Annotated in this window: 49 protein-coding genes (1 of these 49 only partly in view); 30 read left to right on the top strand and 19 right to left on the bottom strand. The window is 50.9% G+C overall.

Annotation, left to right across the window (positions count from 1 at the left end; all coding sequences use genetic code 11):
• Positions 1–453: 453 nt before the first annotated feature.
• From J7619_RS01675 to J7619_RS01640, 8 genes are all read right to left on the bottom strand, one after another.
• On the bottom strand, positions 454–3,207 hold the full coding sequence (locus J7619_RS01675; protein WP_291193272.1) for a Calx-beta domain-containing protein: 2,754 nt from the start codon (positions 3,205–3,207) through the stop codon (positions 454–456).
• A 166-nt stretch (positions 3,208–3,373) separates the two neighbouring features.
• On the bottom strand, positions 3,374–3,859 hold the full coding sequence (locus J7619_RS01670; RefSeq protein ID WP_291193270.1) for a hypothetical protein: 486 nt from the start codon (positions 3,857–3,859) through the stop codon (positions 3,374–3,376).
• Positions 3,860–3,919: 60 nt separating this feature from the next.
• Positions 3,920–4,387: a hypothetical protein gene (locus J7619_RS01665; RefSeq protein ID WP_291193268.1), complete on the bottom strand. Its 468-nt coding sequence runs from the start codon at positions 4,385–4,387 to the stop codon at positions 3,920–3,922.
• A gap of 36 nt (positions 4,388–4,423) precedes the next feature.
• Positions 4,424–5,317, bottom strand: coding sequence for an OmpA family protein (locus tag J7619_RS01660; protein WP_291193266.1), 894 nt, complete (start codon positions 5,315–5,317; stop codon positions 4,424–4,426).
• A 192-nt stretch (positions 5,318–5,509) separates the two neighbouring features.
• Positions 5,510–6,496, bottom strand: coding sequence for a DUF1259 domain-containing protein (locus tag J7619_RS01655; protein ID WP_291193264.1), 987 nt, complete (start codon positions 6,494–6,496; stop codon positions 5,510–5,512).
• Between the two features lie 311 nt (positions 6,497–6,807).
• Positions 6,808–8,547 (bottom strand): TonB family protein, encoded by a 1,740-nt coding sequence (locus J7619_RS01650; RefSeq protein WP_291193262.1) that lies wholly within the window; start codon positions 8,545–8,547, stop codon positions 6,808–6,810.
• A gap of 11 nt (positions 8,548–8,558) precedes the next feature.
• On the bottom strand, positions 8,559–8,933 hold the full coding sequence (locus J7619_RS01645) for a BlaI/MecI/CopY family transcriptional regulator (RefSeq protein ID WP_291193260.1): 375 nt from the start codon (positions 8,931–8,933) through the stop codon (positions 8,559–8,561).
• Positions 8,934–9,159: 226 nt separating this feature from the next.
• Positions 9,160–12,333, bottom strand: a complete 3,174-nt coding sequence (locus J7619_RS01640) for an ATP-binding protein (protein WP_291193258.1) — start codon at positions 12,331–12,333, stop codon at positions 9,160–9,162.
• 666 nt (positions 12,334–12,999) lie between these two features.
• Here J7619_RS01640 and J7619_RS01635 point away from each other — a divergent pair.
• Positions 13,000–13,446 carry a hypothetical protein gene (locus J7619_RS01635; protein WP_291193256.1) on the top strand — a complete coding sequence of 149 codons (447 nt, stop codon included), beginning with the start codon at positions 13,000–13,002 and terminating at the stop codon, positions 13,444–13,446.
• A 380-nt stretch (positions 13,447–13,826) separates the two neighbouring features.
• Here the strand turns inward: J7619_RS01635 and J7619_RS01630 are convergent, their stop codons facing one another.
• Positions 13,827–14,756, bottom strand: a complete 930-nt coding sequence (locus tag J7619_RS01630; RefSeq protein WP_291193254.1) for a hypothetical protein — start codon at positions 14,754–14,756, stop codon at positions 13,827–13,829.
• Between the two features lie 171 nt (positions 14,757–14,927).
• Complete coding sequence (locus J7619_RS01625) at positions 14,928–15,617, bottom strand: response regulator transcription factor (RefSeq protein ID WP_291193252.1); 690 nt, start codon at positions 15,615–15,617, stop codon at positions 14,928–14,930.
• A gap of 430 nt (positions 15,618–16,047) precedes the next feature.
• Between J7619_RS01625 and J7619_RS01620 the strand changes: the two genes are divergently transcribed.
• The 7 genes from J7619_RS01620 (at position 16,048) to J7619_RS01590 (ending at position 23,027) form a co-directional block, all read left to right on the top strand.
• A complete protein-coding gene (locus tag J7619_RS01620) occupies positions 16,048–17,346 on the top strand; it encodes a tail fiber domain-containing protein (RefSeq protein ID WP_291193250.1) in 1,299 nt (432 codons plus the stop codon).
• A gap of 23 nt (positions 17,347–17,369) precedes the next feature.
• Positions 17,370–18,131, top strand: a complete 762-nt coding sequence (locus tag J7619_RS01615; protein ID WP_291193248.1) for a hypothetical protein — start codon at positions 17,370–17,372, stop codon at positions 18,129–18,131.
• Positions 18,132–18,183: 52 nt separating this feature from the next.
• Positions 18,184–19,023: a hypothetical protein gene (locus J7619_RS01610; protein ID WP_291193246.1), complete on the top strand. Its 840-nt coding sequence runs from the start codon at positions 18,184–18,186 to the stop codon at positions 19,021–19,023.
• 50 nt (positions 19,024–19,073) lie between these two features.
• On the top strand, positions 19,074–19,787 hold the full coding sequence (locus J7619_RS01605) for a hypothetical protein (RefSeq protein ID WP_291193244.1): 714 nt from the start codon (positions 19,074–19,076) through the stop codon (positions 19,785–19,787).
• Positions 19,788–19,942: 155 nt separating this feature from the next.
• Positions 19,943–21,163 (top strand): hypothetical protein, encoded by a 1,221-nt coding sequence (locus tag J7619_RS01600; RefSeq protein WP_291193242.1) that lies wholly within the window; start codon positions 19,943–19,945, stop codon positions 21,161–21,163.
• A 17-nt stretch (positions 21,164–21,180) separates the two neighbouring features.
• Positions 21,181–22,221: a T9SS type A sorting domain-containing protein gene (locus J7619_RS01595; protein ID WP_291193240.1), complete on the top strand. Its 1,041-nt coding sequence runs from the start codon at positions 21,181–21,183 to the stop codon at positions 22,219–22,221.
• Positions 22,222–22,331: 110 nt separating this feature from the next.
• A complete protein-coding gene (locus J7619_RS01590; protein WP_291193238.1) occupies positions 22,332–23,027 on the top strand; it encodes a response regulator transcription factor in 696 nt (231 codons plus the stop codon).
• 176 nt (positions 23,028–23,203) lie between these two features.
• Here the strand turns inward: J7619_RS01590 and J7619_RS01585 are convergent, their stop codons facing one another.
• The 5 genes from J7619_RS01585 to J7619_RS01565 form a co-directional block, all read right to left on the bottom strand.
• Positions 23,204–24,322 carry a serine hydrolase gene (locus J7619_RS01585; RefSeq protein ID WP_291193236.1) on the bottom strand — a complete coding sequence of 373 codons (1,119 nt, stop codon included), beginning with the start codon at positions 24,320–24,322 and terminating at the stop codon, positions 23,204–23,206.
• 11 nt (positions 24,323–24,333) lie between these two features.
• Positions 24,334–24,966 carry an outer membrane beta-barrel protein gene (locus J7619_RS01580; RefSeq protein WP_291193234.1) on the bottom strand — a complete coding sequence of 211 codons (633 nt, stop codon included), beginning with the start codon at positions 24,964–24,966 and terminating at the stop codon, positions 24,334–24,336.
• Positions 24,967–25,113: 147 nt separating this feature from the next.
• On the bottom strand, positions 25,114–26,259 hold the full coding sequence (locus J7619_RS01575; protein WP_291193232.1) for an AraC family transcriptional regulator: 1,146 nt from the start codon (positions 26,257–26,259) through the stop codon (positions 25,114–25,116).
• Between the two features lie 141 nt (positions 26,260–26,400).
• Complete coding sequence (locus tag J7619_RS01570; protein WP_291193230.1) at positions 26,401–27,543, bottom strand: epoxide hydrolase family protein; 1,143 nt, start codon at positions 27,541–27,543, stop codon at positions 26,401–26,403.
• 102 nt (positions 27,544–27,645) lie between these two features.
• Positions 27,646–28,353, bottom strand: a complete 708-nt coding sequence (locus J7619_RS01565; protein ID WP_291193228.1) for a FadR/GntR family transcriptional regulator — start codon at positions 28,351–28,353, stop codon at positions 27,646–27,648.
• Positions 28,354–28,540: 187 nt separating this feature from the next.
• Here J7619_RS01565 and J7619_RS01560 point away from each other — a divergent pair, with 187 nt between their 5' ends.
• The 21 genes from J7619_RS01560 (at position 28,541) to J7619_RS01460 (ending at position 51,622) form a co-directional block, all read left to right on the top strand.
• On the top strand, positions 28,541–31,744 hold the full coding sequence (locus J7619_RS01560; protein WP_291193226.1) for a TonB-dependent receptor: 3,204 nt from the start codon (positions 28,541–28,543) through the stop codon (positions 31,742–31,744).
• A 19-nt stretch (positions 31,745–31,763) separates the two neighbouring features.
• Positions 31,764–33,245, top strand: a complete 1,482-nt coding sequence (locus J7619_RS01555; RefSeq protein WP_291193224.1) for a RagB/SusD family nutrient uptake outer membrane protein — start codon at positions 31,764–31,766, stop codon at positions 33,243–33,245.
• A gap of 32 nt (positions 33,246–33,277) precedes the next feature.
• Positions 33,278–34,390: a sialidase family protein gene (locus J7619_RS01550; RefSeq protein WP_291193222.1), complete on the top strand. Its 1,113-nt coding sequence runs from the start codon at positions 33,278–33,280 to the stop codon at positions 34,388–34,390.
• A gap of 8 nt (positions 34,391–34,398) precedes the next feature.
• Complete coding sequence (locus J7619_RS01545; RefSeq protein ID WP_291193220.1) at positions 34,399–35,199, top strand: SGNH/GDSL hydrolase family protein; 801 nt, start codon at positions 34,399–34,401, stop codon at positions 35,197–35,199.
• Complete coding sequence (locus J7619_RS01540) at positions 35,183–36,115, top strand: succinylglutamate desuccinylase/aspartoacylase family protein (RefSeq protein WP_291193218.1); 933 nt, start codon at positions 35,183–35,185, stop codon at positions 36,113–36,115. Before J7619_RS01545 ends, J7619_RS01540 begins: the two co-directional genes overlap by 17 nt.
• The gene (locus J7619_RS01535; protein WP_291193216.1) at positions 36,108–36,923 is read left to right on the top strand and encodes an SDR family NAD(P)-dependent oxidoreductase; all 816 of its coding nucleotides are present in this window, start codon (positions 36,108–36,110) and stop codon (positions 36,921–36,923) included. The genes J7619_RS01540 and J7619_RS01535 overlap by 8 nt, the downstream gene beginning before the upstream one ends.
• A complete protein-coding gene (locus J7619_RS01530) occupies positions 36,920–38,011 on the top strand; it encodes a pyridoxal-phosphate dependent enzyme (RefSeq protein WP_291193214.1) in 1,092 nt (363 codons plus the stop codon). The genes J7619_RS01535 and J7619_RS01530 overlap by 4 nt, the downstream gene beginning before the upstream one ends.
• Complete coding sequence (locus J7619_RS01525; protein WP_291193212.1) at positions 38,004–38,903, top strand: dihydrodipicolinate synthase family protein; 900 nt, start codon at positions 38,004–38,006, stop codon at positions 38,901–38,903. Before J7619_RS01530 ends, J7619_RS01525 begins: the two co-directional genes overlap by 8 nt.
• A 54-nt stretch (positions 38,904–38,957) precedes the next feature.
• Entirely contained in the window at positions 38,958–40,223 is a 1,266-nt protein-coding gene (locus tag J7619_RS01520) for an MFS transporter (protein WP_291193210.1), read from the top strand.
• The gene (locus tag J7619_RS01515; protein WP_291193208.1) at positions 40,220–40,864 is read left to right on the top strand and encodes an RraA family protein; all 645 of its coding nucleotides are present in this window, start codon (positions 40,220–40,222) and stop codon (positions 40,862–40,864) included. Before J7619_RS01520 ends, J7619_RS01515 begins: the two co-directional genes overlap by 4 nt.
• Positions 40,861–41,241 (top strand): RidA family protein, encoded by a 381-nt coding sequence (locus J7619_RS01510; RefSeq protein ID WP_291193206.1) that lies wholly within the window; start codon positions 40,861–40,863, stop codon positions 41,239–41,241. Before J7619_RS01515 ends, J7619_RS01510 begins: the two co-directional genes overlap by 4 nt.
• A gap of 7 nt (positions 41,242–41,248) precedes the next feature.
• Complete coding sequence (locus J7619_RS01505; RefSeq protein ID WP_291193204.1) at positions 41,249–42,763, top strand: M81 family metallopeptidase; 1,515 nt, start codon at positions 41,249–41,251, stop codon at positions 42,761–42,763.
• Between the two features lie 6 nt (positions 42,764–42,769).
• On the top strand, positions 42,770–43,612 hold the full coding sequence (locus tag J7619_RS01500; protein ID WP_291193202.1) for an SMP-30/gluconolactonase/LRE family protein: 843 nt from the start codon (positions 42,770–42,772) through the stop codon (positions 43,610–43,612).
• Between the two features lie 32 nt (positions 43,613–43,644).
• Positions 43,645–44,676: a hypothetical protein gene (locus J7619_RS01495; RefSeq protein WP_291193200.1), complete on the top strand. Its 1,032-nt coding sequence runs from the start codon at positions 43,645–43,647 to the stop codon at positions 44,674–44,676.
• A gap of 30 nt (positions 44,677–44,706) precedes the next feature.
• Complete coding sequence (locus J7619_RS01490) at positions 44,707–45,642, top strand: aldo/keto reductase (protein ID WP_291193198.1); 936 nt, start codon at positions 44,707–44,709, stop codon at positions 45,640–45,642.
• 4 nt (positions 45,643–45,646) lie between these two features.
• Entirely contained in the window at positions 45,647–46,441 is a 795-nt protein-coding gene (locus J7619_RS01485) for an SDR family NAD(P)-dependent oxidoreductase (RefSeq protein WP_291193196.1), read from the top strand.
• Between the two features lie 163 nt (positions 46,442–46,604).
• Entirely contained in the window at positions 46,605–47,651 is a 1,047-nt protein-coding gene (locus J7619_RS01480) for a thiamine-phosphate kinase (RefSeq protein ID WP_291193194.1), read from the top strand.
• A gap of 39 nt (positions 47,652–47,690) precedes the next feature.
• Positions 47,691–48,746 carry a DUF3419 family protein gene (locus J7619_RS01475; RefSeq protein WP_291193192.1) on the top strand — a complete coding sequence of 352 codons (1,056 nt, stop codon included), beginning with the start codon at positions 47,691–47,693 and terminating at the stop codon, positions 48,744–48,746.
• A gap of 17 nt (positions 48,747–48,763) precedes the next feature.
• Positions 48,764–49,690, top strand: a complete 927-nt coding sequence (locus J7619_RS01470) for a hypothetical protein (protein ID WP_291193191.1) — start codon at positions 48,764–48,766, stop codon at positions 49,688–49,690.
• 18 nt (positions 49,691–49,708) lie between these two features.
• Positions 49,709–50,641, top strand: a complete 933-nt coding sequence (locus J7619_RS01465) for a diacylglycerol kinase family protein (RefSeq protein WP_291193189.1) — start codon at positions 49,709–49,711, stop codon at positions 50,639–50,641.
• A gap of 9 nt (positions 50,642–50,650) precedes the next feature.
• The gene (locus tag J7619_RS01460; RefSeq protein ID WP_291193187.1) at positions 50,651–51,622 is read left to right on the top strand and encodes a UbiA family prenyltransferase; all 972 of its coding nucleotides are present in this window, start codon (positions 50,651–50,653) and stop codon (positions 51,620–51,622) included.
• Between the two features lie 106 nt (positions 51,623–51,728).
• Here J7619_RS01460 and J7619_RS01455 read toward each other — a convergent pair whose 3' ends face one another.
• The 4 genes from J7619_RS01455 to J7619_RS01440 form a co-directional block, all read right to left on the bottom strand.
• Entirely contained in the window at positions 51,729–52,508 is a 780-nt protein-coding gene (locus J7619_RS01455) for a carboxylesterase (protein ID WP_291193185.1), read from the bottom strand.
• Between the two features lie 268 nt (positions 52,509–52,776).
• Complete coding sequence (locus tag J7619_RS01450) at positions 52,777–54,696, bottom strand: VCBS repeat-containing protein (protein ID WP_291193183.1); 1,920 nt, start codon at positions 54,694–54,696, stop codon at positions 52,777–52,779.
• Between the two features lie 11 nt (positions 54,697–54,707).
• The gene (locus J7619_RS01445) at positions 54,708–54,995 is read right to left on the bottom strand and encodes a RagB/SusD family nutrient uptake outer membrane protein (protein ID WP_291196439.1); all 288 of its coding nucleotides are present in this window, start codon (positions 54,993–54,995) and stop codon (positions 54,708–54,710) included.
• Positions 54,976–55,158, bottom strand: coding sequence for a hypothetical protein (locus tag J7619_RS01440; protein ID WP_291193181.1), 183 nt, complete (start codon positions 55,156–55,158; stop codon positions 54,976–54,978). Before J7619_RS01440 ends, J7619_RS01445 begins: the two co-directional genes overlap by 20 nt.
• 396 nt (positions 55,159–55,554) lie before the next feature.
• Here J7619_RS01440 and J7619_RS01435 point away from each other — a divergent pair, with 396 nt between their 5' ends.
• Positions 55,555–57,671, top strand: partial view of a YbcC family protein gene (locus tag J7619_RS01435; RefSeq protein ID WP_291193179.1) — the 5' portion only. Its footprint extends 427 nt past the window's final position; 2,117 of the gene's 2,544 nt are visible here — the first part of the coding sequence; it begins with the start codon at positions 55,555–55,557; the stop codon falls past the right edge of the window.

The raw sequence follows: 57,671 nt of genomic DNA, 5'->3' as shown, positions 1-57,671 counted from the left end.
TCAGCCGAACTGATGATAGACTCGATGACACACGTGGAAGTCAGTCCTAACCTCGCCATCATCAATGTCAACCCTGTAATTTGTGAACAGGATCTCCCGTTTTGCCAATCGATTACCGCGTATTGGCCCGATTGCAAAATAATCATCTTTTACCGGCAGAGATCAACGGTTGTCCCATTTCTAAGGCTTGGGGCCCATGGTTTCTTAAAAAAAGATGCGGAAGCAACGGAAGTACGGGAGTGCATTGAATGGGTTCTTAGCGGCAGGCGATATTGTAATACCGACTTCATCAACTGGATCATTGGCACTTCCCCCAAAAGGTTAAGTGCCAGACGGTAGAGAGGGGACCGGTACTGCGTTTTTTTGCAAATGACAAAAGAGAGGCATATTGGATGTGCCTCTCTTTTTGTTATCTGTTTTTTGAAGACTGAACGGACTCCACACGCAACTTGGCTATTCGAAAATTAGTTTGTAGCTCCGCCTGGTCGCCCGCTCGTCTACCGAAATCATGTAGATCCCACCGGTTAAGGGCTGGGAGGGCCGGATGACGAGCGTTTCGGAACCCTCCGGATCGGCTTGGAATGCGACTTTCTTCCCATTGGTGTTATAGAAGGAAATTACCGCCGAGTGCGGCTCATCGACGCTGACACGGAAAGTCCGTCCTGTCAGCGGGTTAGGATAAAGCGAGTAGTCCTGCGAGCGGATAATGACCGAAACGGTGCGGGAGACTGAACGGGCCCCGCCAAGATCGTATTGGATCAGCCGGTAATAGCTGGTGCCCAGATAAGGGTTATGGTCAACGAGTTCGTAATTGTGCCGGGCATCGGAATTGCCGGCCACATCACGGATTTCGGCTACCTGCTCAAAGTTCACAAGATCTTTGCTGCGTTCGACTACGAAACGGTCGTTGTCTATTTCCCGGGCCGTCTGCCATTTGAGTTCGACGGCCTGACCGGCAAGTGCTCTTGCTTCGAAAGAGATCAGTTTGACAGGCAGTGGGGAACTGATTGTTTTGACAAAGAACCCGCTGAACCCTGTTACATCAATGGTTACCTCCCAGCGATTCCCGTCAGGGTTCCAGGCAATGTTTTCATCGGCAGGGTCGATGGTAGTGATGCTTCCGGTGTAGTCTCCTGGCAGGCCATTAGTTCCGCCAGTTCCGCCCCGCTTTTCAATCAAAAGGTTTGCTTTCCGGGCCGCATCACTGGTATCGGCTGGCAGCAAATTGTCCGGGTTAGTAAGGTTGAATGCAGAAAACTCGTCCTGGGTAAAGTAAAGGGTAACACGTCCCGTGGCAGAAGCTGCATTACTGGCTGGCGTGATCTCATAATGCCGTTTGACAAATTGCCGGGGTTGTGTGCTCTCTACCCACACCCTGGCTTCGACCGTCCCCGAAACAGGAGATGCGCCCGTGGCCTGGACGCGTGCGATCAGATCATTACAATCGCGGTATATGGTGCTGCTACCTTGTGTACTGCTTACGGATTTAGAAGTAGCGGCAAGTGACAGCAGTGGTTGGTTGATTTCCGCTTGGGCCGAAGTGAGGCAACCGATGTTATCCGTAACGGTGCAGGTATAGGTGTTAGCAGCCAGACCTGTTGCTATTGCGGCTGTACCGCCGCTGGGCGACCACGAGTAGGTATAGGGTGTAAAGCCGCCTGAAACACTAACTGTCGCCGAGCCGTTGGCACCTCCAAAACAGGACACGTCGGTTTTGCCGGCTATGCTTGCCGTCGGACTGCTGACTGTCAGGGTTGCTGCATTAGACGACGCGGCAGGGCTGGCACTACCGGTTGCCACACAACGGTACTGGTAACCGTTCATCGAACCGGTGGCGCCTGTGATCGTAAGGGTAGCCGTGGCTGCCCCGCTGTAAGGAGCAGCGTCAGCTATATTATTAAACCCGCTGCCCGTATTTACCTGCCACTGATAGGCGCTCGCATTGCTTGCGGTAACCGAGAAAGACGTGTTCCTCGTCGCACAGATCGTGCGGTTTGCGGGATGTTCGATAATGATGGGAGGTATATCATTGTCAGCCAGGGAAATGGTGACGGCATCGCTGCCCGACGCAGCCGTGTAAGTCAGGCCGGAGCCATCCACGCCGCCTGTCGCGGTGAGTATGACGGACTCGGTACCTTCATTTAGCAAATCGTCAATCGGGTCAATGTTCAGATCTACGAAATTTTGATAAGCAGGCAATACGGTCGCGGAGGCCGTATAGTCGGTGCCAGGCAGGGCGGTGCCGCTCGTGCCGATCTGGGCAGTCACGTTAGAGGCGGCGACATAATCACCGGGCAGCCCCAGCCTGTATTTGCCGGATGTTGCCGGTTCTGCGGCGTCCGCTATTTTCGTCAATGACAATATCCGATTAATATTGTCGTCGTCGGCGATATTCACCGTAATATCGTTATTGGCCGGATCCGGCGGAAAAATAAAAGCATTACCGCCGCCGTCAGTGGCGCTGCCGGAAAGGAGCGTAAATGTGATGGTCTCTGTCGGTTCGACCACGTGATCGTCAAACACGGTGACCGGAACGGAAACAGAGTTGGTATTGGCATTAACCACAATCTCACCCGGGATGCTGAAATCTGCGCCGTTGGCCGTGCCCGACAGGAAGTAGGCTATTTTGACAGGCCAGGCAGAAGTGGCAACCCCGGCCAGTTTTACGGTAAATGTAGCACCTGTACCAGGCTCGGACGCGTTGGTGCCGGTTATAACCTGTATAGGCGTAGAACTTGCGGCGTTAGCATCTATAATGAGTACCGTGGCCGAATTCTTCAAAGGGTTGATCGGATAGGTCTGCGAGGCAGAAGTAGCCCCCGTCAGTTGGATTCCCACCGTTTCGGGGCCTTCGATTATACCATCGTTGCCGGCGTCCACTGCAACGATGGTCTCGACAGAACCGGCGGGGATTACGATATTTCCGGGGAGATTACTAAAATCAGTTCCCGGTGTAGCCGCTATGGCGCCGGGCGACGGGGTGGTATACGAAAAGCTGATAACAATATCTTCGGAAACGGGGACCGGACGATTGAGCGACACGCGGTATCGGCCATCCGTGCCGCCTTCGATGGCGTCGCTGATTTTTTGCAGGATGATTTCCGGAGATGACTGGCAGTGTGCCGTGGCCCATGTGGACATGCCCAGGACAATCCCAGGCAAGATAGCGCGCAAAAAGTGGTGCATGGTAGTGATTGACGTTTTCATGAATTGTTAGTTGAGTGTGAATGAAACTGTTTAATGACGCCGGTATAAATGGTCTTTTCAATGTGGTATAATGCAGGAAACGCCGAAGTGTTACGATAAAGCCCTGAATTGAAAAAAAGCAGCCCGCTATTCAGCGAGCTGCGTCGAATTTTTCCGTTATGCAATTTTAAACCGTCCTGCCCCCGTCGAGCCTTTCCTGGAGTTCTTTGAGCTCGTCCCATTTCCCGTCGCGTGCGAGGGCCGATTGCTGTGGCCAGCTGGTGGGGTCGTGGACCTGGAAACGGGTACCGGCCCCGCGAAGTATTTCGGTGACCCTGGCGGGGTCGGACTGCGCAAGCTGGCCGAAGGTGAAAATCCCGGCCTCGTTCAGCAGCTCTTCTATTTTCGGTCCAACGCCCTCGATCACTTTTAGGTTATCGCGCTGGGCGCTGGCCAGGTTGACGACGTTGGTATTCCCGATGTTCCTGCTTTTGCTATTGCAATCATCGAGTTCCTTTTCACGGGCGAGGATCTGTTCGCGCAGGCCTTGAATCTTGCTGTTGGTAATCCACCGGGCGATCAGCCATCCGATGAGGGTTGTAGCAATCATCAGGATCAATATCTCTGAAATTGCCACAGGTTTACTCAATGGGGTAATTTCTAATAGTACCATATTGCGAGTATCTTGTTTTTGAGAAAAAGCGTGTCATTTTACACCTATTCGCGCCCTTGCTTATGCCCGGCCGCCGTCGAGTTCATTCTGCCACCGCTTCAATTCCGTCCAGTTGCCGGAAGCCGCGAGACTTGCCTGCTTGGGCCAGGTTTCCGGGTCATGTACCTGAAAGCGCGGGCCGCCTTTGTCAAGGATTTCCCGGATGCTGTCGGCGGAAGTGCTGCTTAACTGAGCGAAGGTGCGGATGCCTGCCTCATTTAAAAGCTTCTCGATCGCCGGACCAATGCCCTCGACGATCTTAAGATCATCGGGTTCTACCGCAACTGGCTTGGGTACAGAAAGTAATGTGAAGCTTTGATGGCACTTCTCTACTTCCGCATCCAGCCGGGAAAGCCGAACCTGTAAATCAGAAATAGCACTATCACCTTTGCGATAGCCTAATATGTAGCCGATCACGCCCGGAATTACCAGCATCAGCAGATGCTGCCACCAGGCATTGGCCAAATCAAGCGGGTTTAACTCGAACATACTTTTATCAGTTAGTAGGTGAAACCATTTTCTGTTTTATTGCACGACGATCTCCACACGGCGGTTGGCAGCCCTTCCCTCCGGAGTGGTATTAGCCTCCTTGGGGGCCGTCTGGCCCTTGGCGGAAGTCATCAGCTGGTTTTCGGGTAATCCCGCCGAAACAAGCTGTTTTTTTACTTCGCCCGCACGTTTTTTCGATAGTTCCAGGTTGCCCGCCTGATTACCGGTATTGTCGGTATGCCCTGTCAGCAGGAGCTTTTTGTCTTTGTTGGCCGCCAGGTACTTGATGGCCTCCTCGACAAATTTCCGGTTATCGGCAGTCTGTATGTAATCGGTGCTGCCGGTGTTGAAATAAAGGTCAAGCGGCTTGAAAAGTCCCTGGTATTTTTGGGCCTCGGCCAGCGCATCTTCCTTGGTAGCTGCGGGTGTTTCAAATGCGAAACCGATTCCACCCGAGAGTGAATCGGGACTGAAGCGAATAGCGTCCTGGATTTCGCTTTTAGTCTGGATTCCCGCGGCGGGCAAACCCAGGTCGACGTAATACTGTTTGATCCCCTCCGCACGGGCAATGCCCAGGTCCGGCCATTTCGAGTCGTTCACCTCCGTAGAATGGTAATACCCGGTAATGATCAGCTTTTTCTTCGGATTGGCCCTCAGATAGGCTGCGAGCGAATCCAGCTCCGTTTTCACGGCCGTCAGATTGGCCGACGCGCCCGATTTCGCAAATCCAAAGTTCCCGGAGGACGTCAGCGAAAGGCTGGTCCCGTCCACAATGCTCAAAGGCACTGCTTCAATTGCTTCTGCCGACGGCGAGCCGCTGGCAACCAGCGGCGCATCGCACAACTGCTTGATCTTGCATACATGCCACCAGGTGGATCCTGCCATCCAGACGATCAGGGAGACCCACAAGAACGTAGAATTCTTTGACATACTAAAAAGATTTGATTGATGATGACGCACCTGGCCCGAATAGGCCAGGTGCGGAAGGCGAACAAAAGTTACATAGTATTCCGAAATAATACTATTGATCCAAGAATATTTTGGACAAGTATTTGGTGGTTCACCGTGGGAGCAGGGCAATCCGGCCTATTTCAGGTCGTTTGCGGGGTATTCATTTCACATTTAGTGGCTTGGATGTGATCCTTGAGGCGTTTTGCCAAGCACGTCGAGCGCCGAACGGAAGCCTTTCGCGAGCTCTTCCGCCGCACCTTTTCCATAATAATGCAGAAAGATCATCCGTGGCTCTTCGTCAAGCATATGATTATGCACCGCTACCACTTCCAGATTGTGGGCACGCAACACTTTGATCACACTATTCACCTCATGACCCAGCATAGCAATATCGCCGGCAATGTGGGCATTGGCTTTTGTCCCGGCAAAACTTGCCCAGGAATTTAGCCCGATAGCCGCGGTCATCTCGGCCCCCATCGACAGGACGGTTAAATCCTGACGGCCCACAGTATACTTGTAAGTCGGTCCGTTCACTACACCCGTATATTTGACGATCGCGTCCAGGGCACTTATATCAAACAGCTCTTTTGCGGTTTGTGAATTAGAAGCAGTTTGAGGTGGTTGGTTAGCCGGGGCTATTTTGGCATCCCTGATAGCCAGCGAAAACTTTTTAGCAAGCTCTGCCGGGCTTCCCATTCCGTGAAAATGCATGTAAAAGATTCGCGGCTCCTCGTAAAAGAAGTGGTTGTGGATCGCCCCAACTTCCAGGCCAGCCGCCTGGGCTGCCGATATCAATGGATTGACTTCCTCTTGAAGCAGCACCGTATCGCTCATGAGTACGGCCGACTTGCCATCCACCGTCTTTTTAATAGACACCCAGCCGCCGAAGCCAAAGGAAATGGGGACGCCCTCCGATTTGATCGCGATTTTCAGGTCGTTTCTTGGCAGAGCGATCGTATGGACGGCCTGGGCTTCGTTGTAAGTGCCCTTTTTACCAATCGCGCTTTCGATTGAGGCTATCTCTTCGGCCGACAACGCCGGCGTTTTTAGTGGTGCGCCACTCGCTTCTGGCGTATAAAGGCCTGTCAGCCCCGCGGCGGTGAATGCGGAACTTGTTTTCAGCCAGCTCCTTCTTGAAAAAAGTGGATCGGTCATCATCGGTTGTGTTGGTTGGTTTGTGAGATGTATGGATACGCTGCAATACTACCATGTTAACGTACCAAAGAATAGAATGAAAACTACGATTTGTATAGATTTTACTTTTGAATGGATACTTCTGGAGGCAAGCGGGTAGTTATTTCCGGATCCGGCAATGTGGCCCAATACATGCTTGAAACCCAACGACCGTTTTGCAAGGCTCTCCCATTGGAACGACTTTTTTGTTTGACATAAAGTGCTTCGCTGGCTGGCGACGGCAAAATGCCCGACCGGCTCTTGGCGCTGCTGATAAAAAGGCCGGCGTAGACGTATTACTTTTTTGGAAGGTTAATTTTCATGTCCACAGGCTTTTCTGCGTACCGACGATGTGTATATCCATATCCGTATCCATACAGCATGGTAGTTGGCGGTGTGCTGTCCCGAAGGTCGACCGTCGCGGTATCAAAAAGCTCCTTTAAATCCCTATTACCAATCGGACCTGTTTTTGCGGGGGAATAAATGGACCTGTTTCCCCAGAAGCCTGGCGTTGTCTCTTTTACTGCAAGCGGCAACCGATCTACGGCAATGCTGAAAGCGATATTCATTGTATAGCGGACAGCCACGGGTTTAAAGTCTTTTTCGGCAGGTCGCCATCTCGGCATCAGCCGAACTACCCGCATAGCTTCACTATCAAGATCCTTTCTTACGCCCTTTTCGATCTTGGGATCGCTGATGTTCCCCTCAGTATCGACCAGGAATGAAATCAATACCTGGCCTTCGACACCATCAAGGAATGCCTGCCTGGGGTATTTTAGCGTGTTGGCGATGAACTTGTTTTTATCGGGGAGACCAGGCCAGCGGTCTAGCAGCAAGCGAGCTCGCTGGTTGGTTATGCGCATTTGTTTTGCTTTCCGTTGATCTTGTTTTGTCAAAAGGGCCCTGGTGTTACTTTGCAATCTGATACGGCATTCGTCGTTTGATTTGCGAATTTTTATGGTGTGTCTTACAAAATTGATGTGCTCCACTGTCATCGTTGAACCGCGTGGGATGTTAATCGCCTCGAAGTGACCGTCGGCGGTAGTTACGGTACTTACATAGCTGCCTGAAAAAATTACCGCGGCATTGGCCACCGGTTCGCCGGACTCGTCGGTTACCCAACCTTTAACAGTTAGTAAATCGTATGTTCGGGCTTTTTTAGCTTGATTATGTCCTTCCTGATATACATATTTTCTGGCGGCCATCAATGCCACTGCCAGCACCAGAATCGGCAATAGCAGAAGATACTTGCCCCTGAGCCACGACGATGTCCGGTTGCGGTATAGCATATGAATCCGTTTTTTCAGCAACGAAGAATTAAAGAACTGGTTTGTAACGGAAGTCGCGATCGCGCTTTTTGCGTAAGTAAGTAAAAATGTCGCGTAGTAATCCTTGTCGGACGCCTGCTCGTCGGCCAGGTATTCATGGGTATCCTGCAACGCACGCTTGTAAAGCCATAGCGCCGGATTGAACCAGAAAGCGGCCTTTATCACTTCCACCAGCAGGATATCCAGTGTGTGCCATTGCCTGATGTGAACCATTTCATGTGCGAAAATGGGTTCAAAATTTTCCTCGTAGTCATCATTTGAGATGATCATCCATTTCAGAAACGAGAATGATCCGCTGCGGGCGTTCGTGCAATGGCTGATGACGAGATGATAGCCCTGCATGGGAACGGAAATTCCACTTTGCACGATTCGGCATACATTCCGGATCGCATTGACCAGCGCAATTGCCATCGCCAATACACCGGCGAAATAGCAAGCGAGCAACAGATTTCCGGCGGTATTTGTCGTTGCCGTTACCTCCGTGGCCGTAGCCGGACCGGTCGCACTCAGGACAGCCGGCATATTTTCGACGACCGTTACGGTTTGCTGTAATTCAACGGCCGGAATTACAAAGCTGATCAGTAGTGAAAAAATTAAATATGCTCGGTTAAGCATAAAAAAGGTATGTTTCCGGAACAGTAGCCAGTAGCACCCGTAAAATGCCACCCAGCAGATGTTGACTTTCAGCAAATAGGGAAGTGCTTCCATTTTGGGGATGTTTACCGTTTGCTTTTATTCTTTTCGATAAATGCAGCCAAATCGTCCAGGTCACTCTTTTTCAAATTGTCCTCTTTCATGAAGAAGGAGACCAAATTGGTTACGGAGTTGTCAAAGTAGTTTTCTACAAGTTGCTGGACTTCATATTTTCGGTACTCTTGCTCACTGATCAGCGGGTAATACTCGTGTGTGTTCCCGTAAGCTGTGTGCGCGACAATCCCTTTCTTTTCCAAAATGCGCACAAAGGTGGCAACGGTTGTGTACGCCGGTTTCGGGTCATTCATTTGCGCCAGGATGTCTTTGATAAATGCTTTGCCGAGTTGCCAGAGAATTTTCATGATTTCTGCTTCGGCCCGGGTAAGTGAACGCGGTTCCATATTTAGGGCTACTGGTACGATGTTGTTGTAAACTTACTACTAAAAAATTAGTAGTCAAGCTAAGGGGTTAGATTTATTACTAATAAATTAGTAGCAATGACATTTGAGGTGCTTAGAAGTGGATAAGTGGTGTGAAACAGCACCGAGGCCCCATCATGTCGTTCTGAAAAATGCTGCTGGTTGATTGACATGTTAATTTGCTCATTTTTATAAAGTTAAGACTCCACTATGGATTAAGGAACAGGTGAAAACTGGTAACGTCCGTTTGGGTAGCCTTGATTTCAATGCCAATTAACCGTGTCACTTCTTTGACTATGATCAGGCCGAGCCCTGTTGTTCTTCCGTTATAGAAATGATGGTCGAGTTCATTTACATCGAAAGCAGAATTAATCAGGTCCAGTATGCCCTGCGCAAGAGGATTTCCATGGTTGGAAATAACCAACTCGGTTTTATCAGGGTTATCAGCAACATGAATTCTGATTTGCCCCTGCTCGGAATATTTAACGGCATTATCAAGCAGGTTATGGATCACGATAGACAACAGGTTATAGTCAACGGTAATCCGGACCCTGTCGGGAACTTCATTTAAAAATTGAACACGTTTAAGTGCTCCCGGACTGTCGAATATTTCCAGTTTACTGTCTATCAAAGCACGGAGGTATATTTCCTCAGGAATCACGGTTTTTCCATAAACCTGAATTTTGATATAGTCCAGCAAGTCGCGGAGCATATTGCCTGTGCGTTGCGACAAATCAGATATCATTGTTCCAACTTCTGAAATCTGATCGAATTCGTGGCGTTTAGCCATTTTTGAAATATGGCCGGAGGCAAATGTGATATACTTTAACGGGGATTGCACATCGTGGGTTATCGAAGCGACCAGCCTCGACATAATGTGTACCTGGTGGTTAAGTTGATTTTTAGACTGCCTCAATTCCGATACAGCGGTCTCCAATGATTTGGTGCGCGACAGGATTGTTGCTTCCAGTTCCGCATTTTTCCGTTTGATGGCTTTTAATCTATACACATTGTAAAAATAAATCCCAACGACGAGGAGCATGGTGATAGATAACAGGAAAAGACCTATCGCCCAGCTTCTTTCATACCATTTGTAAGGAACAATGATGTAGACTTTTTTATAATCGAAGTTATCAATCCCAAAGCCATTTTGTTTCCTGACTATCAACGTATAATTTCCGGCACTGAGACTGGAATAGCGGACGATAAAATCCCGGTTGTCGATAGGTAACCAGTCCCATTGCCTGGTGTATGAGTCCTGCTTTACAAGCGTGTAGGATAAATTAAGATTGTAATCATTTCCGAAGTAGGCCGTTGAGAAGTAAATTTTAATATTTTCAGGATTCAGAGGGAAACGGATCGTATCGCCGGAGACTTTGGCCGGCTGTCGGTTAATCTCTATTCTGTCCAAAGTGAGGTTCCCGTCGGGTATGTAACGACTGATCTGCTCGGACCTGAACCATACCAGGCCGTTCAACGAGGGCAGGGATATATACCCATTGGGCAGTTTCATACCACACGGCTGACAATTTCCATTGAACTCGTTGGTGTTGAACCCCTCTTCCATGGTGTGATACATATAAAATAATTCGGGGAGCGGTTTGGTTTGTCCTCGCAGTTTAACGTCCTGACTTTCGGTTGTTATTCGATTTGCGTACTGCAACAAGTCGTTTAATCTGATTTGAAAAAGCCCTCTGTTGCTAGGGACCCAAAGGTAGCCACGGTCGTCGCTGACCACACAATGCGCGCTTGCCAGATATTTGTTCTTATCCAGCGGAAATGTAACCAGACCATTTTTTCCATCCAGGAGCATAAGGCCCTTCGTTTGTGCTGTGATCCAAACCCTTTGCGGACTGACAACATGTATACTTTTGATATAAACCCCTTCTGTCCCCGGGACGAGCCTCGGCTTTTGAGTCGTCAGGTCGAGTCGAAACAGGCCGGTTGCGGTGCCTACCAAAAGCTGTTGTTTGGTCAGGGATTCGATATAAGTGATATCCTTCAGAGAATCAGTGCCGAAGAATCGCGGGACTGAATGCGGATTTTTCGAATCCATCTGATATACTCCGTTGCGTATGACGCCCACCCAGATTTTGGCGTCCTTTCCCTGACAAATGGCTTTGATTTCATCTTTGAATTTCCATTGGCCGACTATCTTTTTCCCATTTTGACTTAATTGAGTAAGTTTTTTTTCGCTTTTTACCCATATTTTGCCATCGCTGTCCCTGATGATAATACGCCGGTCAATGAATGGATTGATTTTCTCGAGAATGGGTAAGCGTTTGTCAATGACGCGGTTTGTCAGGCTGTCTTTTCCAACTATAATACCTGTGGGGGTGAGGACGGTGTTGTGCTGATAGGGCAACTGTGCATAGAAAACATTTGGACGCTTTTCTCCTGTAACGGTCAGCGCCGTAAATTGTCGTTTACTCAGCACATAAAGACCATATGTTAAACTTCCCAGGTATATTTTTCTGCTGATTTTATCAAAATGTATAATATCGATTTCTTTGTCTTTCAAGTCAAAATCTTCCGTCAGAAGCAGGGTTATCAAACGCCCGTCCTTTTGTTGTTCAAGTAAATAGAGATTGCCTGCAAGGAAGAGAAATGCCTGGTCCGAATTGGGGTTCCAGTAGAGTTTCATGTCCGACTTTCCGTTTTTGTAGGCCGGATTCCGCAGGATATCTCCTGCCAAAGGGAACTTTGAGGTTCTTTTCTCAAAAATACTGGTGAAGGATTTATGTTGATGGAAGTAATATAATCTTCCCCCTATCGAGAAGTAATTCCATTGATCAGATACCGGATTTTCTATTTTATATTGTTTTTTCCAGTTCTTATAGTACTCCGCGTAAGTTTTGTCGCAGATATAGAAATTCCCCGCCCCCGTTCCGTCCGTGACCATCAGGCGGTTGGCCTCGCCAAATGCAGGTAGCCTTGTTACCAAAAACGTGTTTGAAAAGATTTTTGTCTCCTTTTCGTAACGGTACGTTGAGTCAAATGTAGCCCGCCCATTTTCAATTCTAACCCGGTCGTGAAGCCCGAATTTCGCGTACATCACCCTCGCGCGCTCATGGCCGGGTGACCGGTTTTCGCGTAACGTGCCGTGGCGGGAATGGGTTTGTATTTCAGCCACACGGTTGGTTTTTACATTCAGGTTGGAGGAGTTGAAAACAAAAAAGGAGCGCCCGTCGAAACGGACCAGGCCGTCTTCGGTAGCCAGCCAGATAAAGCCCTGAGCGTCGGTCGATATGCCTTTTACACTGTTTTGCGGTAATCCATTGTCCGCCGTGTAGTGCTCAATGGTGTTGCCGGTCAGGCCAAAACTATCTGTTCGAACTTGTGTAAAAAAGAAAAAAAACGGCAATAGAAAGTGAATTTTCATGTGGTAGCAGTAATTGTAATCTGATTATTAGGTAAGTACGCCTGTTTCCGCCCCCCCGGCATGGACGATGTGGCCGGAACAAATTTCTGATATACGAATAGGGTAGCTGTAATAAATAAACGACGGAGGATATCAGTCTCCTCGCCCGGGAACATCAATCAATCCGACGCAATTGTCGCGCGAATGTATTGATGTTTTTTGTAGGGCCGATAGGCTATGTGCACTGTTTGCGACTCCAAATTGGCAAAGAATACTGCTAGAATTGACGCTGCTTCCGGTAGAATCATTTCGATATATCGATTTAAATCTACCGGTTGCCGGCACCTGAATGCGGTATTCCATGAATAATAGCATTATGCCTTAACGCGATCAAAACCTTTATTTGTAGTGAGGTGTTTGTTTGTAAGTTATTTATTATTAGTATTTTGTATATCTTAATGTTTGCCGGTGATTTCTCGCATAAACCGGTGGCCGTTGTGTTAGCGGCCATTTAGAAACCGGAAAAGGTATCACTGGCTTTTTTTGACAAGTTTGATAGCGGGCGAGCGTACCGCTCCGCTCTTTTTCAGGTTGGAAAGAAGTGTATTTTTGTAATATTACTCACAGCGAAGCGTCGCGCCAGAGCCGATCCGGGCGGCGTATTTTTTCATTTTTTTCAATTTTCCTATGAAAGCAAAATTTCTCTATTGGATGTTTGTAGTCCTGGTATCTTGTGCTTCGGTATCCGCGCAGGTTGTCTCAAAAGATTCACTTGCCGTGTTGAATAACCAGAAGAAGATATTGGCGCTAAACAAAAAGTTAAACGACAACAAAATTGAGCTGGCCGAACTTGAAAACAAGGTGCCCAAAGCGACTGATGAGGTAGCATCAACGGCGGATAACGCCCAAAAATCGGTGGAACAGAATAAACTGGCAGCCGACAAGCTTGGGACCGATCCACAGGACAAGAAGCTTGCCAAAAACGCCAGCAAGGCTGCAAGTACGGCAAGCCGGGATGCAAAAAGGGCGCGGAAGGCAGTCGACAACCTGGAAAAACTGAAACGGAACATCGAGTCGCTCAAAAAGAAGATCCAGGAAGACGAAACTAAACTGGCCGGTCTGAACGCGAAATAGCAAAATCTCCGGGGTACTGCCCGACCAGGAAATCCGCCTGGTGTAGTCTGAAAACTATACCAGGCGGATTTCCTGTTATTGCCTGACCAGCCCGACGTTTGCCGGGTCGCGTTAGCCGTAATGGGCGGCTGAACGTATGTTGATATACGTAGTTTGGGGGTGTAATCATTCAGCATTTTCGCGTGCCGCCTGACCGGCATGGCCCGAACAACAAAATAGCCACTCTGAAATTACAGAATGACTAATCGAATTACTCGTGTCCAACTATCAAACGCTTCTTTTTCAATCCTTTTGTGAAATTTCACGAAAGGAATTTAGTTGTTGATGAAGGATACCGGCTCATAAAAGTGTGTGTGGTAAAATGTCTGTCAAAAGGCGTTTCACTGTTCAGGTAAAGAAATGACAAGGTGCCACATATCTCCCGAATTGGTGACCTTTGGTGTGCCCCAGGCTCCGGACCCTCCGTCGGCGCGCAGGTAAACACCAAATACCAGGTTGTCGATATTTTCTCCCCTCACAAGCAGGCTTCCGCAAGCAGCCCCCGTCTCACAGCTACCGCTAATGGCCCCTTTGCTGTGTAATATCTTTGTTTGATTCGGATCAAGCTTCATTTGATCATTTCCCGATAACCTGGTCAGTTTTAATCCCGGGTTCAGCAGATCCAGTTCAGTGGCAAAACCCAGCCTTTTGCCGGCAAAGTTGGTGGACGCTCCCAGGCCAATCAGCGAGATAACCGGGTTGCTTACCGGTCGGTCAAACACAAGCCGCACGCGGCCGTAGTAATAGCGGCTGGTATCGCTTTTCGGGGCATTCATGGCATAAAGCGGTTTTGCCGAAAGAAACACCTGCAGGCCCGGATTCATTGACAGGTTGATCCCTTTGCCTGGCTTCCCCAAAGGGTGTGACGTAAAGAGAACCCTTGTCGTGTCGGTGTACTGGTAATTGGTGTTGAACACGGAAGTGCTTTTAACCTGATTGGGCGAAGCTCCGGACGTGGCGCCAAAACTAATACCCGTCTGGTGCTGCAGTACATCCACAAAGGTCTGGTCTTCAAGGCTGACGGTTACGGTCAGCTTATGCTTCATGGGCAGAAAATAGATTCCGTGATCCAGACTGCCGTCCTTATTGAAAAAGAAGGTCAGCGTCTGTGGGGCAGACGTAGGCCCCTTGGGTATCTGCCCCCGGTAGGAGTTGTTAAAGCCGTCCTGAACAAATTCCAGTGTATTTTGAGCCGATAGGGATGAAGTGGAAAGCAAAACAACCAGCGTGGAAATGAATATGGTTTTTTGAAATGGAGAAATTAGGGACACGGTTAGTCGTATAATGGATTATGAATAGACCGCGATGCGGTTGTCATTGCAAAGGTATGAGGTAGGGTTAAGGGATATACTAGAATGAATTCGAGCCTTCCCGCGGAAGTGTAGGTGGCCGATTTCGGGGAGTAATTTTTCAGTGCTGAATTTTTTACTTTTGCGGCTTTTTTATTGAAGGAAGTCCCTTTTCATCGATTCTGTGTCGATCAGCTCAGGCCGCTCTTTTTCGATTTTCTTGTAAAGCTGAATGACGTTGGTCACACCGAATTTTTCGAAGATACTTAGTTTGTGCGTACTCACGGTGCTCCATTTTATGCCCAGTTGCGCCGCAATTTCCTTGGTCCATTTTCCTAGCAGCAGCAGTTTGATGATTTCAACCTCACGGGGTGTAATTGTAATGCGGGCCTTCTTCTTCTCGGGATTCGTGACGTTCTTCAGGTAACTGCGCGCCAGCATGTTTTGGGTTTTGTTGCTCAGGTACTTATCCCCGTTCATGATCGTGTGGATGGCTTCGACTACGGTATCGGTAGGGGCCGCTTTGGAAAGGAAACCATCCGCCCCGGCACTAAGGTATTCGATCGAATAGTCGTCTTCCTTCATGGCGGTATGAATGAGTATTTTCACTTGCGGGCGAACATTGCGAAGCGTTGCGATCATTTTCGGGCTGTTACCGCCGGGAATATCGATATCCAGCACGATCAGATCAATGTTGGACCGCTCTAAAATAGCAAGTCCCTGACTTAAGGTCTGGGTCGAATCAATTTCAATATCAGGGATTTTTTCTTTAATAATTGCCGCAAGGGCCCATAGAATAAGTTCGTGATCGTCGATTAAAAGAATTCGTATTGGCTGATTCATTGCTGGGTAAGCGTTTGATTGTGGAGATATAGCCACAATATTAAGGCTTCCGACGTGAATTTTGTTATAGCTTAAATTCGATATTTTACTAGAATTCATTCCCCGTTTCCACTGGCATTTGAGCCGTATCAATCCCGGGACCGCCATCCTACCTTTGTTTTGCGACGTCGAAGTAAATCTAGTGCAGTTAATGCCAACCCATTTCAAAGAGAGCTATGGTGATCATCGAACACTGATTTTCGTCATGTTTTATTAGTAATCGATAACGCCAGCCATTATACGAATGATCGCGATGGGATGCAGCCCTGCCGCCGGGGCGATACGTGCCACAACCGACTGGCGGGACAACCCGGTGTTGGCCTATTCTTTCCGCACGAATCGGGTTATGAAGGCGATTTCGCACTAAGTCTTAACTTAAACAGAATATATAATGATTGTAAAACGACTACTCACAAGAAGATTTGATCGGAAAGTACCCGGCACCTTGATGCTGGCAGCTACGATGCTGCTTGCGTCTGTGAACCTGTTTGCCCAGGTCAAAATCGGTAACAATCCAACGGTTATAAACGGAAATGCGGTACTGGATGTAGAAAGTGCTACGAAAGGTATCCTCTTTCCGAGAATGGCACTTACCGCCACCACCAATCCTTTGCCCCTTTCCGCGCATGTCGCGGGGATGCAGATTTACAATACGGCCACCGGCGCAGATGTGGATCCCGGTATTTATTACAATGACGGGACTAAATGGGTAAGAGTAGGTGCCGAAGTGGAACAGGTGTTCGTATACGGCTCCGGCGCGCCCTCGGGCAGTTGTACTACCGGAACCATGTATGTAGATACGCTGGAAGACAGCCCAACGGAAGGAAATACATGGAGCTGTGTGGGAGGGGCCTGGGTTGATTATAATCCCCCTGCTACTGGTGCCAGCACTCCTTTTTACATTGCCAGAACCGCTGCCGATGCGAAGGGTAACAAAGTAAGTGCAATCTGGCGACGGGGCTACGTGGGTGTCAATGTAAACAATCCCAGGTCTGATATCCACACGGCCGGACGAATACTCCTGACACGAAATGGGTACAACAATGTAGGATTAACCAATGGTACTCATCCGATAGGTGGCGTGGTTAATTATTTTAACAATAATACCCGCGACGCATATGTTGCAGTTCAGAGTCGAGGAGGAAATACCGCAGCCCTTTTTTTGAGCAAGTCGTTTGCAACCAGCAATGATGTTTACGTGAGGTTTGCTTTGACGAGCAATGGAAGTACAGCTCCCGCGGGGTCTATTACCCGGGGCAGTGGGTACACCGTACTCTACAATACCACTTCGGATGTTCGCTTGAAGGAAAACATCAAGCCTACGCATTATGGCATTCAGGACCTGATGAAAATTGAGGTGAAGGATTACAATTATATCTCCGATAAAAAAGCGCCGACGACCGGTTTCCTAGCCCAGCAACTCTACAAAGTGTTCCCGGCTGCCGTAACCGTAGGTGGCAAAGATGCCGGCAAGAATCCGTGGAGTGTAGATTATGGGAAGCTTACGCCACTGCTGGTCAAAGCCGTTCAGGAGCAGCAGTCGGAGATCGAGAAGCTGAAAACCCAAAATGAATTACTGCAAAAGGAACTTGTCAAAGTAGCCACATTGAACGACAAGCTGGAAGAAATGCAAGCCAAACTGGCCCGGCTGCTTGCCTCCAAACCGGAGCCAACTAATGCCAGTAAATAATCAAACCTAAGCATTTATCACTTATGAAAGTTCCATGCGCCAAAATGTGCAAGTTACTGGTTGTCTCAGCGCTGGTGCTGGGTGCCACTACCGTCTTTGCCCAGGTCAAAGTCGGGGATAATCCCACTACGATCAACCCCGGGTCGGTACTGGAATTGGAAAGTACCAACAAAGGATTGTTAATGCCCCGTATTTCCCTGACTAATACCACCACCTGGGGGCTTCTGGGGACGGCCGCTGCAGGTATGCATGTGTACAACACCAACACGGGAATCACTTCGACCAACGCCAGCTATCCAACGCTTTCGGCCAAAGTAGGTGAATACTATTGGGATGGTACCGGATGGGTGGCACTTGGCCAGGCCGTTGTGTCGCCCTATCTCAGACTTAGGGGAGCGGTAATAACGCCTACCAACGGTTCGAGTTTAATAGTCACCAATTTATCCGCCCAATTGACAAACGATATTGTTTATACCCCGGGCAGCGGCGATATTAAAATTAATAAATCCGGGATATACTTCTATACGCAGACAGTCATGGGGCCACAACAGCCAGGAGCGCCTGGTGGCGTGTTTGATTTTTGTCATGCGGTTATGGTCAATGCCACGAATATTGACCAGGCCTGCGGAAGGAGCGACCGTGGCGAAGGCACGTCCAGTACCGTTTCGGGAATCTTCCGGCTTAATGCCAATGACACTGTGAGGCTTAGCTTATCAACAGCCTCTGGCTGGGCGGGAAATGGCCAATATTCGTTTAGTGTGGCTTTGTATAAACTTAGTGACTAGTACCTGTCTGTACAGCCGAAAGCAAATAATCAAACCAAATCATTTATTACCTATGAAAATTTTACACACGACGGTGTGGCGGCTGCTTATTGCGTCCTTGGTGGTGCTGAGCGCGACTGCCTCCTTTGCCCAGGTGAAAATCGGCGACAATCCTACCACGATTAACCCCGGATCGGTGCTGGAATTGGAAAGTGCGAACAAGGGATTGCTGATGCCCCGTATCGGTTTGACTAATACAACCGTCTGGGGGTTGCTGGGTACGCCTGCTGCCGGGATGCACGTGTACAACACCAATGCGTCCATTGTGTCGACTAACACCGCTTATCCCACATTGGAGGCGAAGATAGGCGAGTATTATTGGGATGGCACCGGTTGGGTAGCACTGGCGACAGTTACAAAGTCGACTGTCATCACCACTTTTCAGCAATCTGCGGGCGTTGTGGTCACGCTGCCTTACGCTGTCAGCGCGGGATATTGCAACGCGCTTTCTTGCGCGACTTACCTGAACTTGGGAGGGAATTTTGCGATAAGAAACGGTGCGAACGACGTGGTTGTCGACTTTACCGGTTATTCAAACGTGACCAACAACTCGACACCGGTTGCCTATAATTTCTTTTTAGCCATAGACAAGACGACGCCTGGCGTATTTGAATCGATTGATGGGTTCTATTATACGGAAGTGGGGACTGGATGTGTCGGGAATAGCTTCAACTATAAAAGTGTTTTGAAAAACCTTCCGGTAAGGGCTGTTCCTTATCAGGTGAGAGTCTACCTGGCTCCCTGGGTGAATGGCGGAACGGTTGCCCAATTTGGTATGGGGGCATCTGCCCTGGTGGGATGCGGTGGAGGTACTCCGGATAGGGAACGTTTGGTTGTTTCCGTAAGTCAGTGATGCCGCTGTAAGATTAGGTTTTCTAATTGTTCAATCTAAATAATTCGTCTATGAAAATTCTACTTACCAGAATACGTAGAATACTGGTTTCGGCGCTGATGTTGAGTGCTACGTTTTCCTTTGCCCAGGTCAAGATCGGAACGAATCCGACGACGATCGAGCCGGCAAGCAACCTGGAGGTGGAAGCTGCAACGACCGGCCGTAAAGTAAAAGTCGATAAAACAACCGGCCAGTTGACCATTAAGGACGGAACGGAGGGCGCAGACAAAATACTGACTTCTGACGCCGTTGGAGGAGCAAGCTGGAAAACGCCGGGCACTTTGAAACTCGATCAGACCGTTTTTGTCGGACGGCAGTCGGGGGTATATACGGTTACCACATTTAACAATGTATTCAATGCACTAAAAGATCGCATTCCCCTTGATGTTCAGTCTGGTTCACTGACAGGGTGGAATGCCGCGACCAAGCAGTACGTTATCCAGGAGAGTGGAAATTACCGGATTTTTACCGGTGCAGCCCTGACCGGTACGCTAGCGCCTCCACAAGTTACGGTTGGGGCCGTGTATTTATGGCCCTTTCAGGTATTGAATAAGTATGACGGGATCAATAACCTGGTGGGGCCGGTATTGTCCGAGTTTTGGGAGGCCCATCTGGATGCCGGTGCTGTGGTTGATTTATATGTCACAAGCAATCCACTGACCGGAGGAGCCCAAAACATCAACGTGCAGAATGGGTTCCTTACCATTGTCAAGCTCGCATATTAATGTACGGATTATCAAGCCAGGAAGCTGTTTGATCTGAAAACAATCACTTCAGGTTCCGGCAATGCGCATTCTTCGCGGAAGGCCGGATATCGGATTCACACAAAACCAAAAACATGATGAACAAAACTACAAACAAACTATACTGCAGACCATCCATGTCCCGGAAATGGGACAAGGTCTGGTTGATGATATTAATCGCCTTGTTCGGTCTGGTCTATCAGTCGCAGGCCCAGGAAGGCAGCCAGGGCAACACCACGATTTTCGGTGGGGCACAAATGACCTTTTTCGGTAACCATGATTTCGTGGCCGGCGGCAGCGGCGCGCAACCGGGCGTAATCCTGACCGAGCGGGCGACGGGGAATTTCGGGATCCTCAATTTTTCGGGGGATAACCTGACTTCCACTGGCGCATCCGACGCGGGTTATGTGGACGGGTACGTACGCAAGTATGGCGCGGGGCAATTTATATTTCCGGTGGGCGACAATGGCCACCTGGGGCAGTTTGCTGCTTCGGTGGACGGGACAATGGGGGCATATTTTTTCGCAAACCCCGCCACTGCCGTCACCAGCAATCTTTTCACAGGCGGAAACTATCCGGCCCTTCCCAATGGCGGGCCTTTCCCGATCGGCATGACAACCCGGGGGCCTGGTATCAAGGCGGTAAGCAATGTGGAATACTGGGATATCGATGGCGCGAATGCTACCAAAATCACGTTGACGTGGGATGCGACAAGTAACGTTACCGCGCTCACAGGAAGCGTTTTGTCTTCGCTGACAATCGTGGGGTGGAATGGGTCTGACTGGGTAAGGATCCCGTCGACTGTTGATGCTACCTCGATTTTGGGAGGGGCTAGTACCATTACCGACGGGTCTATTACCACCACGGCTTCCATTGCACCCAATACTTATATTGCCTACACGCTGGCGGGCATGGGGCCGGATCTTTCACCCCGCATTTCCGTAATCCCTGCCATTGTCCATGGTACGCAGGTATTGGAAGTGGTGTTGTCGGCGGTGGAGGTGGGGGCTGTTACTGCAACCAACGGCGGGCCTATCACGGTCAGGATCCCCAAGAACCCATTGCTTTCCAATTTTGTCTGGAACCAGACCCAGGCGACGGCCCCGGCCAATGGTAACATTTCCGTACAGAACAGCATCTGGACTTCAACCCAGGATGCCAGCTACTACATTTTTACCACCACGACTGTCATTCCCAAAAGCAGCCAGCGCAGGCTCGCTTTTTACGTAACACTGACTCCCGGCGCTACCAACGGGACCTTCTCGCTACCCGTCAATATCCCGAACGGTGCGGGAGGAGGGGAGGTAAACCTGCTCAATAACCAGGATGCAGAACAGATTGAATATTTCGCTAACTAATCAAACAAGCTATGACCATGAAGAATTACGCATTTTCCTTATTTGCATTGCTACTGGCTTTCGGAACGTTCGAAGCCAGTGCTCAGGCCATTGACATGAACCTGACTTCGCCGAATATCACCCCGGCACCTGCCCTTTTTCCGGGAAAGGTTACGATCACTTTTAACATCACGGCAGAAATCCTGGACCAACAGCTAAGCAGCGATGACCTGGGTAGCAGCTTTGCCTCGGTTACTATATCGCTCAGTGATTTACAGGGCAGCACGTCGCTGATACCTTCCGGTGCCGGTGGGGATATGTTTAACTGGACCTATAATGCTGCGACCAATTCGTATACGGGATTTTCAAAGGATGTATTGATGACTGCGGATGTCATTTATCCGATCACATTGGAAAATCTGCCTACAACGAAGGTAACTACCGATCTTACGGTCGGATTTTTGGCTAACCTTAATCCTCCCGGCGACTTGCTGGCAAGCGAGTCTAATGATGACGCTGCGTCGATATACACCCGTGCAGACCTTAACCTGCCTGTGACTTTGGTTTCGTTTAATGCGGCCAAAGAAGGAGGCGTGGTAATGCTGAGGTGGGCCACTACCGAGGAGACCAATAGCGATTATTTCGAAGTGCAGCACAGCACAAACGGGAAAAACTGGGCCAAAATCGGCATGGTTAAATCACATGGGGAGAGCACAGTTTTGCGCAATTATGACTTTACGCACCAGTCACCGGCAGGCGGCCAGAACCTCTACCGTCTGAAAATGGTGGACAAAGACCTGACTTTTGCATACAGTGCCATCCGCGATGTGCGACTGGAAGGGAGCGAATCAATCGCATACGTATATCCCAATCCGGTAGTTGACAGGCTCTTTATCAAAGATTCCGGGACGGGGGCCGAGGTTAACATTTACGACACCAGGGGTATGAAGGTCTATCATGGCGAGGTCCCTCAGACCGGCGAGTTGAATATGAAGAACTTTTCCAATGGGATTTACGTGGTCAACATCACCCGGGCGAATGGTACCGAAACTTCACAGAAGATCATTGTTAGTAAATAAAATGCCTAAACGCCGGTAGTTATGGCATCTTTCCGGATTTTCCGGAAAGATGCCAAGAAGTGACTGCCGTCTTTTTGAATGGATTTCATCATACTAATAAACCATAGGGCATGACGATACTTGTTGTTGAAAGAGTGCCGATATATCGCTACGGATTGGTGGCTTTCCTGAAACAAAGGCTTCCTGATAGCACTATCCTTGAATCGGAGACGCTCAAATCCTTTGCTGGCGATGACTGCCGCCACGAAACGGTCGACCTGATCGTAGCCAGGGCCGATTCGGCCGTCGGGAGCGAAGATAGGAACGATGTTCTCGCCGCCCGCGAATTTTATCCGGCTTCCAAAATCGTTGTTTTTGCCGGCACCGTAGAGTACGAAGTGGTGACTGCCAATCTGAATGCAGGGGTAAGCGGTTACTTTTGCGAAGAAGGCGAGTTGGAAGAATTCGTAAAATGCATCCGTCGCGTTGCTGAGGGAAAGAAATACATCAGCCCCAGCATATTATGGATATTGCTCGATCTGGAGGACCCGAAAAAGCTATCTAAAACTACCCGGCCCCTTGCGCTTACAGCCCATGAGCATCAGATTGCGGAGTATTTTTGCGAAGGAAAGAGGACCAAGTGGATCGCTAACCAACTATGCCGGAAAGTGTCCACCATTAGCACGATTAAAGCCAATATATTTAGAAAACTTAAAGTGGAAAACGTTTTCCAGCTTAAACTCAAACTTCAAATGCAGGAAGTTGTTCCACTAGCTCAGCAAGGGCAAATCGTGGAGGGGATCGCCCGGGGAATAGGGCAATGGTGATTTTCGTGCATTCAGGCCGCGCGAAGGCAACCGGCCTCCTGCTACGACTGGTGTGTTAGCCTTGTTTCACATTACTTATACATAACGCTATGTTTTAAATCTATCGGTGGGATAACGACGCATTTATGAATCCGCTGGTTTTCAATGACCCGATCGGGAGGCCCATTCATACAAGACTACAACTTCCCATTTATCGCCCGCAGGATTTCAAACCCCATTTGTGTCTGAAATGGATCGGGGTTAAGCGAGGAGTTTAGCAGGATTACCACGCCGGTTTTGGACGATTCATCAAACCCTATAAAAGAAGTATAGCCGCCATTGCCGCCGTTTTTCCAAATGTAGTTCTTTTGGTCAAATGCAACCAGCGCCCACCCCAGGCCAATGCCGTCCTGATGATCGCCATCGTAAGTGAAAGTGCGTTGGTGGGTGAGCCTGATGGCCTCTTTGAGTGGATTGTCCGTCAAAGCCATATTCGCTTCCAGGAAAATCAGCATGTCTTCCAGATTGGAAATCAGCGATCCCGTGCCCTGAAAGATGTTGGCCATGTACTTGCTCCACGACTCGACCTGCTTGTTTCCGTGGTGCCCGCTCACCAGGTTTGACATCTGCGCTTCGGTGAATGAAACGGTGGTGTGATTCATACCCAAGGGTTTCAGCACGTTCCGGGTGATCATTTCCTCGTAGTTCGACTTGTTGTGAAGGCTCAGGATCTGTCCGAGCAAACCGTATCCCACATTGGAATATTCGAACTTGCTCCCGGGCTCGCGGTCCAGGGTGTAGCCATTGACAAATTCGTACATCTTTTGCTCGGTATAACCTTCATAGGGATTGTAAGCGTCATCGTCCATGTCGGAAGGGAGTCTGGGAAGCCCGGAGGTATGGTTTGCCAGGTGGCGGAGGGTAATCTTTTTTCCGTTGAACGACGGGATTTTTACCTGCTGGGGAAGGTACTTTTCAATCGGGTCGTCCAGGTTCAACTCCCCGCGCAAATGCATGTTTGCCAGCGCGATAGCGGTAAATGTTTTTGTAATGGAGGCTATTTCCAAAACTGATGCCGGTCCGATCTGTTCCGGCCCGCCCGGCTCTTTTTCGCCATAGCTGAATATTTGCCGTTTGCCGTTTTGGACAACCCCGACGATGACGCCGACGTTCGCACCTGTGGCGATGTAAGGATAAACCGCGTTGTCGACCGCTTCTCTGACAGTGGCAGGCTCCGGTACCTTCTTTTCACAGGAACAAAACAATGCGGCAAGGATGACGAAAGAAAGGGGGGATTGGAATAATGACATTTTCATTTCTATGGCTATTAAATGTTACGGTCTAAGGCGATTCTGAGGCCTGGAAATACATAATTATATACACCAAATTCTTTATTGGTCCTGGAAAGTGATTTCAGATCGGAAGAAAGGTAAAGCTGGGTCGACAGGTAGTACGAAGGCGTCAATCGGAATTTGAACCCGATGGCAAATGGAATACCCATAGTCATTTTGTGGAGGTACGGCGCAATGTTGGCCGAAGTGCCATTCTCATATTGGAGTTTTGCATGGGTCAGATAAGAAAGCTGTATGCCCGACTGGACCGTGAAAATCAGCTTTTTTTCAGGTGCGGTATTGTATCCGATCCATAACGGTACATGGATGTAGGCCAGATCGGCCCGCCTTTGCTCGAAGCCGCCGCCCTGAAAAGCATAAAGCAAATCGGCCCCGACATGGAGCTTTCTTGCCGGGTTATAGTTTACACCCACACCCTGCGCCGTTCGAATCCTTGAATAGTGCGGCGCTATTTTGAGAAAATCGGCAATAGGAACGCCGGTATCGTAGCGGAACATGGTCGACGAGGGCAGAAACCGTACCCCGACCGACAGTTTGGTCTGTGCATAACCACACGGACATAAAAGAAAAAAAGTAACAATGAGCGTACATAGAGAAATACATTTCATGGCGAAATCTCCGGCTTGGTTTGGAGGTTGGATGGATAATTTTACCGGGCAAAGGTACCTGCCGGCCCAACCGCAAACGTTCGGGTTTAAGTATTTCTTTTGTATTTAAATTGTTGGTAATCAACTGTATGATAAACCGGAACTTCCTCATGCGCCGTTTGCAGGCCTGCCGCGCTCACGAAATTCCCTCGGGGAGCAGCCGGTGTACTTTTTGAAAGCCGTATTGAAGGAGGTTTTCGAATTAAAACCCGACTCGAAGGCAATGTCGAGAATACTCAAGTGATCGAATTCACTATCGAGAAGCATTCTTTTGCAATTTTCCAGTCGGTACCGATGGATGAAATTGTAAAAATTCTCGTTGAATTGAGAGTTGATGAGGTAGGAGGTCTGATAAGTATTCAGCAAAATCATCTTCGCCAGCCTGGGTAAGGTAATTTCACTGTCCATATAGGGCTTTTCCGATTCCATTACGGCTAACAGTCGTTGATGGTAGAGCGCGATCTTTTCGTCGCTGATTGTTTTTTTCTTTTGGACAACGACACCTTCGTCCTCGGAAACGCTATCCGGGCATTGTGGAAGTGGTTCTTCCAGCAAAGAAAAAACATCCCGCTGCCGGACCAACTGAAGGCCGACATAATAAAATCCCAACAGGTAAACGGACGGGAAAAGCCCCGACCGGTGTGCACTGTCCGTAAAAGCCTCGGCGAAGGACACCGCAAACAAAATGCACATGCCCGCTATGATATTGGAAAGCCAGTGATAATCATTGTCGGGTAGGTTGGACACGAACAAAGGCAACGTTTTTCGGTGCTCCGCCAGTTTGCGGATTGAGAAATACATGTAAATGGCGACCTGTATAAAGAACAAAGCCACCAGGAAAGTATCAACCGGATTGTATTCGGCAGAAACCGCCGCCTGGCTCAGGGACTTCAGGTCGGCATCTGTGAAAACGTAACTTTTGAAATACAGCAGCAGGATGACCGCATAGGGAATAAAGTGATAGAAGATCCCCGGCGACCATTTCTGGGAAACGGAAGTCAGGTAAAAGGTAGCCCAATAGATAATGGGAGCGAATGTGAACAAAACCGGCTGAAAAGCCACGCTCAGCCAGGGATACCGGTTATAGGTTCCGACAGCGGCAAGTACTTCGTCTGTGAAATCAAAGGATAGGCCGATAAAAAGTGCAGCCAGAAAACGGTAGCCAAGAATATTCTGGGTCCTCTTAGTCGCAGCCAGGATCGACAAGAAGAGCAGGCAACTGACGGTAGCTGCATTAATGAGTAAACTATACATTTGTTGACCAGGCAATGAAGGATGCTCGCCTCAATCGCAAAGTTGCAATTAAAAAGATTCTGCGTACGAATAAAAATAGTTAATCGGAACGGCCGTAGCAGTGACAATGCCTGGGTATGAGAGGAGGGCTGGTGTTTGCCGTCATTCCGTTCGTAATGGCCGGAAAAACTCCCGAAGTTCGGCAGCCAGCAGCTCAGGTTCCTCCCACGCCGAGAAGTGCCCTCCTCTGGGCATTTCAGACCAGCGGACAACATTATAAAATCTTTCGGCAAAACTTCTGGGGGCAGGAATGATATCCTTTGGGAATATGGCTACGCCGGTTGGGACGCTAATTTTTGTGTTCGTTTGCGGCGGGGTTTGATCCTCATCAAAGTAGGGTGTGAACGACGACCGGATGGTCTGCGTCACCCAGTACAAGGTAATGTTGGTGAGTAGCTCGTCTTTGGTGAAACTATTTTCAAGGTGGCCTTTACAGTCACTCCAACGGTGGAATTTTTCCAGTATCCAGCCAGCCAGGCCCACCGGCGAGTCGTTCAGGCCATAAGCCAGCGATTGCGGCTTGGTGGATTGTTCAATGGCGTAGCCGCCTTCGGTGAACTGCCAGGTTTGACCTGCTTGGAGGTACTGCTTTTCCTGCGTGTCTAAATCATCGGGCTGTATGGCGAAAAGATGCCAGTAAGGAATGTCCAGCAGGTGAATCCCGACCAGCGAGCCGTGCACATCCATTCCAAGACGTTCGACTACGCCGCTACCCACATCTCCGCCATGGGCGGCGTACGATGCGTAGCCCAGCGTTTCGGTTACCAGCTTATGCAGCAGGCCGGCGGTCCAGGCAATGAAGGATTTCTTTTCGGCAGGCCTGTCCGAGAAACCAAAGCCCGGCAAACTCGGAATAATGACATCGAAAGCGTCGTTGGGATCGCCGCCGTTTGCGGCCGGATCTGTCAGAAGCGGTATCAGTTTTTGAAACCGGAGAAATGAATCCGGCCAGCCATGGCATAGCAACAGCGGCAGTGGCCTGGAGCCTGTTCCCTTCTGATGAATAAAATGGATGTTAATCCGATCAATTTCGGTAGTGAAATGCGGAAGCTCATTGAGCTTCTCCTGCTGTTTTTGCCAATCGAAGGTATTTTGCCAGTAGTCTGTGATTTCTTTCAGGTAAGTAATGTCTGTCCCCAATTGCCAGTCGGCCTGATGCAGGCTGTCGGGCCAACGCGTGTTGCCGAGGCGGGCATATAAATCCTCTATAATTTCTGGTGAAACATTGATCTGAAAAGCTTGCATGGCATGAGCTGTTTGTTGATAAGCAAACAATGCTAAAAATCCTTGCCATAGGCCACCATCGTCGATGCTCGGGAACGGATCATTTGCAGACCGGGCTGGCTATCACGATGTCTGTACCCCGTTTTGAAGCGTTGTTGTAAAGTACGGCATCAGATGGCCATACATCGCATTGCGGAATTGTGCGGCGGTGCCATTTTTGAGGACATCGAAAAGATCGGCGTGAGAGACCGGGTTGGGCAGATCGGTATGGATGCCCTTTTCTAAATACTCCTTGAATACGTGATCGAAGACCGGGAACAGCAGCGTCTGAAAACGTCTGAACGTATCATTGCCCGTCATCTCGTACAGCTTGCCATGAAACTCGATCTCGTCTTCCCGCGAGAGCGATTTGAGCCCCTTCTGTTTATTGACGATCGCTTCGAGCTCTTCGAGGTCCTTATCGGTTTTGCGGGCGAACAGGAATTCGGCGATCCCCATTTCAAGGATCAGCCGCAGCTCGAAAAGATCCTTCTGATTGTCATGGCTCAGGATCGACGGGCTCATGACCTTCTCAATACCCGCGAAAAGGTCGGGTTGCGCCATGATCATCCCGCGCCGCGTGCGACTTTCGATCAGGCCCAGCATCCTCAGCCGGCTCAGCGCTTCGCGGACCACATTACGGCTCACATTCAGTTTTTGTGCAATCTCGGTTTCGTTGGGCAACGAATCGCCCGGTTTAAAACCATTGTCCATCAGATATTCCCTTAGAATGTTCTCCACCCTGTCGGTCATCGACAGGCTTTCCATAGGGCCCAGTGCGCTCGCTTTCATTGATCTCAGTTTCCTTTTGGGGACAAAGGTAAGTTAAAGATGGCTACATCGACAACTTTTATAATATTTTCAGACAAACGCTTTTATATTAAAATCCTATAATTACATTTGTAGTACAAATAAACATCCAATCATTCTTCTGCATTTCTGACAATTCCCGATATAAACCTTTATGATTTGAAATTTTATGCGTTACATTAAAAGCAAAACGATCAAAACAACGATGAATATCGCGGGCCTGTGGTTCGTGGTTTCAGCGGTGTATGCGCAAGATCTGGTAGTGTCCGGACAGGTAAAGTCCGGTCAGGACAACCAGCCGCTGCCCTTTGTGACTGTCGTGGTAAAAGGCAGCCAGCAGGGAGTGAATACGGATGCCGAGGGGAAGTACAGGATTAGCGTAGGCGGGGAAAGCATTTTGATCTTTAGTTTCGTAGGCTATCGTACGCATGAAGAACGGGTCGGAAGCAGGACTGCGCTCGACGTGGTCCTGGAACCCGACCAGAACAACCTGAATGAAGTGGTGGTAGTCGGTTATGGAAAGCAGGAACGTGAAAACATCACCTCCTCCATCTCCAAGCTCGACAGCAAGGTGCTTGAAAACATCCCTTTCGCGAATGCGGCTTCGGCCCTTCAGGGCTCTATCGCTGGCCTGCGGGTACAGAGCACGTCCGGTTTGCCGGGTAATGCGCCGCGCATTATCCTGCGGGGAGGGACATCGATCAACAATCCGGACGGCTCGGCGCCGCTTTTCATCATCGATGGCGTGATCCGTTCCAATATGAACGACATCAGCTCGGAGGAGATTGAATCGATGCAGGTGTTGAAGGATGCGGCTGCTACGGCCATTTATGGCGCCAGGGCGTCCAATGGCGTGGTGATCATCACTACGCGGTCGGGAAAGGCCGGCAAAGTGCGGGTTTCGTACCAGTACGACGCGACAATATCGAGCCTTGCCAAAGGATATGACCTGCTTTCTGCACGCGACTGGCTCTATTTTCAGCGGTTGGGTACGGTGGCCTCGTCGGTCAAGAACCCAGCCAACCTCAATAAGCTGACATTGCCCAATAGCTCCGGTACCGGGAATGACCTGACCAATAATACGGCCTACACCACCCAATACCTCACACCCGCCAACCAGCATAAGCTCAGTGAAGGATGGGAAAGCATGCCCGATCCGGTCGATCCCAGTAAAACACTGCTATTTAAAGGGACGGACTACCAGGACCTTCTTTTCAGAACGGCGCTATCGCAAAATCATCACGTTTCGGTGAGCGGCGGGACGGAAAAGGCTACTTACAGCGCAGGGCTCGGCTATATGGATGCGGAAGGGATTGCGATTACCACCAAATACCGGAGGCTGAACTTTGACTTAAATGGCGATCTGATGGTCAGCAACAAGCTCCGGTTTTACAGCCGGTTGATGTTTTCAAGTTCCGGCAACAACCAGGGTATTTCCGACAATTCACTTTTCGAGCGGTCCATTGGCCTGGCCCCAACCGCAAAATATGCCTACGAGGATGGGACGCTCGCGCCCGGGACCGGCCAGAGCATAGGGAACCCGGTGTATCAGCTCAATAAAATCAAAGCCAAGAACAATCGCGATAACCTGACGCTGGCGATCGGCTCGCACTGGGATATTTTGCCGGGGCTTTCCTTCGACCCGCAGCTGTCGTTGTTCAAATCCACGATCGAGGCGCGGTCGTTCCAGGAAGCATTTTATAATGGACCGGGCTTGTACGTGGATACGCGCAATGCCACGGGTTCTTTTGATAAAACCGAGCAGTATCAGGCCGATGGGGTACTGACCTATACCAAAACACTGGCAGGCAAGCACAATCTGGAAATAAAGGCAGGTATTTCTTATTTCAACCGCATTGCCACAGGCCTGAGCGCGACCGGCAGAAAGGCAGCGTCCGATCTGGTACCTACCCTGAATGCGTCGGCTGAGCCGGTTGCGGTTGGCGGGTCTGAGAGCAGTCAGGTACTGATCGGCTATTTCTCGAGAATCAATTATGATTTCGACCAAAAATACCTGATATCCCTCAGCGCACGTTACGACGGCGCTTCCAACCTGGGGCGTAACAACCAATGGGGTGTTTTTCCGGGTGTATCTGTCGGCTGGAACCTGCATCGGGAGGAATTCTGGAAAGCGCTGCCCGAAAATCTCCTGCGTGTGAAATTGCGGGCAAGCTACGGTGTGAATGGTAATATCAGCGGCCTCGGCGACTTTACCGCGCAAGGGAATTACAGCGTCGGTAACCAGTACTCGACCAATGCAGCGGTACTTAATACGACGATTTCTAATTCGGATCTGAAATGGGAACGCTCGAAAACATTTGATGTAGGCGCCGATGTCGGCCTGTTCGGAAACAGGATCAGTTTGCTTTTGGATTATTACCGCAGGGTTACCGATAACCTGCTTACCTCGCTGAGCCTTCCAATGTCGACCGGGTTTTCGAGCGTACTCACCAACCTCGGAAGTCTGGAAAATAAAGGGGTAGAGCTCGAATTGAGCGCGCGCGTGCTTCCGGCCAGCAGCGCCGTCAACTGGAATGTATCCTTCAATGCGGCGCAGACCAAACATAAGATCCTCAGCCTGCCTTATAACGGCATTGAAAACAACCGTATCGGGGGTGTCTACGTCTGGAACCCGGCAATCAATGGTTACGCCTGGATGGGCGGCTTGCAGGAGGGCGGCCGGATCGGCGACATGTACACCTATAAGCAATTGAGCATCTACGCCACCGACGAGGAGGCGGCCGCCGGGCCGGTGGACAACCTGGTAACGGGTGCCAACAAGACCAAATATGGCGGAGATGTGAACTGGCTGGATGCGGATCAAAATAAGGTGATCGACGAAAAGGACAGGGTATATGTTGGAAATCCTTATCCGGTCTGGACGGGAGGTTTTACCAATTCATTGGAGTACAAAGGGATCAGCCTGTTGCTGCGGATGGACTACACGACCGGTCACACGATCCAGAATTATCCCAGGGCACAAATGATCGGCCAGTTTCAGGGCGAAATAGGGTTGCTTTCGGATGTGAAAAGGTCATGGCAGAAACCCGGAGACATTACGGACATTCCCCGGTTTTACTGGGCCGATCAGCAGGTACAAAACAACCTGTACCGCGGTGGTATCGGCGGAGGAAATTCGATGTACTATGAAAAGGGCGATTACCTGGCCGTACGGGAACTTACCCTGGCGTACAGTATTCCCAAGTCGATCCTAAACAGGGCAAAGATCAATGGTTTACGGCTGAATGTGACGGCCAATAACCTGCATTACTTCACGGGTTACAAGGGGCTGAACCCCGAGGAAGGGGGAGTCGACAGGGGAAGGTACCCGATACCCCGCTCCATTATTCTCGGCTTGAATATTTCACTGTAAAACCATAACGACGATTCAGATGAAGATGAAATATAAAATGCTGGCCTGCCTGGTACTGTTATGTGCCGGGGTGAACCAGTCCTGCACCGAAAACCTCGATGTCGCGCCTGTGAGCGTGATCACGGAGGCCTCGTACTGGAAAACGGAAAACGATGCGAATGGCGCTTTGAACGGCTTGTATGTGCTTTTGAGAAGACAGGCGTCGGAAAACCTGTACCTGTGGGGTGAAGGCCGCAGCGAGGTCATGGGACTGGGCGTGCAGGGCTCCGGTGGCCGGGAGCGCTACCACGACAACAGCCTGGACGTGACCACGGCCGGACCTAACTGGCTGGGGATGTATTATATTGTCCATCAGGCCAACCTGATCCTGAAATATGTGCCGAAAATCGCTTTCACTTCTGAGGCGAGTAAAAACAATGTTCTCGCCCAGGCGTACACCATGCGGGCATTTACCTACTTCACCATGGCCAAAACCTGGGGCGACCTGCCGTTGGTGACCGAGCCGACCGAGGGTTACGACCCGGCCTCCATTCAGAAGCCCCGCACGCCGGTGATCGAGATTTTCTCTTTTATCAAGGAGGATATTGCCCGGGCCGTCCAGCTTTTTGGTGAATCCAATGCACTCGCGCAAGGACGGCAGTTCTGGTCGAAGCCGGCTTTGAATGCCCTGAAAGCGGATGTATTTCTCTGGACCGCCAGGAGGCTCAACGGGGGCGAGGCCGATTTCAATACCGCGTTGACGGCCATTACCGAGGCCGAAAAAGCAGATGTAAGCCTGCTCCCCAAATTCGAAGACATTTTTGATTATACCAATAAAGGCAACAAGGAGATTCTGATGGCGGTACGTTTCAAAGACATCGAAGTGACTGATAACCATTATAGCCTGATGTACTTCCCGCAAGCGTTTTTACCGTCCGACCTGGATGCGGAAACCAAAGCGGCGATCGGCCTGCCCGCAGGCCAGAATTACTGGGCGCCGTCTGCGACGATCCGGAGCCAGTTTACCCCGGACGATAGCCGAAAGAAAGCCTCCTTTATCGAGGTCTACACCTCCGCTTCGGGTACCCCCAAATTTGTCGGATCGCTTGCCGTGAAGTTCAATGGTTTTGTCAACTCCGGCGTCCGGCTATTCCTTGACGACGTGATCCTCTACCGGTATGCGGACCTGCTGCTGATGAAAGCGGAAGCCAAGAATGCACTGGGGCAGGACCCGTCCGCTGAAATTAACAAGGTGCGGGAGAGGGCCTATGGCGCAGCCTATAAACAGCACGTATTTGTAAGCGGCAGCAAGCAGGCCAACGACGAGGCCATTCTTCAGGAGCGTCTTTTCGAACTCGTTTTTGAAGGAAAAAGATGGTGGGACCTGGTGCGTTTTGGCAAAGCATTCGAAAAAATCCCCTCCTTGAAGGACCGTGTCGGCAAGGATTACCTGCTGCTTTTCCCCATTTCGGAGGCTACATTAAGCCTCGAACCCCAGGTAAAACAAAACCCGGGCTACTGATCAGACCATTGCTGAATTAAACTCTTAACCTCATGAAACAATTCATTCTTACTGCTTTTGTGTCCCTGCTTGTTACATCCGGTATTTACGCCCAAAAGCCATCAGCCGGCGAGCCGCAGCTCGCATTGCAGCTCAACCCCGGCCCGGATAACCCGCGAAACAGTGAAGGGGACTTTATCACACTGAAAAACGGTGATATCCTCTTTATATACAGCCGTTACACCGGCAGTTCTACCAGCGACCACGCACCTGCCTACCTGGCCGGAAGGTTGTCCCGCGACGGTGGCAAAACATGGACATCGGCCGACAAGTTGATCGTAGAGCGGGAAGGGGACATGAATGTCATGTCGGTATCGCTCCTCCGGTTGAAAAACGGGAAAATAGCCCTGTTTTATTTGAAAAAGAATTCGGAGACCGACTGTATTCCCCAGATGAGGACTTCTGCCGACGAAGGTAAGACGTGGAGCGCTCCTGTGCCTTGCATTACCGACAAGAAGGGCTATTTCGTGCTGAACAACAGCCGGGTGATCCAGCTGCAAGATGGCCGGCTGATGATGGCTGTCGCGTTGCACCGGGCGATCGACGGCAAATGGCAGAATCAGGCCACGCTGTACAGCTACTATTCCGATGACCAGGGAGCCACCTGGAAATCGTCTCCCGCGGTGCCTAACAATTCTCAGATTATCACCCAGGAGCCGGGGCTGATCGAGTTGAAGGACGGCCGGATCATGATGTTCATTCGTGCCAGTGGTGGTGTGCAGCAATTGTCCTATTCGTCCGACCGGGGTGCCAGCTGGTCGCATATCGAGGCTAGCAACATCGCTTCGCCACTGTCGCCGGCTTCTATCAAAAGGATTCCCGGCACGTCGGACCTGCTACTGGTATGGAATAACAACGACGGGAGCCAACCCCAGACGAAAGATAAGCGCACGCCGCTGACGGTGGCTATTTCCAAGGACGATGGTAAAACCTGGGTCAACACCCGGAACATCGAAGCCGACCCCGACGGCTGGTACTGTTACATCGCAATCCATTTCACCAAAAACGATGTGTTGCTGGGGTATTGCGCCGGAAGTCAGGCAAAGAAAACGCATTTGTCGGTGACCAATGTGAAGCGGTTTTCGCAAAAATGGTTGTACCAATAAGCGGCCACATGAAAGAGGGTCATCATCGCTCACGAAGATTTTTTCTCCTGCGTGCGCTCGCTGGTGCGTTCGCGGGAGCGCTGCCCGGATGGGCGAACGCCCGTGCCAGCAGGAAAGCATGCTCGGCAGAAGAGGATCTGGAAAAAATAGCGGCTTTGCTGAGTGGCAAAACACGTGGTGTCTGGGTTTTTACCGGCGACAGCATTACCCAGGGTGCCAAGCATACCCACGGGCATCGGAGCTATCCCGAAATTTTCGCGGAGCGCCTCCGGTGGGAGCTGGCGCGGGTAGGTGACATCGTAGTCAATACCGGCATGAGCGGGCATACCACCCGTCATATTCTGAATGACATGGATTGGCGCGTGGGACAATTCCGGCCGGGGGTGGTATCGGTTATGCTGGGGACCAACGATTGCGCCCGTAATCAGGTAACGCTGGCGGATTTTGAAACCAATCTAACAGCAATAGTAGCCCAGATTCGGGCGATGAATGCCGTGCCGATCCTGCATACGCCCAACCCGATTATCGCCGAAAAGGCACCCGAACGCGCATCGCTTGCCGAATATGTGGCAGTGATCAGAAAGGTGGCCGGGCGCGAAAATGTAATCCTGGCGGATCATCATGCCGAATGGAATTCGGAGATCGCGGGCCGGTCTGCGGAAACAGTTCATCGCGAGTGGCTGAATGACCCGTTGCATCCCAATCACACCGGGCACCAGCGCCTTGCCGTAACGCTTTTTAAAACGCTGAATATTTTTGACGAAGTCCAACCCACCTGTGGGGGAGCATACTATGAAGGAGAGCACTGAAAATGTACTGACCACTGTTATCGCCGCGAAACAGCAGGGCCCCGCCGTGCTGATTTCCGCGGGCGTGCATGGTGACGAATACGAGCCTATGGCGGCGGCGGCCAGGCTTGCTGCAATTTTACCGACGATGCTCATGCGCGGCCAGGTCACCGTGGTTACGGTCGTAAATCCCGACGCTTACACGAACGGGACACGGCAGGGGAGCGACGGGCTGGATTTGGCCCGCGTTTGCCCGGGTAGCCGCAACGGGTCGGTGTCCGAAGCCTATGCCGCCCGGATCAGTACAATGATAGAACAGGCTGATTATTACGTGGATATGCACACCGGAGGGTTGACCTACGAGATCCATCCATTGGCAGGATATATGCTGCATCCTGATGAACATGTGCTGGATGTGCAGCGGCAAATGGCCCGCTGCTTCGATATGCTGTTGATCTGGGGCACCGATTACCGGCCGCAGGGACGAACGTTGTCGGTCGCACGGGATGCAAACGTTCCGGCCATTTACCTCGAATTTGGCGGTGGAACCGGGTTTCGCCAGCAAGTGGTCGATACCTATGTGGCGGGGATGATCAATCTGCTCAGGTTTTTGGGGATGGTGGATGGAGAGGTAAGCCGGTTTTCCGAGCCGTATTGGCTGGAAGATCACCGCGCCGACAGCGGTTACCTTCAGGGGAAAATGCCTTCGCCTGCCGGCGGAATACTGATGAGTGAAGTGGCATTGGGGGAAATGGTTAGTACAGGCCAATGCTTTGGGCACATCTTTGATCCGATGTCCGGTGCCAGTCATCCGGTTTATGCCGACGTCGGGGGAGTTGTCTTTCTCAAAAGGGCTATCGTGAAAGTGGCATCCGGCGACGCGCTGGGGGGCATTCTGCCCATTACGCAAAGAAGAAAACATACGATTTATGAATAGAAACCAGGTGGTTTTGATTACCGGGGCAGCCGGTGGGATTGGTCGCGCGACAGCCAGCGCATTTGCCTCGGCAGGCTGCAAGCTCGTGTTGACCGACATGGATCCGTCGCGATTGTCAGCACTGGAAGAGGAGTTGAAGACAGCGCATAATCAACCAGTTTTATCGCTTGCGGGCGATTTGGGCGAAACCGGTTTTTGGGATGAGCTCATAGGCTATGCTTTTGCAAAATGGGGGACCGTGGATGTCCTGGTGAATAACGCAGCCTGGCGGACGATCGAAACAATGCGGACGATCCCGGTCGAGACCTGGGAGAAAACGATGCGGATCTGCCTCACCGCGCCGGCGTTCCTCTCTCGCACGGTGGCGATGCGGATGGAGGCATTGAAACGACCGGCTGTGATTGTGAACGTGTCGAGTATGATGGCCGACCGGCCTGCCGGCACCTCCCCGGCCTACATTGCCTCCAAGGGCGCGCTCAACAGCCTGACCGCCGAGCTGGCGGTCACTTACGGGCGCAGCGGGATCAGGGTGGTAGGGGTAAGCCCGGGTTATGTGGAGACTGCATTGAGCCATGATTACCGCGATGCCGGTGGCGATGACGTAAGCGCACGTTTGATTGACGCGGTCAATGACAGCGTGCCGCTGGGACGGGGCGCGAGCCCTGAGGAAATTGCTGCGGCAATATGCTGGCTGAGCTCAGAAGGGGCCTCCTATATTACCGGAACGACGTTGGTCGTCGACGGCGGTTTTAAGCCCAATTTCAGCGGGTATAGTGTAAAACGGAATCAATTCCCCGATCAATTTTGAAAAACATCTGGAGACATAATACGCTATTGCCGCAGGTAGCAGCGGAAAACCGGGTTTTGCTCGGTGAAGCCGAAACCCCTTTGGTGCGTTCGCGAAGTATCGGGGCCGCTCTGGGCCTGGATGCATTGTATTTCAAACTGGAAAACCTTAATCCGACCGGTTCGTACAAGGACCGGTTTGCGGCTGTGCTCGTTTCGGAGATGAATATGCGCGGACAAAAAGTGTGCATTGCGACATCGAGTGGGAACACCGGTGCCGCGCTCAGTGCCTACTGTGCGGCCGCGGGTATCCGCTGCGTGATCGTCGCGGTGGACGGGGCGCCGGTTCAGAAGGTAAGACAAATGCAGCTTTACGGCGCGGAGGTTGTGATGGTGAAAAACTTTGGCAAAGATCCGGAGACTACCACCTTCGTTTTTGACCAACTGGAAGCGCTTTGCCGCTTGCATCACCTTCCTCTCCCGATTAGTGCCTACCGGTATTGTCCGTCCGCGATGAGCGGAGTCGAAACGATCGTCGCGGAGATAGCCGAAGTACTGCCTGCTGATGTGCAGCTTTTTGTGCCCGCCGGCGGCGGAGGGCTTACGCTGGCGGTCTGCCGCGGAGCAGAGCAGGTTGGCACGGGCTTCGCGGTGCATTGTGTGCAGCCGGAAGGGAATGATACGATCGTGAGCGCGTTGCGAAACGGTGACGCCGCGGCAGTACCGGTGAAGGCGTCCACAACTGCCGTCAGCGGGTTGCAGGTTGCCAGCGTTATCGACGGGGATGCGGTAATCGGGCATTGCCGGCGGTCGGGCGGCAATGGGCATCGTGTCAGCGACGAGCAGGTGTTTGGCTGGCAACGGGCATTGGCACAAAAAGAGGGCATTTTTTGCGAACCAGCCGGGGCAGTGGCGGTGGCAGGGTTGGAAAATGCCCTCAGACAAAATGAAGTGGACAAAAGCCGCCCGGTGGTGTGCCTGATAACCGGCAGCGGCTTTAAAGATATGAACGCTGTGGACCAGCGTTTTCAACTCCCTCCGACGGACACGATGCCGTCACATCAATGGATAAAAACAATTCAAATTCTTTTTAATCAAGATTATGCGTGAGCAAAGTTCTATTTTCCAGGGCCTGTGGCCGGCGCTTTTTACACCGGTGAATCCGGACGGAAGCCTTAACCCGAAGGAGCTCGAAAAGCTCGTCGAATTGTTGATCGCCCAAAAGGTGGACGGATTGTATCTGCTGGGCTCGACAGGGCAGGGTTTCCTTTTTTCAGAAGAGGAACGCAAACAGATTACGCGGCTGACGTTGGAAATAGCCGGAAAACGTATTCCGGTGATGGTGCAGGTGGGTGCCCTCAATACGGAAGAATCCATCCGCCTGGCACGGCACGCCGCCGAACATGGCGCCGACGGTATTTCGGCTGTCGGCCCGATCTACTATGGCGCTTCGGCGGACATGGCCTTCGAGCATTACCGGCGTATCGCGCAAGCTACCGACGTGCCCTTTTTTCCTTACCAGATCGGTAATGCGGCCAATATGCAGGTGATCGACCGGCTTCTGACATTGCCGCAGGTACATGGGATGAAACTGACAACCGACAAGATGCTGGAAATCAGCACCATTAAAAACAGGGCAGGAGAGCAATGGAAATTGTTCAGCGGGGCCGACGAGCTGATGTGCCAGGCGGCGCTTTGTGGTACCGTGGGGGCGATCGGCACGAGTTACAACCTGTTCGGCCCAACCTGCAAATACATCAGAGAGTCGTTCTTGGCCGGAGAGACTATGCATGCGATGGAATATATGCTGACTTTTCAGAAGTTTATCGAGACCATCATTCCGGTCATCTGGTCCTTTTTCAATCGAGCCCTGTATTTACGCTACAACATCGTCATTGGCGAACCCAAGCCGCCGCTGCTGGCCAAGCCTCTTCCATGGACCGACGAGCAGATCGTCGAGATGATGGAGGAAATAGAGAGTTTCTATACGCCTGTCAGCTAAATCATTACGGGCTTCGCCAGTTTACCAAAAATACCCTGCAAACCCACGGTACACATGAAGATCGCAAAACCCTTTCCGGAAGACAAGCCGGCTTTGTATGCCTGGCTGGTGGTTGGTATGCTCTGCCTGGTAGGTTGTCTGAACTACCTCGACAGAATGATGATCACCACCATGCGCAGCTCGATTGTGGCAGCGATTCCGATGTCGGAGACCCAGTTCGGGCTGCTTACCTCTGTTTTCCTCTGGGTATATGGCCTGCTTAGTCCTGTTGCGGGCTTTCTGGCCGATCGTTTCAGCCGGAGCAGGGTAATCATCGTCAGCTTGCTGGTGTGGTCGTTGGTTACCTGGCTCACCTCGCAGGCCGTCACTTTCGAACAATTGCTTGCGACGAGGGCGTTGATGGGTATCAGCGAGGCGTGCTACATTCCCGCCGCGCTGGCCCTGATCATGGATTATCACCCGGAAAAGACCAAATCGCTGGCCACGGGTATCCATATGGGTGGTGTAATGTTTGGCCAGAGCCTGGGTTTTATCGGCGGTTGGCTTGCGGAAAACCATTCCTGGAATTTTGCATTCAAGGTCTTCGGCGGTTTTGGCATCGTTTACGCAATACTGCTGGCGCTTACGTTGCGTGATCCTCAAATAACCGCTCAGAAATCAGACATGGGCCCGGATAGACCCTCGGGTTTTGCAGGAACGATCGGCAAGCTGCTCAGGACACGGTCGTATCTGTTTGCGATCCTGTACTGGGGATTGATCAGCATTGTCGGCTGGCTAGTAGTGGCATGGCTGCCGACCTACTTTAAGGAGCATTTCGCCTTGTCGCAAAGCATGGCAGGGGTGTATTCGACGGGGTATTTTCACACTGCATCGCTAACGGGCGTGTTGCTGGGCGGTTTTCTGGCCGACAGGTGGAGCAGGCATAATCCCCGCGCGCGCGTGCTGGTGCCCCTTTACGGTCTGCTGATCGGCGCCCCGGCTATTTTTCTGGCCAGTAATACGGCCGTACTGTCGGTGGCGATTGGCTGTTTCATGTTGTATGCGCTCACTCGCACTTTTACGGATGCGAACATGATGCCTATCCTGAGCACGATCGTCGATGCACGCTACCGGGCGACGGCGTACGGCATTCTCAATATGTTCAGCTGCATTGTGGGCGGGTTGGGGATTTACGCGGGAGGAATGCTGCGCGATGCCGATGTAGCCCTGTCAGCCATGTTCAAGGTTGCGGCGGGTATGATGCTGGTGTGCGCGGTGGTTTTAAGATATATCAGGACAGACCCCGTTGAAAATCAGGTATTAAATCAAATTGAAAAATGAATCTTGAAGAATTGAAAGACAAATTGTACGTGGCTGTGCTGGCCGACGTGCTCGACCAGCTGGGATTTACCCGGCAGGCTACCCGGACGCCTTTTTTCGCCTATACCGGTACCGAAAAGCTGATGGGCCGTTGCAAGACCACACTGTGGGCAGATATGTACCATCAGGATCCTCATCCATATGAGCTCGAATTGCAGGCGGTCGATTCGTGCCGGCCCGGCGATGTACTGATCTGCGCGGCCGGCGGTTCCAACCGGTCGGGTATCTGGGGCGAACTGCTTTCCACTGCGGCGCGCAATGCCGGTTGCGTGGGAGTAATCGTCCACGGTTCGGTACGTGACATTGGCAAAATGACCACCATGGGATTCCCCGTGTTTGCGACCGGTAAAAACCCTTACGACAGCCAAAACCGCCAGAAGGTCGTTGATCTGGATGTGGTCGTGGAGGTCGACGGGGTGAAATTTGCGCCTGGCGATCTGGTCATGGCCGATCAGGACGGGATTGTGGTAGTACCGCAGCACGTGGAAGCACAGGTGCTGGCAGCAGCGCTCGAAAAGGTTTCTGCGGAGAATGTCACCCGCGATGCGATCAGGGACGGAATGAAGGCAGTAGAAGCATATCAGAAATTTGGGGTATTATGAAAACGAAACACGTGGTTACCGGGCCGGTCCCGCAGAGCCATTTACCTTTTTCTCCGGGGATCGTCTCGGGTGAATATCTTTTCGTGTCAGGTCAGGCGAGCGTCGACGATCAGGGCCAGATCGTCAACGACACTTTTGAGGGCGAATGCCGCAGATCCTTTGACAACCTGAAAAGGATCGTCGAGGCGGCGGGAGCAACCCTTGGCGATGCCGTACAGGTGAGAAATTACGTCGGCCGGCAGCAGGACCTGGCCAGTTTTAATGCCATTTACCGGGAATACTTCCGGGAGCCGTTCCCCGCACGCACAACCCTGATAGGCTGCCTGGGGGACCTGCTCAAATTTGAAGTAGATGCCGTCATTTATTTAGGTAAATAACCCGATTATGCGTGAATCAGCGCCAAAGAAGCTTGATTTTCAACCCGCTCCCCGGCGTGTGGGATTGCTGGGGATCTATCATGAAACCAATACGTTTATCGAATCCGCTACGACCCTGGCCGATTTTCAAAACGGGTATTGGCTGGAATCGGGCCGGATCAGGGAAGAATACCAGGGGGCCAACCACGAGATCAGCGGATTGATCGAGGTAATAGACAGCGCCCCGGATATGGAACTGGTCCCGATATTCTATGCAATGGCCACACCGGGAGGACTGATCACAAAGGATTGCTATGAACAATTGCTGGATCGCATGATGCAGCTTGTGGACGAGGCAGGACGGCTGGATGCCTGCCTGGTCGCGCCGCATGGCGCTGGTGTGGCCGAGGCATACCCCGATATGGACGGGCATTGGTTATCGGTGCTGAGAGAGAAACTGGGAGACGAGGTACCGGTCATCGGCACGCTGGACCCTCATGCCAATGTAAGCCAGGCGATGGTCGATGCGACCAATGGCCTGATCGCCTATGCTACCAACCCTCATGTGGATCAGAAACAGACCGGCATTGCGGCTGCCCGGCTGCTGGTCGGCACCTTGCGGGGAGAAATTTCACCGGTACAGCTGTTGGCTAAACCGCCCGTGGCCATCAGTATCGAACAGCAGTTTACTTCAAATGAGCCTTGCCTGGGGCTTTATGCGCTTGCGCAAGCGTTGAAACAGCGTTTCGGGCTGGTTTCGGTAAGCGTGTTATTGGGCTTTCCCTATGCGGATGTATATGAAATGGGATCGGGATTCATCGCGATCGCGGATCGCTCGCATTCACCGGTTGCCGCCGATCAGGCACAGGAAGCTGCATCGATGCTTTCGGACTTTTTATGGAATCAAAAACAGGCATTCAACGGCAGGAAATCGGGCATACAGGCCGTATTGGCAGGTTTCGAACAGTACCCGCAACCTGCATTGCTGCTGGATATGGGTGACAACATCGGAGGAGGAGCGCCCGGCAACAGCACATTGATCCTCGAACAACTGGAAACAGGCGGATTTTCGGGCTTTTTTATTTGCCTGCACGATCCGGAAAGCGTTGCGCAATGCCGGGAAGCGGAGGCCGGAACGGTTATCTCTCTTGCACTGGGTGGAAAAAACGGTTTTCAAACCAGCGTTGAAGTACGTGCGTTGTCCGACGGGCGCTTTAAGGAGGATGCCCCGCGGCATGGCGGGTTTGTTCATTACGATATGGGCCCTACGGCGGTGGTAATTACCCTGAACGGCAACACGGTGATGCTTACCACCAGGCGCACTCCGCCGTACAGCCTGCGGCAGCTAACGGCTTTGGGCCTGGATCCGAATGCTTTCCGGGGGATCGTGGCCAAGGGCGTCAATGCACCCATTGCTGCGTACAGCGATGTCTGCCCGTCGATTATTCAGGTCGATACGCCCGGGGTAACACAGGCCGATATGACCCTTTTTGCATACCAAAACCGAAAGGTACCCCTGTTCCCTTTTGAAGAACATGTCTGACATCCTATGAACCTTCACAGCACGACGGTAAAACTGCTGGATCTGCCTTTCTACACCGAGGGACCTTGTGTGGACGACGCCGGGAATTTGTTTTTTACGACATTGAGCGGCGGCCAGGTCTGGCGGATGCGGCCGGGGGAAGCCCCGGTAATATGGGCCGAAGCCGTTTGCCCGAATGGCCAGCTTATCATGGCAAAGGGCTCGCATTGGGTGTGCGATAGTGCGGAGGGCGGCATTGTCCAATTTGATCATACAGGCAGTCGGACCGGAGAGCTGCTCAGCCGGCAATGCTCCGGGCTTACCGTTCATTGCCCGAATGACCTGATTGAAGATCGTTACGGCAATGTGTTTTTTACCGATTCCGTACGAGAGAGCGGCCGGGTTTTCAAACTGGGAAAAGACGGGGCACAGCAATGCATAGCTGGCGGCCTGGATTATCCGAATGGACTTGCATTGTCGCCGGATCATTCGCTGCTGTATGTCGCGGAAAGTTATCAGAACAGGATACTGGCCATTCCCCTGAATGAAAAACAGCTTTCACCGGCATGGGTTTGGGCGAAGCTGCCTCGACATCGCTCGGGCAGGCCGGTCGATAATCTGCCCGACGGGCTGGCAACCGATGCGCAGGGGCGTGTATGGGTGGCCCATTATGGCATGCAGGCCATTCAGGTGCTTTCGCCTGAGGGAAGGTTGCTGGCAAGTCTGGATACGGCGCTACCTCTTACCAGTAACTTGTGTTTTGTTTCCGATCACCGGCATCGGAAATCGGTTTTGATTACCGGTGGCTATGCGGAACCCGGGCCGGGAGCCGTGCTGATGATGACTGTCGATTTTGAAGGTGCGCTATGATGGCTTTTATGAAATATTTCTCAATTGTTGTAATGATGATGGTAGTTGAAGCGGCTGTTGCACAAACCGCATTGAAATGGAATGCATTGCCCGATTTGCCCGACGAGCGCGGGTTTGCGGGCATGTACGCGGGTGTGAGCCATGGCGCGCTGCTCTGTATGGGCGGTGCGAATTTTCCTGACGGTTACCCGTGGGAGGGAGGCATCAAGAAATGGTACGACGGGATTTACCTGCTCCAACAAGGCGGTAGCTGGAAAAAGCTGCCGCAGAAAATGGAAACCGCTGCCGGCTATGGCGTTTCGGTTTCCTATCACGAGCAGGTAATTCTGATCGGGGGCAGTAATGCCCGCGAGCATTTGAGCCGGGTGATCGGCTATGAATGGGACGGGCGCGCCCTGGTGCAGCATCAGTATCCTTCACTGCCTTTTTCCCTGGCTAATATGTCCGGCACAGTGCTCGACGATCTTTTGATCGTGGTCGGAGGAAATGTTTCACCCACAGGTCCGGGACTGAATAAATGCCTGCTGCTCGACTTGCGGGATATGGAAAGCGGCTGGACCGAAATGGAGGCCTGGCCCGGACCAGCGCGTATTTTCCCCGTTTGCGCGACATTCGACGGTGCTTTTTATATGTTCAGCGGCGAGGCGACGGCGGTTAACTCCAAAGGAAATCCGTACAGGCTGATTCATCAGGACGGTTACCGGCTGAGCATTCAGCATGCAGTCGGAGGGCGAAGCGCGCATTGGGAGAAACTGGCGGCAATGCCAAGGGGCATGTCGGCCGGCGGCGCGGTGCTGCCGGTGATACAGGGCGACCGGTTTTTGTTCTGGGGAGGAGTTGATGCGGTTACGGCGCAATACAAGACGCCATCCTCGCATCCCGGGATCACCAACGACCTGTTGTACTACTTTCCCGACACCGATTCCTGGGAGTTTGCGGGGCGGCAGCAGCATATTCCGGCCCGTGTTACGCTGCCGGTGGTGCATTGGCAAAACCAGTGGTTTTATATAAGCGGGGAGATCAAACCCGGTATCAGAACTCCCGCTATTACGGGGGTTTATTAACAGCTTATTGATTTTCGGAAGAATTGATTGATGAAGACAGTCACATTTAAAGGATACCGGTTTTCCCAGCTCACGTTGGGGACCGTTCAGTTAGGGATGCCTTACGGGATATCCAACTCGCAAGGGATGCCCGGCGACCGCGACGCCCTGGACATATTGCGTACGGCAGTGGACGCAGGGATTACCACTTTCGACACCGCGCGGCAATATGGCGCTTCCGAGGCTGTGTTAGGCCGTTTTTCAGCCACCTGCGAGGGGGCGGATCTGAATATGGTTTCCAAGTTCAAGATCGCGCCGCAGGATGCCGGCGCATTGGAGCGGGCCTGGAAATCGGTAGAAGCTAGCGTCAGGACGTCAATCGAATGCCTGGGAATCCGGAAGCTGCCGGTTTGTCTGCTGCACAAAGGAGAGGAATCCATGGACGCGGTGGCAGGAATATTGCCGGTGATCATTTCGCGGCTCAGGGAGCAGGAGTTGATCGATATAGGCGGTGTATCGGTGTATGAACCGGCGGATGTCGCATTTTGTCTGTCGGAGCCACTTGTGGAAGCGGTACAGGTACCGGTCAGCATCTTCGATCAGCGATTGGTCGTTTCGGGGGCATTGCAGCGTCTTGCCCAGGCGCAGAAGCTGGTTTTTGCGCGGAGCGTGTTCCTGCAAGGATTGTTTTTTATGGATCCCGGGCAGATTAATGGTAATCTAAAACCAGCCATCCCTTTTTTGAAACAGCTTCATGCTTTTGCCAGGGAATATCCGGGCGATGTCGCGGGCCTGGCGTTTTCTTACGTCAGGGACCTGCCGGGGATCGACAGCATTGTGGTGGGGGCGGTTACTCCGGCGCAGCTGGCCGGGAATGTAAAGTTGCTCGGCGCTCCGGAGATCCCTGCATCGCTCAGAAACGAATTTACTCAGGTGTTTACAGCCATCTCCGACGAAATTCTCACGCCGGGAAGATGGAAAATTTAATCAGATGATGAACCAGTTATTTAGTTTGACGGGCAAAGTGGCGATCGTCACGGGAGGGGCAGGTTTTTTTGGTACACCCATATCCACCGCCCTCGCGGAAGCAGGCGCTCAGGTAGTCATTGCCTCGCGCAACGTGCACACATGCGAAAGCCTGGCGTCCGGGTTGTCCGCCCGGGGCCTTCTCGCCACCGCCATGCCCGTAGACCTGGAAGAAGAGTCCTCGATCCGGGCACTTGTTAAAAATGTCCTGGACATGTTCGGACGTATAGATATTCTCGTCAACAACGCCGTTTCGCGACAGGGATTTCAGAACCTGGAAGACATAGAGGTTGCCGGCTGGGAAGCAGCCCAGCGCGTTAATGCGACCGGGCTTATGCTCATGACCCGAGCGGTTATCGACCCCATGAAGGCGGCAGGCAAAGGAAGTATAATCAATATCGGGTCGATCCAGGGCGCGGTAGGGCCGCATTTCCCTGTTTACGGACAGACAGGAATGACGAGTCCGGTCAATTATACCTACGACAAATGGGGAATGGTGGGTTTCACCAAATGGCTGGCCAATTTTTACGGCAGATACAACATCCGGGCCAATTGCATCAGTCCGGGGGGATACGGGCCCGGCGTGGCACAGCTGGAAGGGAAGGAGGAATTTATTGAAAACTACAAACGACTCACCCCGTTGGGACGGTTCGCCGACGATGCGGATATTAAAGGGCCGGTGGTATTTATGGCTTCGGATGCGTCGGCATTCATCACCGGACAAAACCTGCTGGTCGACGGCGGCTGGACAAGCTGGTAGCCGACGGCTAAGTAGCTGACCGCACAGTCTGTGGGAAAAGTTACAGGCCATTTTGTGAAAAATAGTACCATGAATAAGCAGGAAAGTAGCAGCGATCCTTTTTTTACACAATACCTTTATAGCTCCTTCGAATACAATCAGCGGGTAAGTGTAAATATTGCATATGGGTACAGACAATAACAAGGAAGTGGCTATGATTCGCAGGATTGCCGGAAATTTTACCAGGCACCCGTTTCAGGTGAATCAATTGATGGAGGCCGACGCAGAAATCATCCCATATCACGGCGAATACCTTGTGCTGAAAACCGATGGCGTCCACGAAGAGATCAAAACAAAGCTTTATGAGGATCCTGCCCTGATCGGGTGGATGGCCGTGACGGCACCCGTAAGCGACATTGCCGCAGTGGGGGCCGTTCCCGAAGGTATTTTGCTGTCACTACAACTACCACAGAATGAAAACGAGGACTGGCTGGCAAAATTTCAGGAAGGAATCAACCATGCTTGCCGCCACTACAATATTTACGTACTTGGCGGTGATACCAACTTTTCTGACTCTGTTTCAATCAGCGCTACTGTGGTTGGGCACATTAAATCAGGAAGGCCTTTGCTCCGCACCGGCATGAAACCGGGCGATTGCCTGTATGCCACATCATTGCTGGGTGCCGGCAATGCATTTGCCTATTCCCGGTTTTTCAACCAGGCACTTGAAATCGGGTTCCGTCCGGCAGCCAGATTAGTCGAGAGCAAGGTCATACGGAGGTACGCGACATCATGCATAGACACGAGCGATGGGTTGTTTCCCGCGTTGGCGGTTTTATCGGAGGTGAATATAGTAGGGTTCGATCTGCAAACCCCTCTGATAAAATTGTTGTCGGAAGAGGCCATATCGGTGCATCGCCACGCTGAGTTACCCGAATGGATGCTGCTGGCCGGTCCGCATGGCGAGTACGAATTACTCTTCACAGTCGCCGGCGAAAAGCAACAGGACTTTGAAATTGAATGTAAATCCGAAGGTTGGAACCCGGTTTATCTGGGCAAAGTCGTGGATACTCCCCATATTGATTTCCTGTCAGGCCCTATGAAAGTACGGTGCCATCCATCCGGGGTTGCGAATTTGTTTTACGAATCAAACGGCGATATTTTCGCTTATTTGGAGTCGCTGATGCAACAGCACAAAAACTGGGTTGTAGAATTTAATCAGGCACCATGACCCCTTCGCAACTAAATCGTCCAACGATAGACCTCTGACATGCTGTACTATTCTCACGTCAACGAAGACAGCCGGGTGGAGCGAAATCTGTTGCAGGCGACGAATAGCCGTACGGTTGTCGTCGTCGCCGGCAGCGGAGAGAGAGTGCTGGCATTATTGGACAACGAATCCGTCAAAGACGTGCATATCGTTGACGTGAATGAAGAAGCACTGTTCCTCTTGCAGTTAAAGCTAGGCGCATTGAAAATGCTCAGCGCTGAAAACTACCTCCGGTTTTGCGGACACGACGAGGCAAAAGCGGATGAGCGAAAAAAATGGTTTAAGAACGTAGAAAATGTGCTTTCTCCTGCCTGCCGGAAATATTGGCAAGACAATCTTTTGTCCATTGAAAAAGGGATCGTCAACACCGGCCATTTTGAAAAATTCCTTCATCGGGTGAGGCCTTCGATCAACCTCATGCTGGGCAAAAGCTTCCAACGCAGTTTTACAGGCAATAGCACCTCCGCAACTTTCCCGAGAAAACGATGGCATATTTTGCTCCGTATTTTCTCATTTCGCTTCATATACAGATTATGGGGAAATAAAGACATCGCATTTGTCAGTCCCGACGCCGTGGTGAAACAAATTCCTTCGGCATTAAATGAGGTGGTAGAAGAAGGAGCGCTGCATTCGTGTTTTATGACCCATTTGATTTTTAAGGGACATATGAGAGAAATGCTTTTGACAGATCTTCCGCCATCGCTTCAAAAAGCGGTGCTGGAAAAAATAAAATCTAGAATGGCGTCATCTTCTTTATCCATTCACTACCATCATGCTGATGTGTCAGGTTTTATCCATTCCCATAAAGGCACATTGGAAGAACCGGTATTCTACTCCTTGTCGGATATACTGAGCTTTGAGAACAGCGACTATTTGAAACAAGTATCAGAACAGGTGAAAGTGCAGGAACACACCCTTACATGGCGTACTTTTCTACGCAACAGGATTGATAAAGAGGGGTTAAGCTCTTTTTTGGATCGCAATAATATCGAGAACCATTCCATGGAAGAAAGCACAAAAATGTATCAGGTATTCTCCTCCCGAAATAAAGTATGAGCAACGCTGTATATGATATGATTGGCTATTCGGAGGAACTGAACGATCCTCTTTTGCAATTTGAGAAAGAGATTGTGCAAGGCGGGCAAATTCAGTTGGAGATTATCAAACAACATTTTTTAGATCGCGCTTCCGTTTTTGAAAATTTTCAGGCATTTATTGCGGTCGATTCGCAAAAGCATATCATCGGTACTTCGATTGGTGCGCAAACGACAATTGAAATTAACGGAGAACAGATACAGGCGGGTTTTGGCTTTGATGCGAAAGTGTCTCCGCATCAACGGAATAAGGGGCTTGGGAGAGGCCTTGCAAAGGAAGTGTATAAGCAGTACTTTATTCCAAATGGCATGTCCCGAAACTACATGACTGCCAAGCTAAGCAATGCGGCTGTCTTAAAAATGATTTCAGGAATGTTATCCAATGTATGGGTTTATGATTTTACTTATCTCACCATTCCGACATCGGCGAGAATGAAACCCCGATACATTCCCGGATCAGGTTCTGATAACTTCGGTGTTCGATTATTCGACCAGCAACATGTTGATCCTGATTACTATACAATTTTCGGAAACGGCCTTGGAGCTTTCCATTCCCATAAAATGTATCGGTTAAAAATTAAGAAGGTAAAACTCGCTTATAAGGTGGGGATTGGGTTCCTGCGGAAATATTACGCTTCGAGATATCAGAGTACGCCGAAGGAGGGAGAAATAATGTCGTTCTCAACGCTCTACAATCATAGCACCGACAACCTGGCAGGCATTAACCTGGTTTTGGAAGTGCTTGAAAAGCAACGTATCGGTTTTCTGATGGTATGCTGCAAAAAGCAAGGTGCGGTTTATCGGATGTTGAAAAACATTTCCATCAATAGCTACGACTACAACCTCGTGACGGATTTCCCTTTGAAAGGAAGTGACTGTGTGAATATAGATGTCAGGTGTTTGTAAACCCATTAACCCCAATCAATGAACGCGCCTATATTTATCATCGTTAATCCGCATTGCCATCAGGGAGCAGGGTGGAAAAGATGGGAACGCATCCGCGATCAGGTAATGGATCGGCTACCTGCTGCAAAGGAAATAATCGCCGAAAATACCGATGAACTTGGTTTACAATTAGCCGGTATTTTTAACACAAATGAAGAGGCCTGCTTTGTGTCCGCGGGTGGCGATGGTAGTATTCACTTGATCGCCAATGCTATTTTGCGGCAAAAGGAACCGCTTAAATATATGCTTGGCGCTGTCGGGCTTGGGTCAAGCAACGATTTTTTGAAACCTTTTCAATCCTTTGTCCAAAACGTGCCGGTGCGCATCAACACCAACGCGTACATTGTTCAGGACGTCGGCGAAGTAAGCTACATCAACAAGAATGGGGTAAAACAAAAAGAATATTTTATTATCAATGCCAGCATTGGCGTAACCGCCGAGGGTAACGCGAATTTTAACAACCCGGGAAAAGTGCTCCAATGGTTAAAAAGAACCCATACCGGCAGCGCCATCACTTACGCGGCGCTGACAACCATATTCGCATACCGGAACAAACCTGTAACGATCCGATTTAATGGAGAGGGAACAGAAATGAATGTTTCGAATATTAATATATTGAAAATTCCATTTGTTTCAGGAAGCCTGCATTATAAGCAAAATATCCTGCCCGACGATGGGTTGCTGGGCCTGAATATTTGCCGGGATATGAAAAGAATGGAGCTTATACAAACATTAATGCAGTTAGAAAAAGGGAAGTTTACACCGGGCGTAAAAAGGATATCTGCGCTTGCCGAAAACATTCACATACTTTCCACTATCCCGATTGTATTTGAATGCGATGGAGAGACTACGGAGTCAACGGATATAGAAATCATCGTCAGGCGGCAAGCGATCAAAATACTCAAAGCATGAACAACTGTAATGAAACATTCATCTAACAAGTACTATCCCATATTTTCAAGGCTGTTTTGTAATGCCTATTTTATTCATATGCGGCCCTACTTGCTGTTTGTTTCCGGAGCGGCGGGAGCGATGGGAATAGCAATGGGTAAAGCAGTCGGAGCACCTGAATGGAAATGCTGGCTTGCTTTTGCGCCGTTTTTCCTTGGATACGGCTTTGGTCAGGCCCTGACAGATTGCTTTCAAACCGACACCGACAAGCTATCCGCCCCTTATCGCCCCTTGTCGCAGGAAATCATTTCCATCAAGTCCGTGCTGATTGTGAGCATTTCCGGTCTGCTGGCCTCGGGTCTTATATTGCTGTGGCTGCATCCGCTCAGTTTTGCACTCAGTATTGTCGCAGTGCTTGGTCTGGCTACCTATTCTTTCGTGAAAAAACACTTTTGGTTCGGCGGTCCGTTTTACAATGCATGGATCGTAATGTTGCTACCTGTAATGGGTTATTTCATCGCGCAACCCAAAGATGAATGGCACTTTCCGATTGATAACTACGGTTATATTTTCATTACTTTTTTCAGTTATGCCAATTTCGTGCTGATCGGATATTTGAAGGACATCGAGGCTGATCAGGCTACCAACTATAAAACTTTTCCGGTTGTTTTAGGCTGGAACAGGACAGTATTCACCGGCGATATTTTTGCGCTTGTTACGCTCCTTTTATTCTGGCAACAAACAGAACTCAATGTGTGGTCGTTAGCCTTTGGACTTGCCGGCAGTATGGTTATTGTGACCGGGCAGGTAATCGCTCACCAGGCCAGGGAGAAAAACGAGCGCGGAGCAATGGTGCCTATCGCGTCAACTGTGAGAGGCTTTATTTTACTGCACCTCGCCGTTATTCTCCACTTTCAGCCTGATTGGTTTTGGTTTGCATTGATTTTCTATTCATTGTTTGAATGGGCTCTTTACAGGCGGCCTTCAAAATATCAAATTTGATTGCTCCGGGGTATGAGGCATCTCCCGCAGAAGTACTACCGCCCGACATTTTACCTGGACGTATATCAATTAGCGTATTAGATTGATTTTCAGGTCTGTACTGCCGCTAGTTTTGGTCAATCCAGTGGTTGACGTAGGTTGCCACCTGCTGCCAGTTTTTGTCGCCGCAAATAAAGTGGCCGCGGTTTTCAAAAACTTTAAATTCCCTTTTGCTACCCTTATCGTTATACGCTTTAAAGTTCTTCTCATTGAGACTTTTGGGAATGATGTGGTCTTTCTCTCCGGCTATGAACAGCAGCGGCACGTGTGGTTTGTCAAAGTTTATTTTTGCAAAGCTTTTGGTGGTACCTCGCGGGATATTCCTGCTTTCGGGCACAACCAACTCATCAAAGGCTTTGTCGGACTCTTCCCTGGACAAAGTGTTGCCAAAGGTGTAGTGAAACCATTTTTTTGTAGGGAAAAAGACAGAATCGCCTTTGAAGGGATTCAATACTGGTAGATTGGATTTAAGAAAGCTCCATTGGGTGGGGATGATTCCGGCAGGAGCTGCGCCATCAATGCAAACTCCGGCAGCCGCCTTTCCCATTTCCACCAGTTTCTGAACCGAAAGCCCACCCAGCGAATGGCCGATGACAATGGGTTTTTCGGGCAGCGTGTCGATAAAACCAGCCAGTTTTTCAACTACGTCTTCGAAGGTCACATTGCCCAGTCCCTCGGGCGTATTTTCCCACATTTGCTGCGGAGTGCCGTCGTGGCAGGGATTTGCGGGAGCGTAGCAGGTGTAGCCTTTGGCCTGAAAAAAAGTTACCCAGTCGGCCCAGCTCTTAGCCGTTACGAATAGCCCGTGGGCAAAAACGATTGTTTTGGATGCGATCTGACCGTTCATATGCTTTGCTGATTTTTTGTTTCGGGTCAAAACTAAACCGAATGCCTGACGAATATCTTAACCCAAGTTAAGATCGAAAACTTCAACCAAAAATTCGCAAAATTTTACAACGTTTATTGGCGGGTCGGATCGTCGTCACCGGCAAAGAACGTGACGCGACCCGGCCTTTGAATTGCCCGTCATTTTTTCGCGTACTCTTAATGCGATGGAACGTCAGGAAATTGGCATCGTGGTTGTTCAACATTTTCATCATCTGGTTAAAACTGATTTATCTTTTGAGGTAATAGAAATGACCATCCTCTGCGCCCACCAGCAGATCAGGTTGCCCGTTTTTGTCCCAGTCCACAGTAGTGGGGCTGGTGTCGTGGCCGGCCAGGCGCAGTTCCGAAAGCGGTCCTTTGCCCCGGAACGTCACTTTGCCGTCCTTTTCACCGATATTTTCATACAAGTCGACATTCCGGCTGTCGATAAGCATATCCAGGTCGCCGTCCTTATCCCAGTCGGTTAGCGTAAATTTCCGGCGCCCGCTGCCGCCATTGTCTTTCTTGTTGAGGCGTAGCGGTTCTCCGTTTTCATCCACAAAAATGCGCTTGCCGGGACGAAGCATCAGCCCTTTGTTTCCTTTGAACCGCTCGTGCCACACCAGGTAACCTTCCGGGTCGAGCAGGACAAGGTCGGTGAGGCCATCCTTGTTCCAGTCGATCGCATACGGTGTCGTGCGCCATTGGGTAGCGAGTTCATTTTCGGAGGGTGTCCACCATATCCATTTAGGTTTCGGAGCGGCGCCAGTCCAGGCTACTTCCACCGGCCGGGCAGGGTCCAGCAACGGCGCTCCCTTTTTGCCGCGGTTGCGGAACCATTGCACTTTACCCCAAATGGAATTGACGATGATGTCCTTTAACCCATCTCCGTCCCAATCCGCTATGGACAAGGTCGTATAGCCCCATTTGGCCTCGCAGGGGCCCTGGATCGACCCGTTGTCTCCTGCCTGAATGCGTATGACTTCGTTCCCGGCTTTGAGCAAACGTGGTGCGGCGAAATCGGGCCTGGCGCCGCCTCCCTTGTTTTCGATGAAGCTGATGTAGCCGGCCGAATTGCCGGTGACAATGTCCTCGTCGCCATCGTCGTCCCAATCCACACCGACCGGCGTGGCCAATGCGCCTGACTTAATGGAGCCTCCGCGCTGCTGGAAATAGTAAGGCGATTCGAAAAGCGGCATATTCCCCTTCTTCTTCCCCGTATTCCGGATCAACGCCACGCGGCCATCCTCATCGCCGCAAACCAGATCGACGTGGCCGTCGCGGTCCCAGTCGACGGCCACCGGGATGATCATTTCCAGGTCCATCCGGATATCTCCGCTTGCATTGGCCAGCCGTTGCCCACGGGCATACACCGGCTTTTTAGCGGAGCCGATGTTCTCGAACCAGGTAAATTTATCAAGGAACTCGCCACAGATCAGGTCCAGGTCGCCATCGCCGTCGAAATCGGCAAAATTGGGGGAGGGCGGGCCGTATACATCCAGGATTTCGCCGCCAGCCTTCAAACGGCCCCGGTTTTTGTACTCTCCGTTGCTGTTTTCGATCAGGTACACGTAGCCGTGAAGCGGGCCATTCGTCCATTTGCCCTGGGAGTCGAACGCATTGTCCCAACCATATTCCAGCCAGTCGTCGATGCCCGCGACCAGGTCCTGGTCGCCATCTGCGTCATAATCGACCCATTTCCATTGTACAAAGCGCGGTTTCTTTTTGAAATCGGTATGCAGCGAATCCGGTGCATAAACAGGCTGCCGGGTGGCACCTTTGCTTTGCAGGAAATCCGTGAGCTCGGCACCCTGGTCCAGTACCCGGGGCTGGCCATTTACATACGATACCTGCGGGTGCTTCAGGCCGGCAGCTACGCGCGCAGGTGCTTCGAATACGGGTACTTTCTTACCTGATTTGTTTTCAAAAAAATAGAGTCCGTTGTAAGGCACATCGGGACATGATACCAGCAGGTCCATATCGCCGTCGCCATCATAGTCCATGGGCAATGGCCAGGCCCAGAGCCCGGCACCGAGATCGGCTGCCGTACCGGAGTTTTGATAATCCAGCCTGACCAGCTCGCCCGTCGGTTCGGACGGCCCTTCTTGTGCCGACCGGAATGCGGGTAATGCAAACAGAAAAAACAGAGCTAATATGCATGATTTCATAGGTATACCTTTTATTCCCAGGCGGGATTTTGTTTCAGGTTTTTGGCATTGTCGATGGGCGTCTGCGGAATGGGCCATTGGTAATCTTTGGAAGCGTCGAACCGACGGGTGTGAATGATCCGCAAGGGTAATACACCGGGCACTTCAATACTGACTACTTCCTTATTCAGCACTTTTTCAGCTGTTTTCCATCGGAGAATGTCAAAGTAACGAAGTCCTTCACCGGCCATTTCTACGCGCCGCTCGTTGCGGATGGCTTCGCGGAGTTTGTCCCGGGTATCATAGCGCTTCCGGTCGATGGCCGGTATTCCGGCCCGTTTCGACCATCAGCCAGCGATTTTCAGGACTTGATTCGGGATCGGCAATGTCGTTTCCCGGCAGTTCGTCCAGCGGAGCATATGCCGGAAGCTCCTTCCGGAGCGCATTGCGAAGACTACGATACAGGTAAAACTTGACTTGCACTTCGGCATTCAGGTGCGCACGGTAAGGTCCAGATATTCACGAAACCATCCTGAATGTAATCCTTGAGCAGGTCCACGTCATGGCAAATGCTGCAACCATAGGTGAGCAATTATTCACTCCAAAGCCGACTGTTCGCTGTAAAAATACCGTGGCATGCACCCTTCGGTTTGTACAAAATGTAGTTGATTTTGTTATAAGGTGGGGGTGGTGGAGATTATACTTGCACGCCAACCCGGCTGACGTCGTGTGGGAGAGAGAAGAGGGACGTTTGTATCTCACCATATGAGTTGTTATATTTGAATATTCTAATATAATGATAGATGTAAAAATTGAATCGCACGCAAGTGGGAGACAACCGCGATCACAGGATGTGCTCAAATAATTGAATTGATCTATATGAGGGCGGGAGGTAGTACGGAGTCCATGCCGTACGGCGAAGATAAATCAGGGCGGAAGGCTTCATTCGATCCTGAAAAAGTGCTGGGGCAATTGAAAGAATTTTTGCCCGCTCAGGCCCCTTTGAAGGATTTTATCCATCATAATACGCTACACGCCTTTCAGGACCTGCCTTTTGAACAGGCTGTAACAGAGGCCTCCCGGATATTCGGTTACCGTACGTATCTGCATTTGCAGGAGTACCGGGCGCTTTACCAACAGGGACGTATTACGCACGCGATCCTGGAAAGGGCTATTTTGGAAAGGGCAGGAGAGCAGCCCTTGGCAGATTGGCTGGAAAAACTCCTTGACAAGCCATATCACGTTTACAATCATCCCCGGATAGGAGCATTGCGTGTTTACTGGAAGAAGAACTACCAGCTAAACCTGGACGCGCATGTGCATCCCACGCTATTCCGCATTTTGTCGGCATACCTGGATCAGGGCGTCGCAAGTAGTAGCTTCCCGGCTTCGCAGGAGGGATTGCTGGCGTCACTGCGCGCGATGGAACGCGGTAGCCTAACGAGCTTTTTTAAGACGCAAAGAGCACGCAGACTGCTGCTGGATACGTCCTGTGGATTGGAAGGCCTGCTCGAATTGGTTGTGGGTGACCCGTCACTTTTTGAACACTATCTTTTTGACCAGCAATTTGCACACCCTGGCTGGTCTGGAATGGTGGCCCATATCGAAGCGCATCCTCAAAGCCTGACGGTACTGAGAAGTATATCGCTGCAAGAACTGATTATTTTTGAATTACTGCTGGAAATAGACGCGCTGGATTTCAGGCTTGGCGAGGACTGGAAGCCGTTGGGCGCGGAAATCAAGACAAAACCGGAATATCTGTTTGCCGACCTGCAAGGGAGAGAAATTGACCTGGTGCTTGCTATTTGGCAAACGGCATTCGAATGGAGCTATTACGATCAGGTTCTTTCAGGAATCAGCGGGCAAAATCCGAAGGTCGAAAAACAGGGGCAGAGCTCGGCTCAGTATGTATTTTGCCTGGATGACCGGAGCGGCTCGCTCAGGCGTTACATCGAGCAGCTGGACCCTTTATGTGAAACATTTGGTACGCCGGGCTTTTTTGGCGTCGAATTTTTCTTTGAGCCTTCCCCTCAAAGCCCATACCAGAAACAATGCCCGGCGCTTGTGGATCCCGGGTATTTGATCAAGGCTACCGGCGAGGCTACCAGGACTACCGCCGGTGTTTACTTTCCCGGACGGGCCGATTCGCTGTTGCGAGGATGGCTCATTTCCCAAACCATCGGCTTCTGGGCGGCATTCAGGCTGTTTTTGAATATTGTCATTCCTTCCTTTGGGCTGGTCAGCACTTCCCTGTTTGGTAGAAAGCAGAGGGATTCGCGGCTCACTGTCGAATACGACCCGTCGTATCCTACCGAAGGCGGCTTGCAGGTAGGCTTTAAGCCGGCGGAAATGGCGGAGCGTGTGGAGAATCTTTTAAGGGGCATCGATTTGACCGACGGGTTTGCACCAATCGTCTACATCGTCGGACATGGTGCCAGCAGCGTTAATAACCCGCATTATGCCGCATATGACTGCGGAGCGTGTTCGGGTAGGCCTGGCGGGATTAATGCGCGTGTATTCGCACGCATGGCCAACCACCCGCAGGTCAGGCAGCTGCTGCGTGCCAAAGGGATCGATATCCCGGATGGAACATGGTTTGTCGGTGCCCAGCACGACACAACGCGCGACGATATGTCCTTTTTTGACACGGGGCTTCTTCCTGCCGCGTTTTTGAAAAAGCACCGGAAGCAAAAAGAAACCATCAGGGAGGCCCTGGACCGGAACGCAAAGGAAAGGTCCAGAAGGTTCGAACTGATTGACACCGGATTGGATATCCGTAAAGTACATCAGCTCGTCAGGGCGCGCTCGGTATCCCTGTTTGAACCAAGGCCGGAACTCAACCATGCCACCAATGCGGTCTGCATTGTTGGTAGCCGGCAGCTATCCAAAAACCTTTTCCTGGACCGACGTTCTTTTCTGAATTCCTATAATCCGGCCCATGATCCGAAAGGGGTGCTTTTAGGTGAAGTTATGAAAGCAGCAGTACCCGTTTGCGG

This window comes from Dyadobacter sp. (assembly GCF_017744695.1).
Taxonomy (GTDB): domain Bacteria; phylum Bacteroidota; class Bacteroidia; order Cytophagales; family Spirosomataceae; genus Dyadobacter.
The sequence above is the reverse complement of the archived record's forward strand: the minus strand, read 5'-3'. Positions and strand labels throughout refer to the sequence as shown.

Coding starts and splice junctions, on each gene's coding strand:
- J7619_RS01675 (WP_291193272.1), bottom strand. CDS start 3,207: ATGAAAACGTCAATCACTACCATGCACCACTTTTTGCGCGCTATCTTG.
- J7619_RS01670 (WP_291193270.1), bottom strand. CDS start 3,859: ATGGTACTATTAGAAATTACCCCATTGAGTAAACCTGTGGCAATTTCA.
- J7619_RS01665 (WP_291193268.1), bottom strand. CDS start 4,387: ATGTTCGAGTTAAACCCGCTTGATTTGGCCAATGCCTGGTGGCAGCAT.
- J7619_RS01660 (WP_291193266.1), bottom strand. CDS start 5,317: ATGTCAAAGAATTCTACGTTCTTGTGGGTCTCCCTGATCGTCTGGATG.
- J7619_RS01655 (WP_291193264.1), bottom strand. CDS start 6,496: ATGATGACCGATCCACTTTTTTCAAGAAGGAGCTGGCTGAAAACAAGT.
- J7619_RS01650 (WP_291193262.1), bottom strand. CDS start 8,547: ATGGAAGCACTTCCCTATTTGCTGAAAGTCAACATCTGCTGGGTGGCA.
- J7619_RS01645 (WP_291193260.1), bottom strand. CDS start 8,933: ATGGAACCGCGTTCACTTACCCGGGCCGAAGCAGAAATCATGAAAATT.
- J7619_RS01640 (WP_291193258.1), bottom strand. CDS start 12,333: ATGAAAATTCACTTTCTATTGCCGTTTTTTTTCTTTTTTACACAAGTT.
- J7619_RS01635 (WP_291193256.1), top strand. CDS start 13,000: ATGAAAGCAAAATTTCTCTATTGGATGTTTGTAGTCCTGGTATCTTGT.
- J7619_RS01625 (WP_291193252.1), bottom strand. CDS start 15,617: ATGAATCAGCCAATACGAATTCTTTTAATCGACGATCACGAACTTATT.
- J7619_RS01620 (WP_291193250.1), top strand. CDS start 16,048: ATGATTGTAAAACGACTACTCACAAGAAGATTTGATCGGAAAGTACCC.
- J7619_RS01615 (WP_291193248.1), top strand. CDS start 17,370: ATGAAAGTTCCATGCGCCAAAATGTGCAAGTTACTGGTTGTCTCAGCG.
- J7619_RS01610 (WP_291193246.1), top strand. CDS start 18,184: ATGAAAATTTTACACACGACGGTGTGGCGGCTGCTTATTGCGTCCTTG.
- J7619_RS01605 (WP_291193244.1), top strand. CDS start 19,074: ATGAAAATTCTACTTACCAGAATACGTAGAATACTGGTTTCGGCGCTG.
- J7619_RS01600 (WP_291193242.1), top strand. CDS start 19,943: ATGTCCCGGAAATGGGACAAGGTCTGGTTGATGATATTAATCGCCTTG.
- J7619_RS01595 (WP_291193240.1), top strand. CDS start 21,181: ATGAAGAATTACGCATTTTCCTTATTTGCATTGCTACTGGCTTTCGGA.
- J7619_RS01590 (WP_291193238.1), top strand. CDS start 22,332: ATGACGATACTTGTTGTTGAAAGAGTGCCGATATATCGCTACGGATTG.
- J7619_RS01585 (WP_291193236.1), bottom strand. CDS start 24,322: ATGAAAATGTCATTATTCCAATCCCCCCTTTCTTTCGTCATCCTTGCC.
- J7619_RS01580 (WP_291193234.1), bottom strand. CDS start 24,966: ATGAAATGTATTTCTCTATGTACGCTCATTGTTACTTTTTTTCTTTTA.
- J7619_RS01575 (WP_291193232.1), bottom strand. CDS start 26,259: ATGTATAGTTTACTCATTAATGCAGCTACCGTCAGTTGCCTGCTCTTC.
- J7619_RS01570 (WP_291193230.1), bottom strand. CDS start 27,543: ATGCAAGCTTTTCAGATCAATGTTTCACCAGAAATTATAGAGGATTTA.
- J7619_RS01565 (WP_291193228.1), bottom strand. CDS start 28,353: ATGAAAGCGAGCGCACTGGGCCCTATGGAAAGCCTGTCGATGACCGAC.
- J7619_RS01560 (WP_291193226.1), top strand. CDS start 28,541: ATGCGTTACATTAAAAGCAAAACGATCAAAACAACGATGAATATCGCG.
- J7619_RS01555 (WP_291193224.1), top strand. CDS start 31,764: ATGAAGATGAAATATAAAATGCTGGCCTGCCTGGTACTGTTATGTGCC.
- J7619_RS01550 (WP_291193222.1), top strand. CDS start 33,278: ATGAAACAATTCATTCTTACTGCTTTTGTGTCCCTGCTTGTTACATCC.
- J7619_RS01545 (WP_291193220.1), top strand. CDS start 34,399: ATGAAAGAGGGTCATCATCGCTCACGAAGATTTTTTCTCCTGCGTGCG.
- J7619_RS01540 (WP_291193218.1), top strand. CDS start 35,183: ATGAAGGAGAGCACTGAAAATGTACTGACCACTGTTATCGCCGCGAAA.
- J7619_RS01535 (WP_291193216.1), top strand. CDS start 36,108: ATGAATAGAAACCAGGTGGTTTTGATTACCGGGGCAGCCGGTGGGATT.
- J7619_RS01525 (WP_291193212.1), top strand. CDS start 38,004: ATGCGTGAGCAAAGTTCTATTTTCCAGGGCCTGTGGCCGGCGCTTTTT.
- J7619_RS01520 (WP_291193210.1), top strand. CDS start 38,958: ATGAAGATCGCAAAACCCTTTCCGGAAGACAAGCCGGCTTTGTATGCC.
- J7619_RS01515 (WP_291193208.1), top strand. CDS start 40,220: ATGAATCTTGAAGAATTGAAAGACAAATTGTACGTGGCTGTGCTGGCC.
- J7619_RS01510 (WP_291193206.1), top strand. CDS start 40,861: ATGAAAACGAAACACGTGGTTACCGGGCCGGTCCCGCAGAGCCATTTA.
- J7619_RS01505 (WP_291193204.1), top strand. CDS start 41,249: ATGCGTGAATCAGCGCCAAAGAAGCTTGATTTTCAACCCGCTCCCCGG.
- J7619_RS01500 (WP_291193202.1), top strand. CDS start 42,770: ATGAACCTTCACAGCACGACGGTAAAACTGCTGGATCTGCCTTTCTAC.
- J7619_RS01495 (WP_291193200.1), top strand. CDS start 43,645: ATGATGATGGTAGTTGAAGCGGCTGTTGCACAAACCGCATTGAAATGG.
- J7619_RS01490 (WP_291193198.1), top strand. CDS start 44,707: ATGAAGACAGTCACATTTAAAGGATACCGGTTTTCCCAGCTCACGTTG.
- J7619_RS01485 (WP_291193196.1), top strand. CDS start 45,647: ATGATGAACCAGTTATTTAGTTTGACGGGCAAAGTGGCGATCGTCACG.
- J7619_RS01480 (WP_291193194.1), top strand. CDS start 46,605: ATGGGTACAGACAATAACAAGGAAGTGGCTATGATTCGCAGGATTGCC.
- J7619_RS01475 (WP_291193192.1), top strand. CDS start 47,691: ATGCTGTACTATTCTCACGTCAACGAAGACAGCCGGGTGGAGCGAAAT.
- J7619_RS01470 (WP_291193191.1), top strand. CDS start 48,764: ATGATTGGCTATTCGGAGGAACTGAACGATCCTCTTTTGCAATTTGAG.
- J7619_RS01465 (WP_291193189.1), top strand. CDS start 49,709: ATGAACGCGCCTATATTTATCATCGTTAATCCGCATTGCCATCAGGGA.
- J7619_RS01460 (WP_291193187.1), top strand. CDS start 50,651: ATGAAACATTCATCTAACAAGTACTATCCCATATTTTCAAGGCTGTTT.
- J7619_RS01455 (WP_291193185.1), bottom strand. CDS start 52,508: ATGAACGGTCAGATCGCATCCAAAACAATCGTTTTTGCCCACGGGCTA.
- J7619_RS01450 (WP_291193183.1), bottom strand. CDS start 54,696: ATGAAATCATGCATATTAGCTCTGTTTTTTCTGTTTGCATTACCCGCA.